59 protein-coding genes and 1 pseudogene (2 of these 60 only partly in view) are annotated in these 54,778 nt (G+C 65.2%); 23 read left to right on the plus strand and 37 right to left on the minus strand.

All coding sequences use genetic code 11. From position 1 onward, the window contains the following. Positions 1 to 486: the start of a phage portal protein gene (locus VGN93_RS30135; protein WP_327510529.1), read on the minus strand. It extends 654 nt beyond the left edge of the window; 486 of the gene's 1,140 nt are visible here — the first part of the coding sequence; its start codon is at positions 484 to 486; the stop codon falls past the left edge of the window. 103 nt (positions 487 to 589) lie between these two features. Between VGN93_RS30135 and VGN93_RS30140 the strand changes: the two genes are divergently transcribed. Continuing rightward, a complete protein-coding gene (locus VGN93_RS30140) occupies positions 590 to 895 on the plus strand; it encodes a hypothetical protein (protein ID WP_327510530.1) in 306 nt (101 codons plus the stop codon). A gap of 3 nt (positions 896 to 898) precedes the next feature. Here the strand turns inward: VGN93_RS30140 and VGN93_RS30145 are convergent, their stop codons facing one another. The 3 genes from VGN93_RS30145 to VGN93_RS30155 form a co-directional block, all read right to left on the minus strand. Further along, on the minus strand, positions 899 to 1,510 hold the full coding sequence (locus VGN93_RS30145) for a glycoside hydrolase family 19 protein (protein WP_327510531.1): 612 nt from the start codon (positions 1,508 to 1,510) through the stop codon (positions 899 to 901). A 1-nt stretch (position 1,511) separates the two neighbouring features. After that, positions 1,512 to 2,915 carry a DNA-packaging protein gene (locus VGN93_RS30150; RefSeq protein ID WP_414714212.1) on the minus strand — a complete coding sequence of 468 codons (1,404 nt, stop codon included), beginning with the start codon at positions 2,913 to 2,915 and terminating at the stop codon, positions 1,512 to 1,514. A 73-nt stretch (positions 2,916 to 2,988) separates the two neighbouring features. Next, positions 2,989 to 3,528, minus strand: a complete 540-nt coding sequence (locus tag VGN93_RS30155) for a hypothetical protein (RefSeq protein WP_327510532.1) — start codon at positions 3,526 to 3,528, stop codon at positions 2,989 to 2,991. A 258-nt stretch (positions 3,529 to 3,786) separates the two neighbouring features. On the opposite strand from VGN93_RS30155, the gene VGN93_RS30160 reads away from it, so the two are divergent. After that, the gene (locus VGN93_RS30160; RefSeq protein WP_327510533.1) at positions 3,787 to 4,119 is read left to right on the plus strand and encodes an MmcQ/YjbR family DNA-binding protein; all 333 of its coding nucleotides are present in this window, start codon (positions 3,787 to 3,789) and stop codon (positions 4,117 to 4,119) included. 3 nt (positions 4,120 to 4,122) lie between these two features. On the opposite strand, the gene VGN93_RS30165 is transcribed toward VGN93_RS30160, so the two are convergent. After that, positions 4,123 to 4,608 carry a YcgN family cysteine cluster protein gene (locus VGN93_RS30165; protein ID WP_327510534.1) on the minus strand — a complete coding sequence of 162 codons (486 nt, stop codon included), beginning with the start codon at positions 4,606 to 4,608 and terminating at the stop codon, positions 4,123 to 4,125. A gap of 181 nt (positions 4,609 to 4,789) precedes the next feature. On the opposite strand from VGN93_RS30165, the gene VGN93_RS30170 reads away from it, so the two are divergent. The 3 genes from VGN93_RS30170 to VGN93_RS30180 are packed head-to-tail and all read left to right on the plus strand — an operon-like array spanning position 4,790 to position 8,132. After that, positions 4,790 to 6,961, plus strand: coding sequence for a transglycosylase domain-containing protein (locus VGN93_RS30170; protein ID WP_327510535.1), 2,172 nt, complete (start codon positions 4,790 to 4,792; stop codon positions 6,959 to 6,961). A 33-nt stretch (positions 6,962 to 6,994) separates the two neighbouring features. After that, a complete protein-coding gene (locus tag VGN93_RS30175) occupies positions 6,995 to 7,588 on the plus strand; it encodes a DUF1214 domain-containing protein (protein WP_319311004.1) in 594 nt (197 codons plus the stop codon). Beyond that, positions 7,581 to 8,132 carry a DUF1254 domain-containing protein gene (locus VGN93_RS30180; RefSeq protein ID WP_319311002.1) on the plus strand — a complete coding sequence of 184 codons (552 nt, stop codon included), beginning with the start codon at positions 7,581 to 7,583 and terminating at the stop codon, positions 8,130 to 8,132. Before VGN93_RS30175 ends, VGN93_RS30180 begins: the two co-directional genes overlap by 8 nt. 107 nt (positions 8,133 to 8,239) lie before the next feature. On the opposite strand, the gene VGN93_RS30185 is transcribed toward VGN93_RS30180, so the two are convergent. Then, entirely contained in the window at positions 8,240 to 8,428 is a 189-nt protein-coding gene (locus VGN93_RS30185; protein ID WP_319311000.1) for a hypothetical protein, read from the minus strand. Positions 8,429 to 8,943: 515 nt separating this feature from the next. Continuing rightward, positions 8,944 to 9,336, minus strand: coding sequence for a hypothetical protein (locus VGN93_RS30190; protein WP_327510536.1), 393 nt, complete (start codon positions 9,334 to 9,336; stop codon positions 8,944 to 8,946). Positions 9,337 to 9,633: 297 nt separating this feature from the next. Here VGN93_RS30190 and VGN93_RS30195 point away from each other — a divergent pair, with 297 nt between their 5' ends. Continuing rightward, entirely contained in the window at positions 9,634 to 10,548 is a 915-nt protein-coding gene (locus VGN93_RS30195) for a hypothetical protein (protein WP_327510537.1), read from the plus strand. 9 nt (positions 10,549 to 10,557) lie between these two features. Here the strand turns inward: VGN93_RS30195 and VGN93_RS30200 are convergent, their stop codons facing one another. From VGN93_RS30200 to VGN93_RS30225, 6 genes are all read right to left on the minus strand, one after another. Next, on the minus strand, positions 10,558 to 10,689 hold the full coding sequence (locus VGN93_RS30200; protein ID WP_256120830.1) for a hypothetical protein: 132 nt from the start codon (positions 10,687 to 10,689) through the stop codon (positions 10,558 to 10,560). A gap of 99 nt (positions 10,690 to 10,788) precedes the next feature. Then, positions 10,789 to 12,435: a hypothetical protein gene (locus VGN93_RS30205; protein ID WP_327510538.1), complete on the minus strand. Its 1,647-nt coding sequence runs from the start codon at positions 12,433 to 12,435 to the stop codon at positions 10,789 to 10,791. A 203-nt stretch (positions 12,436 to 12,638) separates the two neighbouring features. Further along, a complete protein-coding gene (locus VGN93_RS30210; RefSeq protein ID WP_327510539.1) occupies positions 12,639 to 13,010 on the minus strand; it encodes a DUF1491 family protein in 372 nt (123 codons plus the stop codon). A gap of 44 nt (positions 13,011 to 13,054) precedes the next feature. After that, the gene (locus tag VGN93_RS30215; protein ID WP_327510540.1) at positions 13,055 to 14,506 is read right to left on the minus strand and encodes a methyl-accepting chemotaxis protein; all 1,452 of its coding nucleotides are present in this window, start codon (positions 14,504 to 14,506) and stop codon (positions 13,055 to 13,057) included. A 166-nt stretch (positions 14,507 to 14,672) separates the two neighbouring features. Continuing rightward, the gene (locus tag VGN93_RS30220) at positions 14,673 to 15,389 is read right to left on the minus strand and encodes a peptidoglycan-binding domain-containing protein (protein WP_327510541.1); all 717 of its coding nucleotides are present in this window, start codon (positions 15,387 to 15,389) and stop codon (positions 14,673 to 14,675) included. After that, positions 15,361 to 16,890: a HAMP domain-containing sensor histidine kinase gene (locus VGN93_RS30225; RefSeq protein WP_327510542.1), complete on the minus strand. Its 1,530-nt coding sequence runs from the start codon at positions 16,888 to 16,890 to the stop codon at positions 15,361 to 15,363. Before VGN93_RS30225 ends, VGN93_RS30220 begins: the two co-directional genes overlap by 29 nt. A gap of 508 nt (positions 16,891 to 17,398) precedes the next feature. Between VGN93_RS30225 and VGN93_RS30230 the strand changes: the two genes are divergently transcribed. Together VGN93_RS30230 and VGN93_RS30235 are read left to right on the plus strand one after the other, a co-directional pair. After that, positions 17,399 to 17,824, plus strand: coding sequence for a DUF5330 domain-containing protein (locus VGN93_RS30230; protein WP_327510543.1), 426 nt, complete (start codon positions 17,399 to 17,401; stop codon positions 17,822 to 17,824). A 154-nt stretch (positions 17,825 to 17,978) separates the two neighbouring features. Then, the gene (locus VGN93_RS30235) at positions 17,979 to 18,398 is read left to right on the plus strand and encodes a SufE family protein (RefSeq protein WP_327510544.1); all 420 of its coding nucleotides are present in this window, start codon (positions 17,979 to 17,981) and stop codon (positions 18,396 to 18,398) included. 38 nt (positions 18,399 to 18,436) lie between these two features. Here VGN93_RS30235 and VGN93_RS30240 read toward each other — a convergent pair whose 3' ends face one another. The 12 genes and pseudogenes from VGN93_RS30240 to VGN93_RS30295 form a co-directional block, all read right to left on the minus strand. Continuing rightward, a complete protein-coding gene (locus tag VGN93_RS30240; RefSeq protein ID WP_327510545.1) occupies positions 18,437 to 19,234 on the minus strand; it encodes a DUF6456 domain-containing protein in 798 nt (265 codons plus the stop codon). Continuing rightward, positions 19,227 to 19,691: a helix-turn-helix domain-containing protein gene (locus VGN93_RS30245; RefSeq protein ID WP_327510546.1), complete on the minus strand. Its 465-nt coding sequence runs from the start codon at positions 19,689 to 19,691 to the stop codon at positions 19,227 to 19,229. Before VGN93_RS30245 ends, VGN93_RS30240 begins: the two co-directional genes overlap by 8 nt. Positions 19,692 to 19,910: 219 nt before the next feature. Further along, entirely contained in the window at positions 19,911 to 20,345 is a 435-nt protein-coding gene (locus VGN93_RS30250) for a MucR family transcriptional regulator (RefSeq protein WP_256120821.1), read from the minus strand. Positions 20,346 to 20,758: 413 nt separating this feature from the next. Continuing rightward, positions 20,759 to 21,127 carry a monovalent cation/H(+) antiporter subunit G gene (mnhG, locus tag VGN93_RS30255; RefSeq protein WP_327510548.1) on the minus strand — a complete coding sequence of 123 codons (369 nt, stop codon included), beginning with the start codon at positions 21,125 to 21,127 and terminating at the stop codon, positions 20,759 to 20,761. A 122-nt stretch (positions 21,128 to 21,249) separates the two neighbouring features. Next, a pseudogene (locus VGN93_RS30260) lies at positions 21,250 to 21,492 on the minus strand (cation:proton antiporter); the annotation flags it as partial. Beyond that, positions 21,492 to 21,965: a Na+/H+ antiporter subunit E gene (locus VGN93_RS30265; RefSeq protein WP_327510550.1), complete on the minus strand. Its 474-nt coding sequence runs from the start codon at positions 21,963 to 21,965 to the stop codon at positions 21,492 to 21,494. The gene VGN93_RS30265 and the pseudogene VGN93_RS30260, both read right to left, overlap by 1 nt. Beyond that, positions 21,966 to 23,507: a Na+/H+ antiporter subunit D gene (locus tag VGN93_RS30270; RefSeq protein WP_327510551.1), complete on the minus strand. Its 1,542-nt coding sequence runs from the start codon at positions 23,505 to 23,507 to the stop codon at positions 21,966 to 21,968. It abuts the gene before it with no gap. A gap of 17 nt (positions 23,508 to 23,524) precedes the next feature. After that, on the minus strand, positions 23,525 to 23,902 hold the full coding sequence (locus VGN93_RS30275; RefSeq protein WP_327510552.1) for a Na+/H+ antiporter subunit C: 378 nt from the start codon (positions 23,900 to 23,902) through the stop codon (positions 23,525 to 23,527). After that, the gene (locus VGN93_RS30280; RefSeq protein ID WP_327510553.1) at positions 23,902 to 24,321 is read right to left on the minus strand and encodes a Na(+)/H(+) antiporter subunit B; all 420 of its coding nucleotides are present in this window, start codon (positions 24,319 to 24,321) and stop codon (positions 23,902 to 23,904) included. The genes VGN93_RS30275 and VGN93_RS30280 overlap by 1 nt, the downstream gene beginning before the upstream one ends. A 205-nt stretch (positions 24,322 to 24,526) precedes the next feature. Further along, complete coding sequence (locus tag VGN93_RS30285) at positions 24,527 to 26,854, minus strand: putative monovalent cation/H+ antiporter subunit A (protein ID WP_327510554.1); 2,328 nt, start codon at positions 26,852 to 26,854, stop codon at positions 24,527 to 24,529. Between the two features lie 113 nt (positions 26,855 to 26,967). After that, the gene (locus VGN93_RS30290; protein ID WP_327510555.1) at positions 26,968 to 27,390 is read right to left on the minus strand and encodes a type II toxin-antitoxin system VapC family toxin; all 423 of its coding nucleotides are present in this window, start codon (positions 27,388 to 27,390) and stop codon (positions 26,968 to 26,970) included. A 1-nt stretch (position 27,391) separates the two neighbouring features. Continuing rightward, positions 27,392 to 27,625 carry an AbrB/MazE/SpoVT family DNA-binding domain-containing protein gene (locus tag VGN93_RS30295; RefSeq protein WP_327510556.1) on the minus strand — a complete coding sequence of 78 codons (234 nt, stop codon included), beginning with the start codon at positions 27,623 to 27,625 and terminating at the stop codon, positions 27,392 to 27,394. A gap of 140 nt (positions 27,626 to 27,765) precedes the next feature. Here VGN93_RS30295 and msrB point away from each other — a divergent pair, with 140 nt between their 5' ends. Next, positions 27,766 to 28,173, plus strand: a complete 408-nt coding sequence (gene msrB / locus VGN93_RS30300) for a peptide-methionine (R)-S-oxide reductase MsrB (protein WP_319310948.1) — start codon at positions 27,766 to 27,768, stop codon at positions 28,171 to 28,173. Between the two features lie 63 nt (positions 28,174 to 28,236). Here the strand turns inward: msrB and VGN93_RS30305 are convergent, their stop codons facing one another. After that, positions 28,237 to 28,740 (minus strand): N-acetyltransferase family protein, encoded by a 504-nt coding sequence (locus tag VGN93_RS30305; RefSeq protein WP_327510557.1) that lies wholly within the window; start codon positions 28,738 to 28,740, stop codon positions 28,237 to 28,239. 129 nt (positions 28,741 to 28,869) lie between these two features. Here VGN93_RS30305 and VGN93_RS30310 point away from each other — a divergent pair, with 129 nt between their 5' ends. After that, positions 28,870 to 29,370 carry a hypothetical protein gene (locus VGN93_RS30310; RefSeq protein WP_327510558.1) on the plus strand — a complete coding sequence of 167 codons (501 nt, stop codon included), beginning with the start codon at positions 28,870 to 28,872 and terminating at the stop codon, positions 29,368 to 29,370. Here VGN93_RS30310 and trhA read toward each other — a convergent pair whose 3' ends face one another. Continuing rightward, a complete protein-coding gene (trhA, locus tag VGN93_RS30315) occupies positions 29,371 to 30,048 on the minus strand; it encodes a PAQR family membrane homeostasis protein TrhA (protein WP_327510559.1) in 678 nt (225 codons plus the stop codon). A 282-nt stretch (positions 30,049 to 30,330) separates the two neighbouring features. Between trhA and VGN93_RS30320 the strand changes: the two genes are divergently transcribed. Beyond that, positions 30,331 to 31,200: a VOC family protein gene (locus VGN93_RS30320; protein WP_327510598.1), complete on the plus strand. Its 870-nt coding sequence runs from the start codon at positions 30,331 to 30,333 to the stop codon at positions 31,198 to 31,200. Between the two features lie 143 nt (positions 31,201 to 31,343). Here VGN93_RS30320 and VGN93_RS30325 read toward each other — a convergent pair whose 3' ends face one another. Further along, positions 31,344 to 31,697, minus strand: coding sequence for a DUF930 domain-containing protein (locus VGN93_RS30325; RefSeq protein ID WP_319312322.1), 354 nt, complete (start codon positions 31,695 to 31,697; stop codon positions 31,344 to 31,346). Between the two features lie 221 nt (positions 31,698 to 31,918). Between VGN93_RS30325 and VGN93_RS30330 the strand changes: the two genes are divergently transcribed. Together VGN93_RS30330 and VGN93_RS30335 are read left to right on the plus strand one after the other, a co-directional pair. Beyond that, positions 31,919 to 33,049: an AI-2E family transporter gene (locus VGN93_RS30330; RefSeq protein ID WP_327510560.1), complete on the plus strand. Its 1,131-nt coding sequence runs from the start codon at positions 31,919 to 31,921 to the stop codon at positions 33,047 to 33,049. Between the two features lie 256 nt (positions 33,050 to 33,305). After that, positions 33,306 to 35,399, plus strand: coding sequence for a S9 family peptidase (locus VGN93_RS30335; RefSeq protein ID WP_327510561.1), 2,094 nt, complete (start codon positions 33,306 to 33,308; stop codon positions 35,397 to 35,399). A gap of 236 nt (positions 35,400 to 35,635) precedes the next feature. On the opposite strand, the gene VGN93_RS30340 is transcribed toward VGN93_RS30335, so the two are convergent. Together VGN93_RS30340 and VGN93_RS30345 are read right to left on the minus strand one after the other, a co-directional pair. Further along, positions 35,636 to 37,705, minus strand: a complete 2,070-nt coding sequence (locus VGN93_RS30340) for a caspase family protein (RefSeq protein WP_327510562.1) — start codon at positions 37,703 to 37,705, stop codon at positions 35,636 to 35,638. Positions 37,706 to 37,880: 175 nt separating this feature from the next. Further along, positions 37,881 to 38,357, minus strand: a complete 477-nt coding sequence (locus VGN93_RS30345) for a hypothetical protein (RefSeq protein WP_327510563.1) — start codon at positions 38,355 to 38,357, stop codon at positions 37,881 to 37,883. 146 nt (positions 38,358 to 38,503) lie between these two features. Here VGN93_RS30345 and VGN93_RS30350 point away from each other — a divergent pair, with 146 nt between their 5' ends. The 6 genes from VGN93_RS30350 (at position 38,504) to VGN93_RS30375 (ending at position 46,296) form a co-directional block, all read left to right on the plus strand. Next, a complete protein-coding gene (locus VGN93_RS30350) occupies positions 38,504 to 40,009 on the plus strand; it encodes a protein adenylyltransferase SelO (RefSeq protein WP_327510599.1) in 1,506 nt (501 codons plus the stop codon). A gap of 150 nt (positions 40,010 to 40,159) precedes the next feature. Then, on the plus strand, positions 40,160 to 42,493 hold the full coding sequence (locus tag VGN93_RS30355; RefSeq protein WP_327510564.1) for a glucose/quinate/shikimate family membrane-bound PQQ-dependent dehydrogenase: 2,334 nt from the start codon (positions 40,160 to 40,162) through the stop codon (positions 42,491 to 42,493). A 267-nt stretch (positions 42,494 to 42,760) separates the two neighbouring features. Beyond that, positions 42,761 to 44,437, plus strand: coding sequence for an ABC transporter ATP-binding protein (locus VGN93_RS30360; protein ID WP_327510566.1), 1,677 nt, complete (start codon positions 42,761 to 42,763; stop codon positions 44,435 to 44,437). An 86-nt stretch (positions 44,438 to 44,523) separates the two neighbouring features. Then, entirely contained in the window at positions 44,524 to 44,979 is a 456-nt protein-coding gene (locus VGN93_RS30365) for a hypothetical protein (protein WP_327510567.1), read from the plus strand. Positions 44,980 to 45,197: 218 nt separating this feature from the next. Then, positions 45,198 to 45,698 carry a GNAT family N-acetyltransferase gene (locus VGN93_RS30370; RefSeq protein WP_327510568.1) on the plus strand — a complete coding sequence of 167 codons (501 nt, stop codon included), beginning with the start codon at positions 45,198 to 45,200 and terminating at the stop codon, positions 45,696 to 45,698. 13 nt (positions 45,699 to 45,711) lie between these two features. Beyond that, positions 45,712 to 46,296: a DJ-1/PfpI family protein gene (locus VGN93_RS30375; protein WP_327510569.1), complete on the plus strand. Its 585-nt coding sequence runs from the start codon at positions 45,712 to 45,714 to the stop codon at positions 46,294 to 46,296. A 209-nt stretch (positions 46,297 to 46,505) separates the two neighbouring features. On the opposite strand, the gene VGN93_RS30380 is transcribed toward VGN93_RS30375, so the two are convergent. Further along, positions 46,506 to 47,414 (minus strand): cytochrome c, encoded by a 909-nt coding sequence (locus VGN93_RS30380; RefSeq protein ID WP_327510570.1) that lies wholly within the window; start codon positions 47,412 to 47,414, stop codon positions 46,506 to 46,508. 115 nt (positions 47,415 to 47,529) lie between these two features. Next, positions 47,530 to 47,973, minus strand: coding sequence for a c-type cytochrome (locus tag VGN93_RS30385; RefSeq protein WP_327510571.1), 444 nt, complete (start codon positions 47,971 to 47,973; stop codon positions 47,530 to 47,532). Between the two features lie 218 nt (positions 47,974 to 48,191). On the opposite strand from VGN93_RS30385, the gene VGN93_RS30390 reads away from it, so the two are divergent. Continuing rightward, positions 48,192 to 49,247, plus strand: a complete 1,056-nt coding sequence (locus VGN93_RS30390; RefSeq protein WP_327510572.1) for a phosphatase PAP2 family protein — start codon at positions 48,192 to 48,194, stop codon at positions 49,245 to 49,247. On the opposite strand, the gene VGN93_RS30395 is transcribed toward VGN93_RS30390, so the two are convergent. Continuing rightward, positions 49,216 to 49,851, minus strand: coding sequence for a LysE family translocator (locus VGN93_RS30395; protein WP_319310918.1), 636 nt, complete (start codon positions 49,849 to 49,851; stop codon positions 49,216 to 49,218). The genes VGN93_RS30390 and VGN93_RS30395 overlap by 32 nt on opposite strands. 121 nt (positions 49,852 to 49,972) lie before the next feature. On the opposite strand from VGN93_RS30395, the gene VGN93_RS30400 reads away from it, so the two are divergent. Beyond that, entirely contained in the window at positions 49,973 to 50,671 is a 699-nt protein-coding gene (locus tag VGN93_RS30400) for a YafY family protein (protein ID WP_327510573.1), read from the plus strand. A 2-nt stretch (positions 50,672 to 50,673) separates the two neighbouring features. Here the strand turns inward: VGN93_RS30400 and VGN93_RS30405 are convergent, their stop codons facing one another. The 3 genes from VGN93_RS30405 to VGN93_RS30415 form a co-directional block, all read right to left on the minus strand. Further along, the gene (locus tag VGN93_RS30405) at positions 50,674 to 51,042 is read right to left on the minus strand and encodes a transcriptional regulator (protein ID WP_327510574.1); all 369 of its coding nucleotides are present in this window, start codon (positions 51,040 to 51,042) and stop codon (positions 50,674 to 50,676) included. Next, the gene (locus VGN93_RS30410) at positions 51,043 to 51,324 is read right to left on the minus strand and encodes a toxin-antitoxin system TumE family protein (protein ID WP_327510575.1); all 282 of its coding nucleotides are present in this window, start codon (positions 51,322 to 51,324) and stop codon (positions 51,043 to 51,045) included. 99 nt (positions 51,325 to 51,423) lie between these two features. Next, positions 51,424 to 52,026, minus strand: a complete 603-nt coding sequence (locus VGN93_RS30415; protein WP_319310906.1) for a superoxide dismutase — start codon at positions 52,024 to 52,026, stop codon at positions 51,424 to 51,426. A gap of 210 nt (positions 52,027 to 52,236) precedes the next feature. Here VGN93_RS30415 and VGN93_RS30420 point away from each other — a divergent pair, with 210 nt between their 5' ends. Further along, positions 52,237 to 52,629, plus strand: a complete 393-nt coding sequence (locus tag VGN93_RS30420) for a hypothetical protein (protein ID WP_319310902.1) — start codon at positions 52,237 to 52,239, stop codon at positions 52,627 to 52,629. Between the two features lie 162 nt (positions 52,630 to 52,791). On the opposite strand, the gene VGN93_RS30425 is transcribed toward VGN93_RS30420, so the two are convergent. After that, positions 52,792 to 53,676 (minus strand): branched-chain amino acid aminotransferase, encoded by an 885-nt coding sequence (locus VGN93_RS30425; RefSeq protein ID WP_327510576.1) that lies wholly within the window; start codon positions 53,674 to 53,676, stop codon positions 52,792 to 52,794. 183 nt (positions 53,677 to 53,859) lie between these two features. Here VGN93_RS30425 and VGN93_RS30430 point away from each other — a divergent pair, with 183 nt between their 5' ends. Beyond that, on the plus strand, positions 53,860 to 54,778 hold the 5' portion of the coding sequence (locus VGN93_RS30430) for a zinc-dependent alcohol dehydrogenase family protein (protein WP_327510577.1). Its footprint extends 122 nt past the window's final position; 919 of the gene's 1,041 nt are visible here — the first part of the coding sequence; the start codon lies at positions 53,860 to 53,862; its stop codon lies beyond the right edge, outside the window.

A 54,778-nucleotide genomic window follows, 5' to 3' on the forward strand; every position in this document is an offset into this window, starting at 1 on the left:
CTCGCCTGCCATATGCCGGCGCACATGGCTGCCCGCCCGGTATTCATAGGCCTCCGGCCACCCGTCCCGCCCCTCGATGACGCGCATCCGGTCCGGCCGCAGCAGGTGCAGTTCACGCAGTTCCTCGCCCACCCGCACGCCCTCGACGAAGGCATTGCCGGAGAGCATCAGGTGCCCATAGAGCGTCTCGAAGAAATCCGTGCCCGCCATGCGCCCGTTCGGCCGGGCGATGAGCGCCAGCAACGGCTCGTCCGGCCGCTCCGCCTCGCCCGCATAGGCAAGCCAGGGCACCGAAGCGGCGGCCTCCGCGATCATCCGCACCGCCCGGTGCGCCACCGGGTTCTTCATGAACCCCTCGCGCGACAGCGACGCATAACTGCGGCTCGACCAATGCGCCCGGCCCTCGGCCGTCAGCGCGAAAAAACCCGACGCCTTGGTCTCCGCCGCCGCCCTCGGCCGCCGCGAAAGGAAGGATGGTAGCTTCATGATGTCCTCGGTTTTAGGAATTGAACGAGACGTGCCGTTTCGAACGCCGATTGCGATTTGTGACGCCAGGCGATAAAGTGGTAGTGTGGAAACGAGAGCGGCCATGACGAGTGAAACGCTAAGCCTCGACTATCTGGCAAGACAGGCAAAATCGAACATGGATGAGATGCGACTCGTCCGGAAGGATTTGGCCGAAATGATGCGGCTTCTCACCGCCAGTTATGAACTTACACGCCGGTCCGAACGCCGTCAGGTCGAACTTCGTGACGATCTTGAACTCATGATCAAGATGGAGCTCGGTGGCTCCATGGCCAATATCCAAACGTCTATCGAAAACTCCCTTGCACGCGTCGTAGCAACCGTCGGCGATGTCATCCAGCGCGTCCAGCGCTTGGAAGACAGGACCTGACAGCTACCCGCCCAGCGCCACAAAAAACGCCTGCCCATACCCCGCCACGCGCTCGGCCCTATCGAGCCCGTTGATGATGCGCCGTGCCCCCACCCAGTCGGCCCGTCCGGCCGCAAAATGATCGGCCAGCCGCCGCCCGGTGAAGGCGCCGCGCAGCATGCCGATGAAGAGGATTTCGACGGAGGTCGCCATCTCCATCGCCCGCTCCGGCCGTGCGACGAGGTCGATGCCGGTCAGCTCCGCCAGGCGCTCGTAGTTGCGCCGGTGCGTGATCTGCACGAGCCCGCGTCCGAGCCAGCTTTTCCCGTCCGCATCGCGCCGCCAGTAGGGTGCTGAGACCTGCGGCAGCCGCCCGGCCGCAAAGGCCCGGTCGAGCACGCCGATCGCCGCGGCGTCGGTTGCGGCAAAGGTCTCGCGCACCGGCTGCAGGCGCCCGCCCGTCTCGTGATGCGCGGTCGCCAGCATATAGGCGAGGAAGCGCCGGTCGCGCGTCTCGCCGCCCTGCTCGAACCGGTCGAGCAGGGCCGTCAAGCCCGCGACCTGCCCTTGCCCCAGCCGGCCGGCGTAAAGCGCCCCGCGCACCTCGTCGAAAAACGCCTTGCGATCGATCACCATGTCAAACCCCTCGCACCCGCGGTTCGCCCAGCCGGTCGAGCACCAGCGCCGTCAGCGCCCAGACGAGCGCATCCAGCCGGTCCGGCGAGCGGCCGGCGGACAGTCCGTCCGGCCCGAAATCACAAATCTGGTCTTCCAGCTCGGCAAAGGCACCCGCATGCGCCACCCGCCCCTGCTCGTAGAGCGCCGCCACCGGCTCCGCCCGCAAAAATTTGCCGCGCGTCGCCCGCACCGTCGCGACCGGCAGATTGGCGTCGACGCTGCGCAGCATCGCCGTCACCATGTCGCCGCCCTGGTTGACTTCCGCGATCACCCGGTCCGCATCGAAGCGCCGAAAGGCGCGCACCACCGCGCCCGCCCAGCCCGCCGGGCTGGCACCCGTCACCGAACAGTCCGCCAGCACCACAGCCCGCCCGCCGCCATCCAGCCCCGCCACGACGATGCCGCAAACCGAGGCCGCGGACGCCGTCGCCGGCGGATCGACCGCCACGACGATGCGCGACAGCGGCCCCGGATTGCGCAGCCGGATCGCCTCCAGCCGCGCCCGGTTCCACAGCGCATCCGCGCGGTCGGTGATCAGTTCGCCATCCAGCTCCTGCCGCCCCAGCCGCGTGCCGCCGTAGCGATCCGCCATGGCATCGAGAAAGCGCGGCGAGAGATTTTTGGCATTGTCTTCCGTCCGGATGCGCCGGACCGCCGTCTTGCCATCCGTCGCCAGCGCCCGCAAAAGCGGCACCGGCCGCGGCGTCGTCGTCACCAGCACGCGCGGATCGTCGCCGAGGCGCAGGCCGAATTGCAGCATGTCCCAGGTCTCCTGCGCATGTTTCCATTTGCCGAGCTCGTCGCACCAGGCGAGATGAAACTGCGGCCCGCGCAGGCTTTCCGGGTCTTCGGAGGAAAAGATCTGCCCGATCGAGCCGTTCGGCCAGACGAGGCGCCGGCGCGAGGCCTCGAATTCCGGCCGCGACCGTCCGGCGATCCGGCAGATGCCGGACACGCCGTCGATCATCACCTCGCGCGCATCGCCGAGCGTTTCGGCCACCAGCGCAATGCGGCTCTCCGGCCGCGCCAGCGCCATCGCATGCACCCATTCCGCGCCCGCCCTTGTCTTGCCGGAGCCGCGCCCGCCCATCAGCAGCCAGACCCGCCAGTCGCCCTTGGGCGGCATCTGGGCCAGGCGCGATTGAAAGTGCCATCGCTGCAAATCCTGACGTTTGCGAAGCCCGGTCCGGCGAGCGGCATCCCGCTCGGCCACATCGACATCCTGGCTCGCGGGGAGAACGTCCCCGCAGGGGGATGAGGGGCAACTCGCATTCTCCGGGGTTTCGCCCCGCCGCCCGAGCCCCGCCTCCAATTCATCGGCAGCAATCCGAAAAGCCGTCCGCGCCCGTTCTTCCTCGATCATCCGCAAGCCCGCTGCCGCCGCCGTCCTATCCGCATCGATCTTCCGCCCGGCCGCCCGAAGGGCGAGCCGGTCCCTACGGTCCGCTTTCCGCGCGCGCGGCAGCATCGCCGCCAGTCCCGTTTTCCCGCATCCAGTCTTCCCTCGCGGCATTCAACCGGTCCTTCACCCGCTCTTCCACCAGCCGGTCGAACTCCGCCGCCAGCGCCTCGCCGTCGTCCGGCTCGCCCAGCGCCGCTTCCGCCTCGGCCCGCTCGTTGATCAGCGTGCGCTGCAAACTGTCGATCTTTTCCAGCGTGCGCACGATCAGCGACACCGCCTCGATCGCAGCCTTCGCATCCGTCTGCGCCAGCTTGCGAGAAGCCTCGTCCTCGGCGGCATCGGCGTCCCGCTCGGCAAAGGCCCGCTGGCTCTGGAAGCGCTGGAACCGCTCGCGCAGCTCCTTCGTCATTTCCAGAAGCATGGCCTGCATGTCGAGAAACGGATCGAGCGGCGCTTCCGCCTTGATATCGAGCACCGGCGCCGCCCCGCCCGCAAAATCCGCCCGCCGCCCCGCCAGCCCATCATAGGCCGCCATGTCCGGCGAGATGCCGAAAAGCCCGAGATCAACCGTCAAACCGCTGTCCATCGCCACACCCGAAAATGAAAAGGCGCCCGGTCCAGAGGAACGAGCGCCTGTCAATAAATTCCCATCAAGCCGGCCGCGGGCGGATACCGCCAAACCATCAGCCTCCGAAAAGTCCGGCAAATCCCTCCGCCCGCACCTTTCCGACTATGCCATAACCCTACCAGACCACCGTGACGCCGTCAAGGACTATTTTCCTATTTTATCCAGAAACTTTTACGCGCCTTCAAACAATGCTACCCTCCACCCATGACATCCGACGATCTCATCGCGATCGCGCTCGGCATGCCGGAGGCGCGGGAGAGTGCTCATTTCGGGAAGCGGGACTTCCGGGTGGGCGAGAGGATCTTCATGTCTTTGCCGCAGGCCGGCCGGGCCGTCGTGAAGCTCACGCCGGACCAGCAGTTGATGGCGGTCGAGACCGATCCGGGGCTGTGTGCGCCGGTGCCGGGCGGCTGGGGGCTCAAGGGCTGGACGTCGCTTTATTTCGACGGCGCGGATGGCGCGCGGGTGCGCGAACTCATCGGCACCGCCTGGAGCAACGTGGCGCCGAAGAAGCTGGCCGCGGCAAGCCCGGACTGACGGCTATTTGCCGTTGCCCACTTCCAGCGGCCAGGTCACGAGATAATCCTCGTAGTCCTCGACATCGAGGCCCTCTTCGCTGACGGTGCGGCCGCGGGCGGAAATGCCGGCCTGGTGCACGGTCTCGGGATCGCCGGAGACCAGCGGGTGCCACCAGTAGAGGTCTTCGCCGTCGCGCACGAGGCGATAGCCGCAGGTCGGCGGCAGCCAGGAGATTTCCGACACGCTCTCCACCGTCAGGCGGATGCAGTCGGGCACGGTCGCCTGACGGTTCTCGTAGTCCGAGCAGCGACAGCTTTCGCCATCGAGCAACACGCAGCGGATCGAGGTCCAGGCGATCTCGGCCGTTTCCCAGTCTTCCAGCTTGTTGAGACAACAGAGCCCGCAGCCGTCGCAGAGGCTTTCCCACTCCACGTCGTTCATCTCGGCCAGCGTCTTCGTCTTCCAGAACGGCAGGTCGTCCTGCTTTTCCGCGTTCTTCGTAACCATGCCCGAGCCCTGAACCCCTTGGGCGTAAAGGTCAAGGCCCTTGCCGGTAACCGTTCCCCGCGAAATCCGTTCAGTCGCCGTCAAAAGACTGCTATCGTGCCTGAATAAACCGGTGGTCACAGGACGTTAACCAGAGGCGGGCAGGCTGCGGCCCGCATCCGCCGGCAAAGGTAAGCGAAACGTGGAAGACGACAGCCAGAAGCCCCCAAAACCGCGCCGCCGCAAGCGGCACTTCTTCCTGCGCATCGATTCCTGGATCGATTCCACGGTCTGGAATGCCGGTTTTCGCGCTGCCGAAATCTGGGAGGAGATCACCATCTTCTCCCGCCGCTTCCACGCCAAAGGCTGGAAGAAGGCCGTCTTCGAGGTCGTCGGCGAGGGCATGAACCTCGGCACGGCCGGCTTCGTGCTGCTGCTCGCGCTGGCGCTGCCCGCCTTCGAGGAAACCAAGGGCGACTGGCGCGCGCAGAGCGACTTCGCCGTCACCTTCCTCGACCGCTACGGCAACGAGATCGGCCATCGCGGCATCATCCACGAAGACTCGGTTCCGATCGATGAGTTGCCGGACCACCTGATCAAGGCGGTGCTGGCGACGGAAGACCGCCGCTTCTTCAGTCATTTCGGCATCGATTTTCTCGGTCTCGCCCGCGCCATGAACGAGAATGCCCGCGCCGGCGGCGTCGTGCAGGGCGGCTCGACGCTCACCCAGCAGCTGGCGAAAAACCTGTTCCTCTCGAACGAGCGCACCATCGAGCGCAAGATCAAGGAGGCCTTTCTCGCGCTGTGGCTGGAAGCCAACCTCTCCAAGAAGGAGATCCTGCGGCTCTATCTCGACCGCGCCTATATGGGCGGCGGCACGTTTGGCGCGGCGGCGGCGGCGCAGTTCTATTTCGGCAAGAACGTCACCGACGTGAATCTCGCCGAATCCGCCATGCTCGCCGGCCTGTTCAAGGCGCCCGCCCGCTACGCGCCGCATGTCAACCTGCCGGCTGCGCGTGCGCGTGCCAACGAGGTGCTGACCAACCTCGTCCAGGGCGGCCTGATGACGGAAGGTCAGGTGATCGCCGCGCGCCGCAACCCTGCGACCGTCATCGACCGCAACGAAAAGACCGCACCGGATTTCTTCCTCGACTGGGCCTTCGAGGAGGTGCAGCGCATCGCAAAACCCTTCGCCCAGCATTCGCTCATCGTGCGCACCACCATCGACATGGGCCTGCAGGCCGCCGCCGAAGAGGCCGTGGAAAGCGGCCTGCGCCAGTACGGCGAGAGCTACCGCGTCAAGCAGGGCGCGCTGGTGATGGTGGAAAACGGCGGCGCCGTGCGCGCCATGGTCGGCGGCCGGGATTATGGCGAGAGCCAGTTCAACCGCGCGACAAGGGCGCTGCGCCAGCCGGGCTCGTCCTTCAAGGTCTATACCTACGCGGCAGCGATGGAAGCCGGCATGACGCCGGAGACGACCATCGTCGACGCGCCGATCAGCTGGGGCGGCTGGTCGCCGCAGAACTACGGCCGGAGCTTCGCCGGCCGCATGACGCTGATGACGGCACTGGCGAAATCCATCAACTCGGTCCCCGTCCGCCTTGCCAAGGAGAAGCTCGGCACGCCGAAGATCGCCGCGATGGCCAAGGCCATGGGCGTCGAGACGCCCATCCGCACCGACAAGACGATGCCGCTCGGCACCTCGGAAGTCACCGTGCTCGACCAGGCGACGGCCTATGCCGTGTTCCCGGCCGGCGGCATGCAGTCGCGCCGCCACGGCATCAGCCAGATGATCAATTACGACGGCGACATCCTCTACGATTTCGGCCGCGACGAGCAGCCGGCGAAAGAGATCCTGTCGGAAGCCGCCATGTCCTCGATGAACCGCATCCTCGTCACCATCCCGGTCAGCGGCACGGCGCGGCGCGGCGCGCTCGACCGCGGCATCGTCTCCGGCGGCAAGACCGGCACGACGCAGGCCTATCGCGACGCCTGGTATGTCGGCTTCACCGGCAATTACACGACCGCCGTCTGGTTCGGCAACGACGACTATACCTCGACGAACAACATGACCGGCGGCTCGCTGCCCGCCATGACCTTCAAGCGCCTGATGGACTATGCCCACCAGGGCATCGAGCTGCGCCCCATCCCGGGCATCGAGAACCCGTTGCCGGATGGCAAGAAGGCAAGCGAGGTCGCCGCCGCCTCGAGCGACGAAAACGCGCTTCCCGCCCTCGTCCGCCCCCGTTCCCTCTCGGCCGATGTCACCAAGCTCCTGAAGGATGTCGCCCGCCAGTTCAACGAGGCCAAGCCCTTGAAGGCCGATGGCCGGGTCGCCGCGCTTGACGGCACTCAACCGAACCGGACAGAGTGACGATACCCTGCTGATTCCAACGACCGGTCGCCCTTGTTCCGCACGCCCCTCGTCATCGCCACAGCGCTCGCCGTCGCCTTCGGGCTCGGCATCCTCAGCTCGATCTATGCGCTGCGCGCGACCGTCGGCTTCGGCGCCATCGCGCTCGGGCCGTGGACGGCCTTCCCGACCGCCCAGACCGTCAATGCCGACCCCTATGCGAAAGCCCACCGTGCGCGCGACGGCAGGCTGCTGCTCGGCGGCGCCGAGGGCCTCACCTTCACCGCCGCAACCGATAGCGGCGGGCGCACGCTGGTCGAAAGCTGCCGCTACGAAATCGAGGGCATCACGCCCCCTGCCCGGCTCTGGACGCTGCATGCGGCCGATACCGATGGCGACCCGCTGCCGGGCAGCCGTCCCGGCCTGCCGGTCGGCATCAATGCCTGGTCGGTGCTGCGCTCGCCGGACAGCAATTTTTCGATCCGCATCGCTTCTGCGGCAACACCCGGAAACTGGCTGGCGGTGCCGGAAGGCAAGGCGCCGTTCCTGCTCGTCATGACGCTGCTCGACACGCCGACCGCCGGCAGTTCCGGCGTCATCGACCTCGCCATGCCCGGCATCACCCGGCTGGACTGCGCCGATGCGTAGTTTCGTCTATGCCATCGCCATCGGGCTCGTGGGTGCGGCACTGCTGCACATCGTCATCATCCTCTCGCTGCCGAGTTTCACCGGCCGCGATGCCTATACGCGCGTGCAGGCCTTTGGCGAGCCGAACCGCTTCTTCCCGCTGGCGAATGCCGGCGACACGCTGGCGCCGATCAACGACGATCCGGCGATGAAGACCGCCGTCTGCGCCTTTTCCGTCGAAAGCGGCCCCATCCGGCTGTTTGCCGGCGGCGACGTGCCGTTCTGGTCGCTCGCGGTCTATGACAGCGCGTCCAACGAGGTGTTCAGCATGAACGACCGCACCTCGGTCGATGGCGATCTCGACACGCTGGTCGCCACTCCCATCCAGCTCATCGCCATCCGCAAGGCGGTGCCCGCGGAGCTGGAACAGTCGATCCTGGTGGAAATGCGCGGCGATGAAGGCTACGCGGTGCTGCGCACCTTCGTGCCCACCGAAAGCCGGCACGAAGCGGCAACCGCTTTCCTCGCGGATGCAAGCTGCGAACCTCTCGCGGCAGAACAATAGGAAAGCTTGCTCCGTAAGGAGCTACGGGCGTGGTTACCCCACGATCGATGGTGCGCCGCGGCCGCACGCGCACAGGCCATCGCCGCTGTTGCGGCGACGGGCAATGGTCAGGGACGGCGGGCCGTATCCGGGGCGCCGTGTTTGCCCGCCTTGCTGCGCGAAGCCAGCATGGCCGGTGTCAGGCGCTCGTAACGCACGCCGGTAAAAAGCAGTATCTGGGCCGGAGCCTCGCGTCGAATGGTGTCGCGTCTCGGTGTTCGCGCGAGCCACTCCTTCAATCGTACTACGTCTGCCATTCTCGCCTCCAAAAAGAAGAACCGAGACGGATGAAGCACTTTACATTCTCACCCTGCCCGTCTTACGGGCCGGTGCATCCGGTTCCGTCACCCCGGCTGCGACATGAGTCGATGTCTCCCAGTCGCATACGGGTAGAAAACGGCGATACGGGTTCCAGAGTTTCCCATTCACGGGAATTTGTCTGGTGACCGCCCGGCATCCGGACCATCGCACCTTTCCCTCGCGGAACGGCGGCACCGTCAGGGTATCCACCGTTCACATGATCGAATCATAACACGTCCATCACGATAGACGAGCCGATTCATGTCCCTAAAACTAGCGACTATTCGGTTAACATGTTGTTAATTCTATGCCATCGCGCGGCATCGTGCTGTTCCGCATGGAACAGGGTCGCCCCCGTTCCCAAAATCGACCGGTCTCGTCGTGAACAACCGGATGCACCTGTGAAGAGAAACGGGCGGGCGATCGGGATTATTCGATGATCTGCGAAAGGCCGGTCGCGGCCGTGGCGCCGTCAGATCTTGTGCACTTCGTCGCGCCAGAACACGATGACGTAACCGCCCGCAGCCTCCGTTCCCTTCGCCCAGGCCTTCAGCTGCGCGTGATAGGGTTCGCTGCGCCACAGGTCTGGATGGTCGGGATCGGCAAGCACCGTGATTTGCGGCCCCTGGCCGTAGATCATCATGTGGGATCGCGCCGGCTCCCATTCCGCACCCAGCTCGTCGCTGGTCATCCACAGGCAGAGAAAATCGCGACAGACCGACGGCCGATCGGCATAGGTCGAGCAGCCCTTGCCGGCGACGCAATGCGTGCACCAGGCGTCCGCCGGCTTGTCGAAGAGGTCGATCTCCGGCAGGCGGCAACAGAGCGTGCAGGGGCCGCAGGATCGGCCGGCAACGATGGGCATGGTCATGGCCGAGCGATAGCACGCTAGCGGCCAGACCTGAAGGCCGACGCCGCCCGTCCCGATACGGTACGCGGGCACTGCGACGCCACGGCAACCCAGACGGCAGTCGCTTGTAAACATTGCGGTTTCCGCGCGAGCAAGGTTAACGCGTTGCTAACGCTTTTCCTCTACTTTTCATGAACGATTGTGGAGACGGCAAGGGGCTGCCGTTCCGGGGATTTTAGCAGGTGTTTTGTGGCGGACAGGTTTCGCGAACTGGAGAGACCGCAGGCAGGGCGGCCGAAGGACATCGTTCTGATGGCCACGGTGTCCAGCTTCGAGAGCCTGCGTTTTCCGTCGCGCTCCGATCTGCACCAGTTCGGCGAGCTGTTCGAGCCGCTCTATAACGCCTCCACCGAGGAGGCGCGCCGCCAGGCCGTCGCCGCCCTTTCGCGCTGCCCGCAGATCCCCGACGAAACAGCGCTTTTCATCGCCTCGCAGCCGATCGGCGTCGCCGCGATCTTCCTCATGGGCGCGAAGGCCATCCCCGACGCCACGCTGATGCGCATCCTGCGCGCGACCGGCCCGGAACATGCCCGCGCCATCGGCCGGCGCGACAATCTCTCGCCCGTCATGATCGAGGCGCTGGTCGGAAGCCACCAGGACCATGCCAGCCGCCGCGGCGGCGAAGACCGCGAAGCCTCGCTCGAGGAAGCCGCAAGGCTGGGACGGGAAGAGCGTATCCGGGAAGAATTACGTGCCCTCGTGCGCGCCGCGACGCCCACGGTCGAGGCGCCTCCTGCGCTTCAGCCGGCAAGCGAGGTGCACCAGGCGCTGCTGGTGCGTTTTGCCCGCGCGGGCGAGGTCGGCATGCTGGCCGTGACACTCGCCGACGCGCTCGGTTCCAGCCAGTGGCTGTCCGAGCGTATCCTCCTCGACGTGTCCGGCCGGCAGCTTGCCGAAACGCTGGTGGCGCTCGACATGCCGAGTGCAGATACCGTTTTCGTGCTCACATGCATTTACCCGCATCTCGCGAGCGGCAGCGCCGAACTGATGCTCTGGGCGCTAGATCCGGCCGACGCGACCCTCCGGGTCGAGAGCTGGCAGCGGGCGGACAGCTATACGAATGGCGACGGCGTGCGAGAGGCGGCCAACGCCGACGACGCGCAGTCGAACGGGCAGGATCACCATGACAGGTCCTCCGAAACCGGTCGGCAGCGCGCCGCCGGCTGATCAGGTTTCTCAGAATACCCGGCGCTTGGCCGGCACACGGACCGCAGCACTTTCGTTGCGCTCGGCGGAGAGCGCCGCCAGCGTGGTCGCGACGAACATTCCCGAAATCAGCAGTGCAAGGGCAGGCAGCACGATAAACATGGGGCGTTCCTCCTGGAGGGGTTCGGCACAGGCCGCTGCCTGTGTGTCTCCCTTTTCCCATGATGGAGCCGCGCACGATGTTCCCGCGGGAACAGGATCTCAGAACAGGAAATCACCCTTGTGGAGATCCGACAGATCGACATGTTTCAGCACCAGCACGTCGCCGCCCGCGCGGATCAGCACGTCGTCGCCGCTCTGCACGGCATGGCTCTTCATGAGGTCGGAGAAACCGGTAATGGCGGCGACATGCGAGAGATCGACCCGGTCGGTGCCCGGCTTGAAATCCGTCACCGTGTCGCGGCCCTTGGAGAAGATGAAGACATCCGCCCCGGAGCCGCCGGTCAACGCGTCATTGCCCTTGCCGCCATCGAGGATATCGTTGCCGGCCCCGCCCGAGAGCGTGTTGCCGCCGCTGTTGCCGATGATGACGTTCGATAGAGCGTTGCCCGTGCCACTCATGCCCGCCGTGCCGAGCAGGATGAGCTTTTCCAGATTGGCGCCCAGCGTATAGCTGACCGTGGATTGCACCGTGTCCGTGCCTCCGCCAACCTTTTCGACGAGCTTCAGCTTGGCATCGGCAACGAGGTAGGTGTCATTGCCCTTGCCGCCCGCAACCGTGCCAAAAACCTTGCCGCCGCGCGTATCAAACGTGTCGTTGCCCGCACCGAGATCGACATTGCCGCGGATCGTGCCGTTGTTGATGACGACCTCGACGCCGTTCCCGCCCTTCAGCGCCAGGTCGCCCGCCTTCAGCGTGCCGTTGTTGCCGAAAGTGTTCGTGCCCTTGCCGAAAAGCTCGACCGCAATACCCTTCGTGGCCGTCACCGAGCCATTGTTCGTCAGCGTCGCGCCGGTGCCATCGATGTGGATACCCGAGGCGCCCTTGAGCGTGCCGTTGTTCATCACCTGCGCATAGGCGCCGCCGATATCGATGGCGTCGCCCAGGGTCGAGGTGATCGCCTTGTGATTGGCGAAATTGACCTTCGCACCATCAAGCCGCACGCCATCTTTCGCGGCCGAGATCGTGCCGTTGTTCGCCATCACGGCGCCCGAACCGGTGATCACTACGCCCTCATCGGCGCGCGAGACGATCTTGCCGTTGTTGGTCACGACCCCGCCGGCGCCCGTCACGGTCACCGCATCGAGCCTGGCATCGATGGTTCCGCTGTTGGTGACGATCGCCGTCGCCCCAATGCTCCTGATCCCGTCATCCGCCGTCGACTGGATGAAACCGTAATTGGTGATGATCGCCTTGGTGCCCGACACGGTCACCGCATCGCCGGCACTCTTCACCATGCCATGGTTGGTGACGAGCGCATCGCTTCCGGTCGCCTTGAGGCCTGCGCCACCGGACGACAGCACCGAGCCGCGATTGGTGAGGTTGAGCCCCGCTCCGCTGAAGACACCCGCTGCCGTGCCGCCCGAAAGCGTGCCCTGGTTGGAAAACACGAACCCGCCGCCCGCCGCGTTCAGCCCGACGAGCGCGGCCGAGATCACGCCATCCGCCTTGATCGCCACGGTGCCGGCATTGGCGGCGAGCGCGGCGGAGCCAAACACCACCGCATTGCCCACCGAAGAATTCACCGTGCCATCGACTACCAGCGTGCGCCCGGCAAAAGCGCCACCGGCATCGACGGCCGTGGCACTGGTGGAGATCGAAACGCCGGGCGCGACGATCCACTGGCTGTTGGCCTCGCGGGCGGTGAGCGCCGACGTCATGTCGACCAGAATGTCGTATTTGCTCATAGCAATCAGGCGTCCATCATTGACGTGGCCACGTCCTAGAGCATTTCCGGTGAACTCCGGTTCACCGGAAATGCTCTAGTTTTTTGTTTTGCCGCATTATCCGACGCCGAAGCGATGCCGCTTCGGCTGGAAATGCTCTATCGCCTCTTCGGCGAAAAATCCGTTTAAAACAGGGCAATCGTGCGCGTCCCATGGCCACAGGGTTAACGCCGGAAAAACCCGTCATCCTTCGGCTCGGCAGCCGCAAAATCGATCAGGTCACCAAGCTCGTCCGTCTCGAGCGAAACCACCCAGAGGTCGCCATCGAAGCGCCGCTCCCGCGCAATCGCCTCCGCCACAAGCTGCGCCTCGACACGCGCCAGCCGCGTCTCGAACAGCCGCATGCCCGTCTCGTCCGCCTCGAAGAAACTCTGCGGCGCAGGCGCATGCAGGCTTTCCAGTCCATCGCGAAACATCTGCCGCACGAACACAGCCCCCGCCTCCTCCGCCCCCTTTGCCTCGACAGCCGCAAAATCGCCGCGGGCAAAGACGCGGCGCATCAGGGCGGAAACGAAGATGTCGGAGCGAAGGCGCATGGTGGCGGCTTACACGGCGCGAAGCCGCGGGGCAATCGCGAGATCTAGACCCGGATCGCCAACCTCAACCCGCCCCAGTGCCGCCCATTGACCGTGATGGGCGCAGAAATATCCTTCATCAGCACGAACTGCCCGCCGCCCATGTCGCGGCGGTAGGTCTGGACGAGGAAGGGTTGCTTGTTGCGGCCGGCGGCGAGGCCGACGCGGTCGTTGAAGATGCGGCGGTTGCGGCAGTTGGCGGTGTTCCAGGCGGGGTCGCTAGAACGCTGCGGCTCGGAGAATTTGCGGTTGTGCGTCGGCAGGTAGCCCTGGTCGTCGATCGCCGCGCAGAAGGCGATGCGCTCGTCGGTCGCCACCGCCGGCTCCTGGATGGCCGGCAGAACGCGATCGGTGAAATCGGTAAAGCGCGTCATCATCTGCACCGGGTCGCTGCCGGCAATCGGCCGATACTGCCGGTCGAACAGCGCCTCCATGCCGATCTCGCCGCTCAGCACGGCCGCGGAAAAGCGGGCGGAGACCTCGTCGGCAAGCGTCTGGACCAAGTTGATATAGGGACTGTCCGGCGTCTCGATGCCGGCACTCGCCGTCGCCTGGATGATGCGTTCGGAGATCGTCACCACCTCGCCGACCTTGCCGGAGGCGCCCTGCAGCACCGTGTTGGAGCGGATGATCTCTGCCGACGCCGCCCCGATCGACCGGGCGAACTCGCTGCATTCCTTGTCCACCGCGCCCGTCGTCGCGGCCAGCGACGAGGCGCTGTCGAGAATCTTCGACATGACCTCTTCCACACCGGCAAACGAGCCCTGCACGTCCGAGGCCGTCACCTTGACGCCCTCGGCGGAAACACGCGCCCCCTCGCCCGCCGCTTCCAGCCGGTCGATGCGCGCGCGCAGTTCCTGCAATGTCTTCTGGATGGAGGCAGTCGTATTCGATGTTTCTAGCGAAAGCGCCCTCACCTCCGCCGCCACGACGGCAAAACCCTTGCCGGCATCGCCCGCTCGCGCCGCTTCGATCGCCGCATTGAGCGCCAAGAGGTTGGTCTGCCGGGCGATCGTGCCGATCGCATCCGCCAGCCGCCCGACATCGGCGAGCGCGCCGGAAAAGGCGGCGATTTCCGTGCCGATCTCGTTGGAGGCTGTCACCATGTGGTCGATCGCGGCAATCGAGCCGTCGAGCTGCACCGCCTGCTCGCCCAGCACCTTTCGGGCGCTGGCGGCCAGTTGGTCCGTCTCGCCTAGCGCGCGGGCGATGCCGCCGTTGGCGCTGGCGATCGCCGTTGCCGATTGCGTCAGCCGGGTGAAGAGCGTCGCATGTTCGCGTGATTGCGCGGCGGTGTCCTGGATGGAGCCGGCGATATCGACGAGGTGCAGGCCGAGGTCCGACGCCTCGGCGGCGAGCGCCCCCACGACGCGGCGCAGCACCGCGGCATCCGCCTGCGGCTCCGGCATGTCCTCTTGCCTTCTATGCGCAGTCTCACGCAGGGCAGCGTTGGACATGGCTCGACGATCCTCCAGATTGTCGAAGGATCATCCGGCAGACATGGTTAATGCATCCTTTACGGGAAAGCCTGTCGTAGGCGTACGACTTTGGTCGCATGCCTGAAGCAATTCCAGCAAAAGTGTGAAGCGGTTTTGCGTCTGGAATTGCGAAAAACAAGAAAGCTCAAAGCGCGCCGATATCCTTGAGCTTGGCGAGCACCTGCTCGTTCGGCTCGCCCGTCACCGGTAGGCGGTAATGCTTCTCGAAGTGGCGGATGGCGGTGCGCGTCTTCTCGCCGATCAGCCCGTCGACCGCGATATCCGTATAGGCGATGTTGCTCAGACCCTTCTGGATCTTCATCACCAGCTCGCTCGGCACCGGCTTTGCCACCGCAGAGGTGACGCCAGGATCGGCTTCCGCCTCCATGATCGCGGCCGCGACCGGGTCGACCTCTTCCTCGGCCTGCGTTTTCGCGGGCTTGTTCTCGATGACCTTCGCCACCTCGTCGAACGGCCGCTCGGCCGGCGTCACGTCGGTGACCTCCGGCAGGTCCTGTTCTTCGCCCTCGCGCTCGATGACGAAGGTCGTCACGTCGTGGGGTTCCGGCTTGGTGGCGGTAAAGCCCAGCGAATTGTCCGCCGAGCGCATCTTCAGGAAGGGCGCGGGATGGCCGCCCGGCTGATACCACAGCGCATTCGCCGCCACGAAAGAAAAGACCACCAGGAAGGCGCAGGTGCCGCCGACGGTGCTGGGGTGGCGCGCGGCGAGGCTGCCGAGCGCCACGAGCCCGGTAATGACGATATTGGGCCTGCGCTGCGGCTCGGCGCGGGTGCCGGATCGGCCCTTGCGGGCCTGGCCCTGGGGCCGCCGCTCAGGCTGTCTTCTGACGTGCGCGTTCATCGTTCGTGTCCTTGCCATCCAGCGACGGCTCGTAAACGGTCTCAATGGCAGCCGCAAGGCGCGGCGGAAAATCGACGGTGGATGCGGTCGGCCGCGGGTCGCCCTCGCACACCACGCCGGAACCGTCCGCTGGTACGCGGATGGTGATGACCGTGCCCTCGCCCGGCCGGCTCTGGATAACGAAGCTGCCGCCGTGCAGCGCTACGAGACCCTTGACCAGCGACAGGCCGAGGCCGGTGCCCTCGTATTTGCGGGTATATTCGTTCTGCACCTGCATGAAGGGCTGGCCGATCAGCGCCAGCTTGTCGGCCGGAATGCCGATGCCGGTATCGCTGACGGTGAGCAACAGGTCCTTGCCCTCGCGCGCCGCATCGATGGTGACGACGCCGCCGCGATCGGTGAACTTGATCGCATTGCCGACGAGGTTGATGAGGATCTGCTGGATCGCCCGCTGGTCGGCAACGGCCTCGCCGATGGCGCGCGGCACGCGGCTCGTCAGCTTGATGCCCTTTTCACGCGCCTGGAGGCCGAGCATCTGCTCGCAGGCCTTGACGCTGTCCGCGACGACGAAGGGTTCCGTCAGCAGCTCGTAGCGGCCGGCCTCGATCTTCGAGACGTCCAGCATGGTGTTGACCACCGACAGCAGGTGCGCGCCCGACTGGTGGATCAGCGCCACATATTCGCGCTGGCGGTCGTTTTCCAGCTTGCCGAAATATTCGCCGGTCAGGATATCGGAGAAGCCGAGGATGGCGTTGAGCGGCGTGCGCAGCTCGTGGCTGACGGCGGCAAGGAAGCGCGTCTTGGCATCGTTGGCCGATTCGGCCAGCGCCGTCTTGCGGGCGTTTTCGGTCCTGAGAACGGCCTCGTCGGAAACGTCGCGCGACTGGGCGACGACGGTGGCAAGCGCGCCATCCGCCCCGCACAGCGCCGTCATTTCCACGCGCATATGCGTGAACTGCTCGGCATCCGCCTGCATGCGCGGGCGGTCGATGCGCACGTCCACCGTCTCGCGCACGCCGCCCTGGCGCAGGCGATCGATGCCGGCGATGAAGCCGAGGCGGTCGGAGACGTGGATCTGGTCGAGATAGCCGCGGCCCATCGGGTCGCGCATCCAGGCCAGCATGTCGGCGCGGTCGCGGCCATGCACGGCGGTGACGAAACCGCGCGCATCATGCAGCGTCACGAGGCCGGCAAAGAGATCATAAGGAGAGGTCTGCGCCGGTTCTGTAACAGGCGCGTCGTCAATCTGCGCTACCTTCGGCTGGACCGGCTTTGCAGGCCAGGCGGAGGTCGCGGCAGCAGCGAGCAGCGCACCGGCACCCACCAGCGCCACGCCGGCCGGCAGGGCGGCGGACGCGGGCATGACGGCGGAGAAGGCAAGCGGCAGGCCGGGTACGGCGGCAAGAAGGGCGAGCGTCGTCGCGCGGAGCGACGCGGACGGGCGTTCATCGGCGGCATGCGCGCCAGCAACGCCTGCAACGGCGCCCAGGCGGGCGGCCATTCTGTCAGCGATGGTGGTCAATTGGCGCAATGCAAAACCCTGCCGTTTATGTTCTTTTCTGTGAGCCCAAAATCGCATCGGCGACTTAAGGAAAGAATAAACGACAGGGGCCTGAAAGGGCTCGAAAAGCCCGAAAAGTCCCATTTCGAGGCAATCCACCGGCCATTCGTCCGGCGTGGTTAACGGGGCGTAAGCGCCTCATTTTGCGGCATTTTTCTGTTCGTATTAACCTCTGGGGCAGCAGCGAGGAAGTGCCCTTCCCGGCAATCCGGGCGGCGGCGCCCGCATGCCCCGCCTTCATCCTTAACGGCAATCGCTAAAATCTGCCTCAAATGCCGGTAAAGCTGCCGATAGGTCGCATTTTACTTAAATCTGGGCAAAACCTGAGCGATTCCTGAAAAGGGGAATTTCCTTCCGGCCCCTATTCTCGCATCAACGGTTCGCCAAGGACCAACACGAAAGCCGAAGGCCGCAAAGAGCCGAGGCCCTATAACAAGGATGGCAAGCGATGTGGTTTCTGATCAAGGGAACGTTCTGGTTCTCCATGGTTCTCGTCCTGCTCCCCTTCATCGACGCGGAATCCTCCGCGAAGCTGGAGAAGGGTCCGAACGTCGAGATCGGCGATACCTTCAATGCCGCCAGCGAAGCGCTGCACTACGTCACCGCCATGTGCCTGGAGAAGCCGGACGTCTGCGAGAAGGGTGCTGAAACCTTCGTCGCCCTCGGCCACCGGGCCCGCGAAGGCGCCCGCATCGCCTACCAGTTCCTCGATACCCAGTTTGCCGAAGAGGGCACCGCCGTTGCCAAGGCCGATCCGGTCGCCAAGGAAGCGCTCGACCAGCCGCTTCCGGATGTCGCCGCCATCGATGCCGACGACGAGGTGATCACCGGCACCATCGCCATCCCGACGCGCCGTCCCGACCACAAGAGCTGACGCGCCTTTTACGTTTCTGCCTGCCTGACTCGTTGCCCCTGCAACCGCCGTATGGACCCGTTCCATGCGGCGTTTCTTTTTGTGCGGATCGATTCCGGTTCAAATTGGCAGCCACCTCCCCTATATGAAAGCCAAAGCCGCGAACGGAACCGACATGGCCACGCTTCAACAGATCATCGACGACTTCGCCTACCTCGAGGAATGGGAGGACCGTTACCGCTATGTCATCGAACTCGGCAAGGCGTTGCCGGATCTCGCGGAGGACAAGCGCACGGCCGTCAACAAGGTGCAGGGCTGCGCCAGCCAGGTCTGGCTCGTCAGCCATACGGACGACGGCGCGGATCCGGTGATGACCTTCGAGGGCGATTCGGACGCCCATATCGTGCGCGGCCTCGTCGCCATCGTGCTCGCCATCTATTCCGGCAAACACGCCTCGGAGATCGCGGCGCTGGATGCCATCGACACGTTCAACGAGATCGGGCTTGTCGAACACCTGTCGTCGCAGCGGGCCAACGGGCTGCGGTCGATGGTGAAGCGGATTCGGGAAGAGGCAGCGGTGCGGGTGGCGGCTTGAAGGTACGGGGTTGAGATAGCCCCTCATCCGGCCTGCCCTCACCCCGAAATCTTCGGCCGATACCCCTCCGCGCCCCACACATGCGCCCGCCGCCCCGCCGGAGCTGCCGGCGCATAGTGCCGTGCAAGCGCCATCAGCGAGGTGCGCAGCATCAGCTTGGCCGAGCGGGCCGGCCATTGCCGTTCGCGCTCCACCGTCTCCAGCCCCTTCATGAAGCAGCAGATGTCCAGCGCCACGCCGGAAAGCTCCGGGCCGATCGCCTGGATGGCGCGGGCGACCCGCAGGCGGGCGGCAAGCGCGGTATCGGTCAGTTCGCGCCCCGCCCCCGCCTCGCCCTTCTGGCGGCCGGCGACGCGCGGCTCCCACGACATGGTCAAACGCGGCTGGAGGCCGCCGCGGGTGAAATCGGCATGCAGCCGCTCGCCGGCGGCGATGGCATTTTCCGGCAGATAGGCCTCGCCGGTCTTCTCCTTCAGCCGCGCGAGCGCGGCCAGCGGTGATTCGAGCCGGTTGGCAAAGGCCTTTTCGCGCACCCCGTCGCGCATCACCAGCACCTGCGCCATGTCGCGGTGCTGGCCGGCAAAGGGCGTTTCCGCGTTGCAGAGCCGGCGTTTCAGGTGGGCACGCGCCTCCGGCGTCGCGGCAAGCGTTTCGCCGGCGGGGCTGACGAGGCCGAGCCGCAGCGCTTCCGCCAGCACGGCCGCGGACACCGGCTGCCTGCGCCCGTCGCCGGCCACCAGCATGTCGCCGTCGGCAACGGCCACCGGCCCCGCCGCCAGCACGAAACGGAGGAGCCGGGCGAGATCGTTGGCGGTCTTCCCAGCACCCTCACTCATGGCTGCCGATCCCCGCCGGACCGAAGACGGAGAGCACGACGCGCTCGATCGCCGCGACGAAGGCATCGAAGGCCGCATCGTCGCGGCGATCCTCCACCACGTTGCAGGCATGGCCGACCGTCGTGCGGTCGCGGCCATAGGCGGCGCCGATATCGGACAGCGAGAGGCTCAGCACGACGTGGCTGACATACATGGCGATCTGGCGCACATGGCAGGTGGAGCGCCGGCTGTCGCGCCGCCAGAGCGGCCGGTCGCTGGCAATCGCCGTCATTTCCAGCACGAGCTGGCGCACGATCCGGCAGGCGATGCCGGGCGGCACGACGGGCATCTGCGGTTCGCTCGTCGCCCGGCGAGCTTGCGGCAATCCCTCTTCAGCGCCCGCACTCTTCTTTTCCGGCGCCGGGCCGGGGGGAGCCACGGGGGACGAGCGCCTCTGGGGAACGATGAACTGGTGCATGACTGGCCACTCCTGTTGATAGGAATTTATTCATACACCCTAGAGGACAGGCGGGGATGAATGAAGCCTCAAGCCACAACCTCGCATTGAATTTCTTAATAAATTTACGACGCATATCCCCGAACTAGGGATTTATTCCTCAATAAGGGTCAGCCCCGAACGCAAAAGGCCGGAACCTCGCGGCTCCGGCCTTGCAAATCCCGTTTGCCGATACGGCGTTTACTTGCCCTTGCGGCGCTGGCCGAGGCCCATTTCCTTGGCGAGGCGCGAGCGCGCTTCGGCGTAAGCCGGAGCGACCATCGGGTAATCGGCCGGAAGGTCCCACTTCTCGCGGTATTCTTCCGGCGTCATGCCGTAATGGGTCATCAGGTGGCGCTTCAGCGACTTGAACTTCTGGCCGTCTTCCAGGCAGATGATGTAGTCGTTCTGCACGGACTTGCGCACCGGCACCGGCGGCTTCGGCTTTTCGGCCACCACAGGCGCCTCGACGGCGGCAACCGGCTGCGTCGTGTTGTTGAGCGCGGCATGCACGTCGGCGATCAGGCCCGGCAGCTCGGAAACCGGCACGACATGGTTGCCGACATAGGCGGCGACGATATCGGCGGTCAGTTCCACGAGCAGATTGGAGCCGGCGCCAAGGGTTGTTTCGGTCATTTCTTTCTCCTGTCGGACAAAACGAAGGTCGATGGCCCTATCCGTCGACCCGGACATCAAATTCGCGGCAAAGTGTGCTTTTCGGGCGATCATATGGCAGAATAATGCTCACCCGTCGAAACAGGGACATTTTCGTCACTATAACTTTCGATTACGGCGGCTATCCATCACGCAGAAATTCTTGCCGGTACATGTACCGATTCGGCATTAATACCGTCCGAATTCAACCTAGACAGGAAAACCATATGCAAGCTAAATCAACCCGAATACTTTACTTGGTCTGAAATATCATTCCACAATTCAATGTCCAGTATTATTTTGCAGAACCAAAACCAGAGATTCTAATATAGAAATCGTCCCCAAGAAAATTAGCGGATACTACAAATTTTAGGGGTCGTCCTTTCAACCGTTTGTCAATGCTTCTTGTCGCGCTTCCTGCCGGCGCGCTCCTGCGAGTCGCGCATGTCGTCGATGACACTGTGGCGCGACAGGCGATAGCCTGCGCCATGCGCCGCCTTGGCGACGAGATGGGCGGCGACGGGCGCCGTCAGCACGAAGAACACGAAGCCGGCCAGCGCCCGGGTGAAGATCGCGACATCAAGCGAATGCAGGCCGGCCGCAAGCAGCATGAGGCCGGAGCCGACCGTGCCGGCCTTCGAGGCGGCATGCATGCGCGTATAGACATCCGGCAGGCGCACGAGGCCGAGCGCCGCCAGGAAGGTGAAGATGCCGCCGGCGACCAGCATGACGGCGACGACGAGGGCGAGCGCAAGATCCAGCATCAGCGTGCCCTCCTCGCCCTGCCCGGCTTGTCGTGTCGCAAACCCTTGCGCGCCACCTCGCCGTCCGGCGCGCCGGCCTCGCCCGCCTGCATGCCCTGGCTCATGATGAAGCGCGCGAAGGCGACGGTCGCGAGAAAACCGACGAGGCCGAGCGCGATGGCGATGTCGATATAGAGGTTGAAGCCGGTCCTGATCGCGACCACCGCGATGAAGCCGATGGCGATCGCCACCAGCATGTCGAGCGCCACGACGCGGTCCGGCAGCGTCGGTCCCCGGACGACCCGCCAGGCGGTCAGGAAGAAGGCGGCGCACATCAGGAAGAGCGCGATGGCGGATGCGACGGAGATGACGGTATCGGCAGCCATCAGCGGAAGGCCTCCATGATCTTCTTCTCGAAGCCGTTGGCGATGTCGCGCCGCGTGGCGACGGGGTCGGAGCAGTCGAGCGCGTGCACATAGAGCACGCGCCGGTCCTCGGAAACATCGACGGACAGCGTGCCCGGCGTCAGCGTGATGAGATTGGCGAGCAGCGTGATCTCGAAATCCCGGTCGACCGTCAGCGGAAAGGCGAAGATGCCGGGCTTCAGCGCCATCTTCGGGCTCGCCACCAGCACGGCGACCTTCCATGCGGAGAGCGCCAGTTCCTTGATGAACAGCACCAGCAGCGACAGCACCTTCAGAGGCCGGAGACGCCGGCCCTCGGAGCGGGCGCGGCCACGTATCAACACCAGCGAGAGCGCGCTGGCGGCGATACCGAGCAGCAGGTTGGGGATCGTGAAGCTGCCCGAAACGGCGAGCCAGAAGGCGGTGAACACCGCGATGATGACAGCGGGCCGCATCTAGTTCACCCCCGGAAAGACGGAACCGATATAGGCGCGCGGATCGGCAAGGCCTTGTGCCGCGTGCTGGATCGTCGAGAGCAGCGCATTCGGGAACAGGCCGAAGCCCACCGTCAGCGCCGTGAGCGCCACGAGCGGGAGGAGGGCACTGGCCGGTATGGCCGCATCGGGCATCGCCTCGCCTGCGGGGCGCCAGTAGGCGAGCGCGAAGACGCGGCCGAGCGCGATGGTGGTCAGGAAGCCGGTCAGCAGGACCGTCGCCACCAGCCACCAGGCGCCGATATCCATCGCCGCCTTCGCCACCATGACCTTCGGCCAGAAGCCGGAGAACGGCGGCAGGCCGGAGACGGCGAAGAACAGCACCAGCGACAGCGTGGAAAACAGCGCCGAGCGGCCGTAGAGCCCGCCGAGCCGGTTGAGATCGAACGTGCCGGCGAGGCGGCCCGCCAGCCCCGCTGCCATATAGAGCGCCGTCATCACCACCATGGAATGCAGCGCATAGAAGATCGCGCCGCCGACGCCGCCCGGGCTTCCGAGCGACAGGCCCGCCAGCATGACGCCGATGCCGGAGATGACGACGTAACCGAGCAGCCGGCGGATATCGCTCTGGCCGAGCGCACCCAGCGCGCCGATAATCATCGTCGCAGCACCCGCAAGCGCGATGACGAAGCTCAGTTCCTCGCGCTCGATGGGGAACAGCATGATCAGCGTGCGCAGCAGCGCATAGATGCCGACCTTGGTGAGCAGCCCGGCAAACAGCGCCGACACCACGACGCGCGGCGTGTGGTAGGAGGCCGGCAGCCAGAAATTCACCGGAAAGGCCGCCGCCTTCATGCCGAAGGCGACGAAGTAGAGGGTGGCGAGCGTCATCAAGGGCAGGTCGGCACGGCCGGCGGCCGCCTTCACGGCGATATCGGCCATGTTGAGCGTGCCGAAGATGCCGTAGAGATAACCGGTGGCGATGAGGAACAGCGTCGTCGCGACCAGGTTGAGGAAGGCGTATTTGATCGCGCCGTCGATCTGGCGGGCCTCCGAGCCGAGCACGACGAGCCCGAAGGACGAGATCAGCAGCACCTCGAACCAGACATAGAGATTGAAGATGTCGCCCGTCAGGAAGGCGCCGGAAACGCCGGCCATCAGCAGCAGCAGGAACGGGTAGAAGCCGTAGCGCCGGCCGGTGCCGTCGATGTCGGAGAGCGCATGCACGCTGCCGGCGAGCGCCACGACGGCGCCGGTGAGCGCGAAGAGCACGCCCGTCAGGTCTGCCGTGAAGGCGATGCCGAAGGGCGGCAGCCAGCGGCCCATCACCATGGTGACGGGGCCGTTCTGCGACACATGGGCGAGCAGCAGGGCATCGAACAGGACCAGCACGGCGAGCGCCGGGATGGCGATCGTCGCCTGCAGGCGAACGGATTTGCGCAGCATCAGCAGCACGGCGCCGGCCAGGATGCACCAGGCGGGCGGCAGCACGACCAGCCAGTCGGCGGGCGCGACCGGGGTCATGACGAAGGCTGCGGAAAGATCGGCGGGGCTTGCGGCCATTGGCGGGGCGGTTCCTGTCAGTAGCCGGTCGGCGGGAGGGGATCGTTCCTGGGCTCGGCGACGCGCATCTCGTTGGCGTTGTCCGTGCCGAGGTCCTGGTAGGCGCGGTAGACCAGCACCAGCAGGAAGGCGAAGAAGGAGAAGGAGATGACGATCGCCGTCAGGATGAGCGCCTGCGGCAGCGGATTGGCCGTCAGCGTCGCCGGCACGTCGTGGCCTTCCGGAATGATCGGCGGCACGCCGCGCAGGATGCGGCCATTGGTAAAGAGCAGGAGGTTCACCGCATTGCCGAGCAGCACGACGCCGAGCAGCACGCGCACCAGGAATTTCGACAGCATGAGATAGACCGCGGCGGCGAAGAACAGGCCGATCAGGATGACGAAGAGCAGTTCCATCAGACGTCGTCCCCCGCTTCGAGCGCCAATGCGATCGAGGTGATCGACCCCACCACGACGAGATAGACACCGGCATCGAACAGCATGACGCTGGACAGCGGGATCTCGACGCCGAGGAGTGTCGGATAGACCCAGAGCCCGGTCATGAAGGGCACGGCGAAGACGATGGACACGAGGCCGGCGATGCAGGCGATGAACAGCCCGAAGGCGGAGATCGCCATCGGGTGGAACCACAGCGCCTGACGCACGGCCGCGACGCCGTTGGCGATGCCGTAGATCGCGAAGGCCGAGACGGCAATCAGCCCGCCGATGAACCCGCCGCCCGGCTCGTTGTGGCCACGCAGCAGGACGAAGAGCGAGAAGAGCACCATGAGGGCGGTGAGGAAGGGGGCGACGGTGCGGAAGATGAGTGTGTTCATGCGCACGATCCTCCCGCGGCTGCGTGCTGCAGCACCCCCCTCTGCCCTGCCGGGCATCTCCCCCTCAAGGGGGGAGATCGATGGAGAGAGGCACCGCCAAATAGAGACGTTTGCAAGGGAGCAATGAGCCCGCCCCTTGCCGATCTCCCCCCTTGAGGGGGAGATGGCCGGCAGGCCAGAGGGGGGTAACGGCGAACTCCCACCATCACACCTTCCTCCCTGCCCTGACGCGAATGATCGACAGGATCGCCAGCCCCGTCACCATGACCACGGCGATCTCGCCCAGCGTGTCCGTGCCGCGGAAATCGACGATGATGACGTTCACCACATTGGCGCCATGGGCGATCGTCTTGGAATAGAGGTTGAAGAAATCGGTGAGCGCCGTGTCGAAGCGGCCCTGCGTGACCTTCAGGAGATAGAGTGAGAAGCCGAGGCCGCAGGCGATGGCGATCACGGCATCCGGGATTTTTTCGCGGAGCGGGCGATGGTCGCGCGGCGTCAGCTTCAGCCGGGTCATGACGAGGGCGAGGATGACGACCGACAGCGTCTCGATCATGAACTGGGTGAAGGCGAGGTCCGGCGCACCGAAGAGCAGGAAGAGCACGGCGACGCAGAAACCCTGGATGCCGAGCGCGACGATCGCCGTCAGGCGGTTTTCCGCCCGCAGCACCGCGCCGATGCCGACGACCGCGAGCGCCATGACAGCGAGCTCGTGGAACGGCACGTTTGCCGGCCAGACCGGCAGGCGCGGCCATTCGCCATAGACGGCCGGCGGCACGAGCAGCGCCAGCGCGATCACGGCAAAGGTCGCCGTCATGTAGATTTCCATGAGGCCGGGCTGCGTGAAGCGGCTGATGGCGGACGAAACCCGCACGAGGCCGCGCATCGCCTGGTCGAAACCCTTGTCCGGCCCCCAGCCGATATCGTCCACGAGTCGGTCCGCCGCCGCGCGCACCTTGTCGAGCGAGAGGAAGACCAGGATGCCGAAGGCGATGGTAGCGAGCGACAGCACGAAGGCCACGCCGAAATGCGGCATGGCGGAGATGGTGATCACCTCGGCCTTGCCGGCGATGGCGGAGGCGAGCGGCGAGGTCAGCATGGCGTGGGTTATGGCCGAGAAGAGGCCGACGACGAGGCCCGTGACCGCCAGCAACACGGGGCCGCTCCACAGCAGCGCCGGCCCCTCATGGGCGTGTTTCGGCGTCTCGCGGCGGGCACCCAGGAACGGTTTCAGCGCCACGGCGAAGGCGACGGCGAATATCAGGCCGTTGCCGATGATGGCGGCGGCCGTGAAGGCGATCGCCCGGAGATTGCCGCCGGCGAGGGCCGCGTAGATTTCCTCCTTGGCGAGGAAGCCGAAGAACGGCGGCAGGCCGGCCATCGAGAGCGCTGCCAGCACGGCCGCCAGGAAGGTGACGGGCATGGCGCGCCGGAGGCCGCCGAGCTTCGTGATGTCGCGCGTGCCGGTCTCGTGGTCGATCAGGCCGGCGACCATGAAGAGCGCGCCCTTGAACAACGAATGCGCCACCAGATACAGCGCCGCCGCAGCCACCGCATGCTCGGAGCCGAAGCCGGTCAGCATGACCAGCAGGCCGAGCGAGGCGACCGTCGTATAGGCGAGCATCAGCTTCAGGTCCGTCTGGCGGATGGCGAGCGTGCTGCCCACCAGCAGGGTCAGCCCGCCGAAGGCCGGCAGGATGGTCTCCCAGGCGAGCGTTTCGCCCATGACCGGGTTGAGCCGCATCAGCAGGTAGACGCCGGCCTTCACCATGGTGGCGGAATGCAGGTAGGCGGAGACCGGCGTCGGCGCCTCCATGGCGTTGGGCAGCCAGAAATGGAACGGGAACTGCGCCGACTTGGTGAAGGCGCCGCCGAGGACCAGGAACAGGATCGACAGGTAGAACGGGCTCGCACGCACTTCCGCGCCAAAGGACATCAGCAGCGAGAGCTGCGTCACCTGCGTGACGTTCCACAGCAGCAGCAGCCCCGCCAGCAGGAACAGCCCGCCGCCACCCGTCACGATCAGCGCCTGCAAGGCGGCGCGGCGCGAGGCCTCGCGCGCATGGTCGAAGCCGATCAGCAGGAAGGAGGTGATCGAGGTCAGCTCCCAGAAGATGAAGAGCATCAGAAAACTGTCGGAGGCGACGAGGCCGAGCATCGAGCCCATGAACATCAGGATGAAGGAGAAGAAGCGGCCCTGGTGTCTATGTCCCTTCAGGTAGCCGCCGGAATAGAGCACGATCAGCGTGCCGATGCCGGAAATCAGCAGCAGGAAGGCGAGCGACAGGCCGTCGATCATCCAGGAGAAGCTGACATTGTAGGCCGGCACCCAGGCATAACCGCCGGTCACCACCTCGCCGCGCGCGACCTCCGCATTGAAGTCGAGGAAATGGACGAAGATGGCGAGCGGAATGAGCGCCAGCGGCCAGGCGGCATTGTGGCCGAGCACCCGCGTGAGCGCCGGTGCCACGAGCGCGCCGAGGAACGGCAGACAGAAGGCAAGGAAGGTCAAGCCCATCGTGTCTGGTGTCATCCCCCGTCCTTTCTGCGCGGGCTTCGCCCGTCGTTGTCAAAATATGTCAGAGCGCCGTTTCTACGTCGGTATGCGGGAAATCGCCACCCTTGAACAGCAAGGGCGCGGCGTTTTCACGCGCCTTGATGATCGCCCCCATCGGGTGTGCGAAGCGCGAGCTTCGGGAAATAGCTGCGGTAGCGCCCGGCATCGCGGGTAATCAGAGTAAAGCCAGCGACCGCGGCATGAGCGCCGATGAAGAAATCCGGCAGGACGCCGGTGCGATTGCCGCCGGCCTTGCGATAGGCCTGAAAGGCCTTGCCGGCAAGGAACAGCGCCTCCCTGGGAATGGCGAGGTGGTCCAGTTCCGCGAACGCGATCATCGCGTCGAGATCGGCGATGTCGCGATAGCGCACCGACAATTCGGCATAGATGACGTCGTTGATGCCGAGAGGGCCGAGAAGCGCCGACGCCTCCAGCTCGGCCATCGACCACGCGGCCCAGGCTTCATCCTCCGTGACTAGGTCGAGCAGCACATTGGTGTCGACCAGATACATGTCAGTCGTCGCCGCGGGTCATGGCCATGATCTCATCCGTCGTCATGCCGGCACCGGCATGACCGCGCAGCCGCGCAAACCGGCTTTCGGGCCGCCCTTCCCCCAGCGGCACGACGACGACGCTGCCATCCTTGACCCGTTGGAACTCGACCTTGCTGCCCGGGCCGATGCCCAGGAAATCGCGAACAGCCTTCGGGATCGTCACCTGCCCCTTGCTCGTCACTGTCGTTCCCATGAGAACCTCGATAATACCATGCTGGAAATCGGTATTACTATAGGGCAGAACCTTATCGATTGCGAGTCTTGCAATGGGACGCTCCGCCCAATTGTCTTGCCGCAATTCGCGTCCTATCTATGGGGCAACAGGAGGACGCCATGAGCGACACGACGACATTGAAGGTCAACAAGACGAAGGATGAGTGGCGCCAGATCCTGACGCCGGAGCAGTTCCGCATCACGCGCGAGCATGGCACGGAGCGGGCCTTTTCCAGCCCCGACTTCGACCTGTCGAAGAAGGGCACCTATCGCTGCATCTGCTGCAACAAGGCGCTCTACCGGTCGGAAACGAAATACAATTCCGGCACCGGCTGGCCGAGTTTCTACCAGCCGATCGAACCCGGCGCGGTCGCCGACCATCCGGACCATTCCTACGGCATGACGCGCACGGAAATCCGCTGTACGGATTGCGACGCCCATCTCGGCCACGTCTTCCCGGACGGCCCGCCGCCGACGGGCCTGCGCTATTGCATGAACGGCGTGGCGCTCAGCTTCGATCCGGATTGACCGGAGCAATTCCAGCAAAAGTGTGCAGCGGTTTTGCGTCCGGAATTGCGCAGAAAAAAACGTCTAACGTTTGGGGACTTTCAGTTCCATACAGAGCAGGTCCAGCCAGCGGCCGAACTTGATGCCGACCTCGCTGAAGCGGCCGACGGCGCGGAAACCGAGCTTTTCGTGCAACTTGATCGAGGCGGCGTTCTCCGCCTCGATACCGGCGATCATGACATGGATACCGTTGAAGCTTGCCCGGTCGATCAGCGCCTTCAGCAGGCGTTTTCCCGTGCCCGTGCCGCGCGCGTCGCCGCGCACATAGACGGAGTGTTCCACCGTATGGCGATAGCCGTCGAAGGCGCGCCAGTCGCCGTAGGAGGCGTAGCCGATCACCTGCTTGTTGCGCACGGCGACGAGGACCGGGAAATCGCGCGCACGCCGCGCGGCAAACCAAGCCTTGCGATTGTCGAGATCGACCTCCGCCTCGTTCCAGATCGCCGTGGTGTTGGCGACGGCATCATTGTAGATATCCAGAATGCCGGGGAGGTCAGCCTCCGCGGCGTCGCGTATCGTTATGTCCATAGTCCCCCCGGCTTTGCCTGCATGGCTTACAGGAGGAGCGGGAAACCTGTCCAGCCTGATTGCCGGCCCGGCGATGAAACGCCCGCCTTTGTCCGTTATCTCTATCATGTCCTCAGCGAGTAATCGAACGTGCAACGCTTCCTCTTTCTTTTCCTTCTGCTTTTGCCCACGTCCGCCCTCGCCGCGGAGTGGGAGCCCTATGTCAATGCGCGCTACGGCTTTGCCGTCGAGATCCCGCCGGGCTTCACGCTCGTCCAGGAGGCCGACAACGGCGACGGGCGGACCTACAGGAACGGCAAGGCGGAACTGCGCGTCTGGGCGCATTACCTGACGGCCGGCCCGTTCGAGGAGGAGGTCGCCGACCGGCGCACCACCTACCAGCAGGAAGGCTGGGATCTCAGCTACGACCGGCAGACGGCCGGCTGGGCGAGCCTTTCCGGCACGCTCGTCGATTCCATCCTCTATCACCGGGTCATCGCGCTCTGCGACGACGCGGTCGCCACCTTCGTGCTGGATTATCCGCAGTCGATGAAGGCGGAGATTTCGCCGCTTGTCGGGCGGCTGGTGAAATCGCTGCATCCGGCGGAAGGCTGCACGAGCGCGCAGGGAGCGGCCCCGTCAGCGCAATGATCAGATGCCGGAGACGACGCTGGTGACGACCGCCGAGTAATGCACGGCAGCGGCGGCCACGACGAAGCCGTGCCAGATGGCATTCTGGAAGCGCAGCTTCTCCCAGACATGGAAGACGACGCCGACCGAATAGAGCACGCCGCCGACGACGATCAGCGTCAGCGTGGCGGTCGACAGATGCGTCGTCAGCGGGCCGGCGGCAAAGACGCCGCTCCAGCCCATGCCGAGATAGATGAGGATCGCCAGCCGGTCGTAGCGGCCGGGAAAAAAGAATTTCAGCACCACGCCCGCCACCGCCATCACCCACATGAAGACCAGCATGCCGGCGAGGAATGGATCATCGATGCCGCGCTGGAGGAAAGGCGTATAGGTGGCGGCGATCAGCACGAAGATCGCCGAATGGTCGAAGCGGCGCAGGTGCCATTTCACCTTCGAGACCGGCCAGAGATTGTAGGCGAAGGACGTGGCGAGCGCGAGCACAAGGCCGACGCCATAGACCCAGGCCGCCGCAAGCTGCCCGCTGGACGCCCAGACGGTCGCATAGAAGATCAGGGCCGTCACGCCGATCAGCGCGAAGACGACGCCGACACCATGCACGATGCCGTCGGCGATCACCTCGTACCGGTCATAGTTCCACTTGATGCCCTTGATTTCCACGACGGCTGGTCCTGCATTCATCCTCCACCATGGTGGCGGGTTTGGCACGGAGGGGCAAGCGCCCGCGGATCACAAAAGTTTCCCCATCGTCATCGTCAACGCCACATTGACAGTAAATCGCTGAAACATCAGCTTTCGTGAACGGCCTCGTTCCGTCATAGTCCGCCCGACAGAACGGTTTCCAGGGGAAACCGAAACGGGAAACAGACCATGACGGACCTCGACAGACGGACATTCCTCGGCGCTGCCGCCGCGGGCATCGCCGCAAGCAAGGCCGGCCCCATTCGCGCGGAGACCGCCAGCATGACCGACACGACCAGCCAGCCGAGCCACGCCGTCAACATGCCGGCCTTCGTCGACCATTCGCACCTGACGGTCGTCGACCTGCCGATGCTCTCGGCCTTCTACCAGCAGGCGATGGGCCTGACGGTTCTCGAAAAATCCGCCTCGGGCGAAACGCTCGGCGTTGCCGGCCGGCCGCTCCTGACGCTGACGACGGGCAGCAATGCCGCGCGCGCGCCGCGCAATGCGCCGGGCCTCTTCCACACCGCCTTCCTCGTGCCGAACCGCAAGGAACTCGGCCGCTGGCTGGCGCATGCCGTGCAAAACAACGTGCCGCTCACCGGCGCCTCGGACCACCTGGTCAGCGAGGCGATCTATCTCGACGATCCCGAGGGCAACGGCATCGAGATCTACCGCGACCGTGATCGCGCCGAATGGACCTATGGGCCTGACGGTACGGTGAAGATGGCGACGCACCGGCTCGATCTCCAGGCGCTCTTTGACGAGGCACCGAAGGACGGCTGGACGGGCCAGGAAAACGGCACGGTGATCGGCCACATCCACCTCCAGGTCTCGAATATCCCCGAAGCGAACGCCTTCTTCCATGACGTGCTGGGCCTCGACATCATGACGACCTATCCGGGCGCGAGCTTCTTCGCCACGGGCAAGTACCACCATCATGTGGCGGCCAATGTCTGGAATTCGAGCGGCCAGCCGAAGTGCCAGGCGGGCATGACCGGCCTGGCCGACTACACGATCCGCTTCAACGATCCGGCAAAACTGGACGGCGCCCTGAAGACGCTCGACGAACTGGCGATCGCCACCACGCGCTCCGGCGACACGGTCTCGCTCGTCGACCCCTGGGGCATCGGCCTCAAGCTCTCGGCCTGAACGACTTGGCCTTTCCGGAACCAGACCGATGAAAACGGTGTTTTGCAAGAAGCGCCGTTCCTGGAGGACGGTGATATCGATGTGTTCGAAATCGGTGCCTGCCTGCTGTATCGCGGGATGGCGCATTTCGCGCAGGCCGACCCTCAGTCGTAGAGATAATGCGCCGCCCAGTCCTCGTGCGGCACCACGTCGCCGACCTTGTACTTGAAGGCGTGGACCTCCAGCCGGTCGGCGCTCGTCTCGCATTTGTAGGACAGCCGATACCATTCGCCCTTGCTGCGGAACACGGCGCCGCGCGTCTTGATGGTGGTGCCGTCGAGCTTCGGATCGCCGAAGGCGTAGGCGATCACCTTGTCCGGGCGAAAGCCGCCCTTGCCGTCGCCGATCTGGTCCATCGCCTCCATGTCGCAGCGCTGTTCCAGCCGCTCTTCCGGCGTCAGCTTTTCAAGCTGGCTGCGCAGCCGCGCATCGATCGCGAAAGCCGGCGATGCCGCCATCGGCGCAAGAACCAGGGTGCAAAGGGCGATTCGAAGCCCGATTGCCTGCCGTTTCACCTGTCTGCCTCCTCTTGGTCTCGTCATTTGCGACGCTTCAATTCGGGGTCGGCGGGCAATATGGCCATTTCACGACACATGGCAACCCACCTGCGGTTTCAAGCGATCGCTTATGGAACTTCCACCTTGCCCGGGCGTTTCAAGCGCGGATCGGGGAAAGCGACATGCACGAAATACTAGGAAAACCAGCCGAACGGCGTCTCCTGCGGGGCAGCATCGACATCGAAAAGAACCTTCGAGAGGACGCGCCGCGCCGCTACGGCCTCGACATCGCCTCCGCCTGGGCGGTGATCGGCATCTTTGCGATCATGGCGATGGCCGTCGTCTATCTGATGGCGCCGATCCTCATTCCGCTGTCTCTCGCCGTCGTCACCGGCCTGATCTTCGGCGTCGCCGCGGAGAAGCTGCACGAGTTCGGCATTCCGCCGCTGCCGACCGCACTGCTGCTGGCCGGCCTGTTCGGTCTCGGCCTGTTCTTCCTCGCGGGCCTGCTCGCCGACCCGATCACGCAACTCGCCGCCAATGCGCCGGATCTCGTGCGCGGCGCCTATGATCGCATCACGCCGCTGTTCTCCCGCCTCGGCTGGCTGAACATCAGCGAGCAGACGTTCCAGAGCGGCGGAATGACCATGGAGAAGGTGCTGGAGAACACCGGCAGCATTCTCGGTATCCTGTCCTCGAGCCTCACGCCCGCCCTTCTGCAGGGCATGATCTTCTTTGCCGCCCTCGTGCTCTTCCTTTCGGCACGGCTGAAGCTCCGGCAGATGATCATCATGGCCTTCCCGCGCCGCGGCCAGCGGCTCACCACCATCCGCATCATGAACGCCATCGACAGCGCGCTCGGCTATTATTTCGCGACCGCCGCCCTCGTCTATGGCGCGCTCGGCGTGGTTACCGCCCTGATCACCTGGGGCGGCGGGCTTGCCATGCCGGCGCTCTGGGGGCTCTTCGCCTTCCTGTCCTCCTTCGTGCCCTTCCTCGGCGTGACGCTGATGACGATCGCGCTCGCCACCGCGGGCCTCCTGACGCACGAGACGCTGATGATGGGCCTGATGCCGGCGCTCGCCTTCTTCCTCGTGCACCTCGCCATGGAAAACCTCGTCATGCCGGCGGTGATGGGCAAGCGGCTGGAGGTCAACGCCTTCATCATCTTCACCGCCATCATCTTCTGGACCTGGATGTGGGGTGCCGCCGGCGCCATGCTGGCCCTGCCGCTGTCGATCATCGGCATGACCATCGCCGACGAACTGCGCCCCGCCAAGCGCAAGGCCAACAAACGCAACCTGCCGGGTTGACGTGCCGGCTGCCCCCCTCTGCCCTGCCGGGCATCTCCCCCTCAAGGGGGGAGATTGGATGGGGCAATGCCTCGCCTATCTCAAGCGTTGTTGATTGAGCGATGTTCCCGCGTCTTGCCGATCTCCCCCCTTGAGGGGGAGATGTCCGGCAGGACAGAGGGGGGTAAACCACCCCCCGCGCAAAAGCTTTGCTTGATGCCTGCGCCCGGGCTCACTATCTGTTTGATCCCGCCTAGCGATTTGCCGGAGTGAAACCTTGTCCGTCTTCCAAAACCTGCCCGCCGCCCCCGTCGCCGCCAAGAAGCCGATCTCCGACACCCGTCACGGCATCACCCGCACCGACGACTATGCCTGGTTCCGCGACGAGAACTGGCAGGCGATGTTCAAGGATCCGACGATCCTCCAGCCGGAGATCCGCACCCATCTGGAGGCGGAAAACGCCTATATGACGGCGGCGATGGCCGACACGGAAGCCTTGCAAAAGGTGCTGTTTGCCGAGATGCGCGGCCGCATCAAGGAGGACGACAGCTCCGTGCCGATGAAGGACGGTCCCTTCGCCTATGGCACGTCCTACGTCACCGGCGGCGAGCAGCCGCGCTACTTCCGCGAACCGCGCGAGGGCGGCGACCGCAAGCTGCTTCTGGACGGCGACAAGGAGGCCGCCGGCAAGGACTATTTCCGGCTTGCCGGCATCGGCCATTCGACGGACCATTCGCTCGGCATCTGGGGTTACGACGACAAGGGTTCGGAATATTTCACGCTGCGCGTGCGCGATCTTGCGACCGGCGAGGACCGTTCCGACACGCTGGACAACACCGGCGGCGACGGCGTCTGGGCGCCGGATGCGAAAAGCTTCTTCTACACCGCGCTGGACGAAAACCATCGCCCGTCAAAAATCTTCCATCACATCCTCGGCGAGCGCCAGGAGAACGACCGGCTGGTCTACGAGGAGAAGGATGCGGGCTTCTTCATGTCGGTCGGCGGCTCGCTGATCGACGATTACATCTATATCGACATCCACGACCACGAGACGAGCGAGTACCGCCTGCTCTCGACCAAGGATCTCACGGCGACGCCCGTCGTCGTGGCACCGCGCCAGACGGGGCTCGAATATGCGATGACGGAGGGCGGCGACGTCTTCTACATCCTGACCAATGCCGACGGTGCCAAGGACTTCAAGATCTGCCAAGCCCCGGTGACCGCACCGGGCCGCGAAAACTGGAGCGAGGTCGTGCCGCATCGCGCCGGCACGCTGATCCTCAACCACATGGCCTATGCCCGCCACCTCGTCTGGCTGGAGCGCCACGAGGGCCTGCCGCGCATCGTCGTGCGCGACCGCAAGAGCGGCGAGGAACACGCCATCGCCTTTGCGGAAGAGGCCTATTCGCTCGGCCTCTCGGGGGCTGCGGAATATGACACGGACGTCATCCGCTTCTCCTATTCCTCGATGACGACGCCCTCGCAGCTCTTCGACTACAACATGGCGACGCGCGAGCGCACGCTGCTCAAGACCCAGGACGTGCCCTCCGGCCACAACCCGGACGACTATGTCACACGCCGCGTCTTCGCCCCGGCCTTCGACGGCGAGCAGGTGCCCGTCACCCTGCTTTATCGCAAGGATACGCCGCTCGACGGCTCCGCGCCCTGCCTGCTCTACGGCTACGGCGCCTACGGCATCACCATTCCGGCGGGTTTCAACACCAATTGCCTGTCGCTCGTCGACCGCGGCTTCGTCTATGCCATCGCCCATATCCGCGGCGGCAAGGACAAGGGTTTCGCCTGGTACGAAAACGGCAAGATGGACAGGAAGACCAATACGTTCAAGGACTTCATCGCGGCGGCCGACTATCTGAATCAAGAGACGTTCACGTCCTACGCGAAGATCGTCGCGGAAGGCGGCTCGGCCGGCGGCATGCTGATGGGGGCGATCGCCAACATGGCGCCCGAAAAATTCGGCGGCATCATCGCCGCCGTGCCCTTCGTCGACGTGCTCAACACCATGCTCGACGACACCCTGCCGCTGACGCCGCCGGAATGGCCCGAATGGGGCAACCCGATCGACAGCAAGGACTTTTATCAGCTGATGGCCAGCTACTCGCCCTACGACAATGTCGAGGCGAAACCCTACCCCGCCATCCTCGCGCTGTCCGGCCTCACCGACCCCCGCGTCACCTATTGGGAACCCACCAAATGGGTCGCCAAGCTGCGCGAAAAGACCACCGGCAGCGAACCCATCCTCCTCAAGACCAACATGGGCGCCGGCCACGGCGGCGCCTCGGGCCGCTTCCAGCGGCTGGAGGAGATCGCGTTCGAATATGCGTTTGCGATCAAGGTTGCGGGGAAGATGTAGGCCATCAATTCGGGAGAAAACTGCGGGCCTTCTGAACACCGCGCTTGGCGCGCCTGTACCCTCCCCTTGAGGGGGAGGGTCGGAGCGAAGCTCCGGGGTGGGGTGACGCGGCGTTTCCATTTGGCACGCCGGTGCGGATGCGGGTCACCCCCACCCGCCGCTTTGCGGCGACCTCCCCCCTCAAGGGGGAGGTAGGTGCCATACGATGTGTTTCAGGCGACTGGATTGGGTAGCCCCTACCGGAACGCCCCCACGCATTCCTGCAAGTCGTTCAGCATCGCGCTCGATCCCTTCAGGCTCGTCTCCACGTCTCCGATCCGGATGTGGTTGCCGCGTTTCAGGGCGTCGATGACCGAGCGGTCCTTTCCGAGGTCGTAGGCGATTTCGCGTTGGCCGTAGGATTTGCCGCTGACGTCGTAGCCCTGGCCGTCGTCGATCCAGTATTTGGCGTCCTTCGTGTAGTCGTCGGCATAGTCGTAGGACGTGTCCTGGAAGCCGAAGGTGACGTGGCCGTCGTCGTACCAGCGGAAGGCGGCGTAGCGGTCGTCGCCGCTGCGGCGGATGGCGCGGCAGTTCAGGAAGCGGCGGTCGTCGGAGAAGTCCGCGACGATATCCCAGCCGCCGACCGAGCGCGACGACCGGTACGGGTCGGCGTCCGAACCGTAGCCGTCGTCATGGCTCGACGAAGAGCTTTCGCCATAGGCGTCCGTCTTCGTCTCGTGGCTCGAGGCGCTGTCGTAGCTGTCCGTCCTGGTGTCGTGGCTAGCGCTGTCGTTCGACGCGTGTTCGTCGTGCGGGAAGTCGCGCAGAGCATCGCGGTACTTGTCGTAGAAGCCGAGGCGGCGCACGTCGACGAATTCGAACTCGTAGTCCTCCAGCGAGCGCACGCTATTGTCGCGGAAGCGCACGAGGCCGCGGAAGCGCAGGCAACCGTCGCCGCATTCGACTTCATCGACATATTCGCGGGCATTGTCGTCCGGCGTCTTCACCGCGATGCCGAGCCCGTGGCGGCGCTCCTCGTTGATCGCGCGGAACATCAGCGACTGCGAATAGCCGCGGCGGTCCTCGTCGAAATAATCGTAGATCGCGCGTTCCTCGCTGGGGCTCAGGTCATCCTCGGTCGCCACATAGATCTGGCGCTCGGGAATGCTGGCTGATGTGATGATGTTGCGCAGGCGCTCATGCGAATAGACGGTGGAGAAATAGGAGAGGTAGTCGCATTTTTCCGGCGGATACCAGAAGCTGAAATCGATCAGCACGAGCTGGCCGTCCTTGTAGACGTCGGACAGGCGACGGTCGCGCTGGTTGCCGCCGAATTCGAGCCGGCCGCAGGGATCGTGCCGGTCGTTGGAGACCGAGAGGATGGGCATCTCGCCGGTATCCTCGTGGTCGCCCTCGAAACGGCGGCCGAGAAGGTCGATCTTGCGCTCTGCGATATAGGCGAAGACGCCTTCCGGATAGCGGCTGAGATAGCGGTCATAGGCCTCGCGGTTATCGGCGAGCGAGGCGAATTCGTAGAAGGCGATTTCCGCCTCGTCGACCTTGGCGTCCTTGGCGCTCAGCGCGAACTTGCCGTAGTCGGCATCGCTCTGCCAGGTCTCCTGCTTGCCCTTGCTGCGCTCCTTGACGATCTCGCCGACCTTGCGGAACGCATCTTCCAGCACGATGCCGGGAATGCTGATCGCATCGACGAAGGCGGAGGCGAAGGGGCTGATCGGCGTGCCCTCGTAGTCGTAGGTCGTGCCGGGCGCCGATGCATAGGCATAGTGGATGCCGTCGGCGTTCTTCGGTTCGGCAAGGCCGTCCTGGATATCGCGCAGCAGCACGAAGGGGTTGTCATGCGCGGCGTCGAACAGCACGACCTTGAGGCCGGTGCCGAGCTTGCGCAGCGTCGCGGTGACCTCGGAGACGGCGAGCGAGCGGTTGCGCAGGCCCGTCAGGGTGCGGCCCGAGGCGTCGGTCGGCAGCAGGTAGTTGTCGCCGTCGATCTGCACCGCATAACCGGAGAAATAGACGAAGAGCACCGGGTTCTCGACCTTTTCGGCCACCCGGGTGAAGTTGTTGAGCGCCGAGAGCATGCCGAGATGGTCGGCATCGGTGACGCGGGTCACCGAGAAATCCGCCCGCTCCAGCGCCTCGCCGACGAGGTCGACGTCGTTCAGCGGGTTTTCCAGCGGCTCGGCATCCTCGTATTCCGCATTGCCGATGAGAAGCGCATAGCGCTCTGCGGCAAAGGCCGCGGGCGCTGCGAGGAGAAAGAGACAGGCGGCAAGCGCCCCGATCAACCGATGGATAGTCCGCTGCACGATACCCTCCCTGAGGACATGACCGAGGCGGCCGGTACGCCGGCAACCGAAATTCGCTCACCCATTGCATGCTGAAGAAAGGGACGGACGACACCGCCTGCTTATTCAGCGGGTTATGAAATTCGATCTTCGGACGGCCCGCAAGGCCCCGGCGGGACAAAACGGGGATGTGCCGTCAGGAGCCGGTGCAGGCGGCGAGCAGCGTGTCGATTGCCGCCTTCGAGCCTTTGAGCGGGAAGGCGACCGGCGGCAGTTTCGTTTCGGGATAGGCGACGGTGAGCGTCTTGCCGGCCTTGAGGCGCTCGACGAGCGGCCCCTTGACCGGGAAATCGCTGACCATGGCGTTGTCCATCGCCTCGTGATGCGCCGGCCGGTCGAAGGCCTCGCCATCGACGGTGAGGCGCAGCGGGCTTGAAAACTCCGGCCCGTCGCCCGGCGGAAAATCCGCCGCCTGCACGAGGAAGCGCAGGGAAAGCTCGCCGTCCGCGCCGCATTTCAGGAAGAGATCATGGTTCTTGCCGCCGGCAGCCTGGCAGACGGAGGCCATCATGATGCGCCCCTCTTCCTCCTCCGACATGCCGGCGCTCCAGGGATCGCAGCTTTGGGCGAAGGCGAGCGACGGGAAGAGGAAAACGAGGGCGAGGTAACGCATCCTGTCAAAACCCCGAAATGGTGGACGGCCAAATTCCACCCGCGACGGTAGCACCCCGCCGAAAGTGCTACAAGCGGACGGACCCTTTCATTCCTGTCGCCAGTCGCTACCTATAGAAGACGAGAAATATGCCGGACGAGGACGTGATGAACGAGGCAAGCAACCCGAAGCCCATCGGCGAGGCATTCGCCTTCGACAACAGCTATGCGCGCCTGCCGGACATCTTTTTCGCGCCCGTCGATCCGACGCCGGTGGAGGCGCCGCGGGTGATCAAGTTCAACCGGGCGCTGGCGGAGGAACTCGGCCTCGACGCCGACGCGCTGGAGCGGCATGGCGCGGGCTATTTCTCCGGCAACGTACCGCTGCCCGGCGGGCTGCCGCTCGCCATGGCCTATGCCGGCCACCAGTTCGGCCAGTTCGTGCCGCGGCTCGGCGACGGGCGCGCCATCCTGCTTGCCGAGGTGATCGACCGCAACGGCAGGCGCCGCGACATCCAGCTGAAGGGCGCAGGCCAGACGCCTTATTCGCGGCGCGGCGACGGGCGGGCGGCACTCGGTCCGGTGCTGCGTGAATATATCATCAGCGAGGCCATGCATGCCCTCGGCATCCCGACGACGCGGGCGCTCGCCGCCGTCGCCACCGGCCAGGCGGTCTATCGCGACCGGGTGCTGCCGGGTGCCGTCTTCACCCGCGTCGCCGCCAGCCATATCCGCGTCGGCACCTTCCAGTTCTTTGCGGCGCGCGGCGAGACCGAGAACGTGCGCGTGCTCGCCGACCATGTCATCGATCGGCACTATCCTAAGCTCAAGGGCGCCGAAAAGCCCTATCTCGCGCTGCTCGACGCGGTGGCGGACCGGCAGGCGGCGCTGATCGCCCGATGGCTCTGCGTCGGCTTCATCCATGGCGTGATGAACACCGACAACATGACGATTTCGGGTGAGACGATCGACTTCGGCCCCTGCGCCTTCATGGACCGCTACGACCCGCGCACCGTCTTTTCCTCGATCGACCAGCACGGACGCTACGCCTTCGGCAACCAGCCGGCAATCGGCCAATGGAACATCGCGCGGCTCGCCGAGGCGATGCTGGCGATCCTCGACGAGAACGAGGACAAGGCGCTGGAAGCGGCGAACGCCGCCGTCACCCGCTTCATGGAGCGGTTCCAGGAGCACTGGAAGGCGGTGATCCGCGCCAAGACCGGCCTCGGCGAGGCGGAGCAGGAGATCGACCAGGCGCTGATCCGCGACCTTCTCGCCATCCTCTACGAGCAGAAGGCCGACTATACGCTCGCCTTCCGGCGCTTGGCCGATGCCGCCGAGGACGATGCGGCGGATGCCGCACTCGGCGGACTGCTCGAAGATCCGGACGCGCTGACGCCCTGGCTTGCGGCCTGGCGCGACCGGTTGTCGCAGGAGGGCGTGTCGCCCAAGGCGCGGGCGGCGCAGATGCGGCAGGTCAACCCGGCCTTCATTCCGCGCAACCACAAGGTCGAGGAGGCGTTGAATGCCGCGATCGACCATGGCGATTTCTCGCTGTTCGAAGCGCTGAACGACCTGCTTTCCAGGCCCTACGAGGATCAGCCGGCCTTCGCCGCCTATGCCGGGCCGCCCAAACCCGGCGAGGAGATCACGGCAACCTTCTGCGGGACGTGAGGTATTTCACAAGTACAGATTGCGCAAAAACTTGAAATGCGGCAGCATTGAAGCAGCCCGGCTCCGCCCTAGTTTCTCCAACGTCCCTCCTCGAGCCGGACGTCATGTCGGCCCCGCCTCCCCCGGCCGGCATCGCTAACGGAGACTGCCATGTTGCTCACGCTGACCGCCGCCCTCATCGCCCTTATCGGACTGGTGCTGACAGGCGGAGGCGGGTGGCTGCTGTCGCTCGGCGGCAGCCCCTACTATCTCGTCACCGGCATTGCCTTCATCGTCACTGCCATCCTGCTTTTGCGCCGCTCCAGCGCGGCGCTGTGGCTTTATGCGCTGATCATTCTCGGCTCGCTCGGCTGGGGCATCTGGGAAGTCGGCTTCGACTGGTGGCAGCTCGGTCCGCGCGGCGGCGTCATCGTGCTGCTCGGTCTCTGGCTGATGCTGCCGGCCATCCGCCGGCCGCTCGGTTTTGCCAGCCCCACCGGCACAAGCTACGCCGCGTCCGCCCTGCCGCTCGCCGTCGCCGTCGTCGTCGCCATCGGCGTTGCCGGCTTTTCGCTGACGCAGGACCCGCACGACATGGCCGGCGACCTGCCGACCGATATCGTCAACGCGACGCCCGCACTCGGCGGCAACGTGCCGGCCGGCGAATGGCACCAGTATGGCCGCACGCAATATGGCCAGCGCTATTCGCCGCTCGACCAGATCAACACGGACAATGTTTCGACGCTGAAGGTCGCCTGGCAATACCAGACCGGCGATGTGAAACTGCCCGACGATGTCGGCGAGACCACCTACCAGGTGACGCCGCTGAAGGTGGGCGACACGCTCTACATGTGCACGCCGCACAATTGGGCGATCGCGCTCGATGCCGCGACCGGCAAGGAGAAGTGGAAATACGATTCCAACTCCGGCATGAACCCGGATCGCCAGCACCAGACCTGCCGCGGCGTGACCTATTATGCCGAACCGGCCGCCGCAGCCGGTACGACCTGCGCCACCCGCGTCTATCTGCCGACATCCGACGCCCGCCTGATAGCGCTCGATGCCGAGACCGGCGACGTCTGCACCAGCTTCGCCCAGAACGGCGTGCTCCAGCTGGAACAGGGCATGCCCTACAACCCGGCCGGCTACTACTATTCCACCTCGCCGCCCGTGATCACCGACGGCAAGATCATCATCGGCGGGGCGGTCAACGACAACTATTCGACCCACTCGCAATCGGGCGTCATCCGCGCCTTCGACGTCAATTCCGGCGCGCTCGTCTGGAACTGGGATTCCGGCAATCCGGACGTCACGACGCCGCTGCCGGAAGGCCAGGTCTACACCGTCAACTCGCCGAATTCCTGGTCGGTCTTCAGCTATGACGAGGCGCTCGGTCTCGTCTACATACCGCTCGGCAACCGCGTGCCCGACCAGCTCGGCATGGGCCGCAGCGAGCATGTCGAGAAATATTCGTCCTCGATCGTCGCGCTCGACATCAAAAGCGGGGCCGTTCGCTGGGTGCGCCAGACGGTGCATCACGACCTGTGGGACATGGACGTTCCGGCGCAACCGGCGCTGATCGACATCACCCGCGAGGGCGCCACCATTCCCGCCCTCGTCGGCCCGACCAAGCAGGGCGACATCTACGTGCTCGACCGGCGCACCGGCGAGCCGATCATCGGGATCAAGGAAATACCGGCTCCGACCGGCGCCATCCCGGAGGATTTCACCGCGCCCACCCAGCCGATCTCCGACCTCACCTTCTCGCCCCCGCCGCTGACCGAGAAGAACATGTGGGGCATCTCGATGTTCGACCAGCTGAAATGCCGCATCGACTTCCTGTCGCTGAAATACGAGGGCCGCTACACGCCGCCTTCTCTGCAGGGCACGCTCGTCTATCCCGGCAATTTCGGCACCTTCAACTGGGGGTCCGTCGCGGTCGATCCGGAGCGGCAGGTGATGTTCGGCATGCCGACCTACCTCGCCTTCACCTCGCGCCTTGTGCCGCGTGACCAGATCCCGCCGAAGGGGCAGGATGAGAAGGGCTCCGAACAGGGCCTCAACCGCAATGACGGCGCGCCCTACGGCGTCTTCATGGGGCCGTTCCTCGGGCCGCTCGGCATTCCCTGCCAGGCGCCGCCATGGGGCTATGTCGCGGGTGCCGACCTTGCCACCGGCAAGATCGCCTACAAGCACAAGAACGGCACGGTCATGGACATGACGCCGCTGCCGCTGCCCTTCAAGGTCGGCGTGCCCGGCATCGGCGGCCCGATCATCACCAAGGGCGGCCTCGCCTTCCTCGGTGCCGCGGTCGACGATTATCTGCGCGCCTACGACCTGACGAGCGGCAACCAGCTCTGGGAAGCCCGCCTTCCGGCCGGCGGCCAGGCCACGCCGATGACCTACACGGTCGGCCAGAAGCAATATGTCCTGATCGTCGCCGGCGGACACGGCTCCGTCGGCACCAAACCCGGCGACTACGTCATCGCCTATACGCTGCCGTAGGGTCGGCGTCCCTCGGCGAAGGAGAGGCCGCTCCCCCCTCTGCCCTGCCGGGCATCTCCCCCTCAAGGGGGGAGATCGGATGGGGCAACCTTCAGCCCATCTTTGCGGGCGCAGTTTGAGTGCTGTTCCTGCCTCTTGCCGATCTCCCCCCTTGAGGGGGAGATGCCCGGCAGGGCAGAGGGGGGTGGACGCCGCGAAAGCGTTTGCCTCACCGCGCCAGCTTTCCCATGATGCCGGCTTTCAAAAATCCTCCCCGGGAGATTCGCCATGAAGGACGACTGGCGGCTGATTGCCGCGCCGGTGAAACATGTTCTGGTCAGTTACTGGCGTTCCTCGCGCGGCCTGCTGGCGCTCGTCGCGGCGATCGTCTTCCTTTCGGCGATCTCCTCGGTCGCGGCACCCTATCTGTTCTCCCGCCTCGTCGACACCTTGACGGCCGACCGGTTCGCCGAGGTGCTGGCGGCCGGTTTCGTGCTCTATGCCTTGCTGATCGGCGCGTCCGCCGCGCTTCAGAACATGGTGCAGTACCTTTCCTTCATGAGCGCGCAGAACCTCAGCTTCATCGCCAGCACGAGCCTGTTCGAACGGCTGCTGAAGAAGAGCGCCGCCTTCTTCACCGAGCACAATCCCGCCGAGATCGAGAGCGCCGGGCAGCGCGGCGAAGGCGCGATGATGACGCTGGTGCAGCTCGCCCTCATCGTGTTCATTCCCGGCGCCACCCAGATTGCGCTCGCCCTCGTCATGCTCGGCGCGACGATCAACCTCGACGTCGTGCTGATCGTTCTTGCCTATGGCGCCGCCTTCATCACGCTCACCGCCATCGCCAACCACCGCACGCGAAAGTACCTCGACGACGCGATCAAGGCCGGGCAGGAGAACGCGAAATTCGTCGGCAATGCCATGACGGCGATGGAGACGCTGCGCCATTTCGGCAGCCATGGCTGGATGCAGGCGCGCTTTTCCGAAAAGGCCGGAGAGGAGCGCGACAACTGGATCACCTTCTGCCGCCGGCGCATCGGCTATTCGTCGCTGATGGGCGCGGGGCTTGCCGTGCAGTTCGTCGTCACCTTCCTGCTGCTCCTGCCGCGCTACCGGGCCGGCGAGTTCAGCGTCGGCGACGTCGTGCTGTTCAACACGCTGCTTTTGCAGCTCAACCAGCCCTTCGAGATGATCGGCCATGCGATCGACGACGTGGTGCGCGCCCGCGCCAACCTGCTGCCGCTCGCCCGCATCTGGGCCGCCCCCGAAGAGCCGGATGGCGCAACCGCCGGCAGCTTCTCGTCCGGCGAGGGCCGCCTCGCCTTCGAGGCCGTCTCCTACGTCCATGAAAACGGCCGGGGCGTCGACAATATCAGCTTTGCCGCCGAGCGCGGCCGCATCACCTATCTCGTCGGCGAGACCGGCTCCGGCAAATCGACGCTGCTGCGGCTCGTGCTGAAATCGATCCGCCCGGCCGCGGGCCGCATCACCGTCGATGGCGTCGATCTCGACCGTGTCTCGCAGCGCGACTGGTACGCCGCCGTCGGCATCGTGCCGCAGGAGGCGGTGCTGCTCAACGACACGCTCGCCGTCAACATCGTGCTCGGCCGCGAAATGGACGAGGCGCGGCTGAAGCGCGCCGCGGAAAAGGCGGCGATCCTCGCCTTCATCGAGGGACTGCCGGAGGGTTTTGCGACGGTTGTGGGCGAGCGGGGCATGAAGCTTTCCGGCGGCGAGCGGCAGCGCATCGCGATTGCGCGAGCACTCTATGCCGATCCGGAATTCCTCTTCCTCGACGAGGCGAGCTCGGCGCTGGACGAGGCGACGGAGGCGGGAATCATGCAGCATATCCGCGGCCTTGCCGGCGACATCACCATCCTTGCCGTCACCCACCGCAAAAGCGTCATCGCGCCCGCCGATCATGTCGTGCGCCTCGGCGCGGGCCGCGTCGAGAGTGAGGTGTAAGGACCGGCAAGTCTTCCAAAACCAGTAAGTCTCGCAAAAGCTGCAACCGCTAGGGTTCCCTAAAGTTGTTTCGGGGAACCATTTGCATGAAGATCGACGGCAGCATGCTTTCCGCCTACACGCTCGGCAAGCCGCGCACCCCGACCAGCGACGACAGCCTCTACAGCGGCACGGGCGGCGGCGGCTCCTCGGCCCGCAACATCCCGACCGTCGGCCCCATCGCGCCGATTTCTTCCGGCTTTGCCAATGCCCTTTGGCTGACGCAGGCCAAGCTCGACAAGGCCGAGGACGGCAGCGACAGCCTCGTCGCCGAATTCATGGAGCTTTCCAGGATGACGGCGGCCGAGCGCCTGCGCAAGGAAATGCTGGAGGAGATGGGCCTGACGGAGGAGAGCCTCGCGGCCCTTCCGCCGGAAGCGCGCGACGCGATCGAGGACGAGATCCGCCGCGCGATCAAGCAACAGCTCGGCATCGACGAGAACCCCGAGGCAGGCACGGCGGCAGGGCAAGCCGCCGCCGGCACGGAGAAAGCGGAGGCCTGACCAGTCTCCGCTTTCATCCCCTTTTTCTTGCGGCAGGCCAATTGACAAACGGCGCGAAACGGAAAATATCGCATCCATGATCAAGAGCACGCACATCGCCGCAACGTATTTTTGGCTGTTCCGATAAGGAGCGGCTGATTGATCATGTCAACAAGCCGCCGTCAGGCGGCTTTGTTGTTTCTAAGGCACCTGATGGCAGAAAACCGAAGGAGCCCGAAATGCACAATACCGTCATCAAGCTTGAACCGCACGCGCTGGAACGCCCGCCCATGCTGACCATCCGCGCCGCGCGCCCGGGCGACCTGCAGCAGATCCTCGACATGATCACGCTGCATGCCGAATGCCACGGCGACACCGCAAAAATCTCCGCCGCCGATCTCGACCGCGACCTGTTCGGCGTCAATCCCTGGGTCACGGCACTCGTCGCCGAAGCCGGCGGCCGGCTGATCGGCTACGCGCTGCTCGTGCCGCTCTACCGCGCGCTCGAAGGCCTGCGCGGCATGGAGCTGCACCAGATCTTCGTGCGCAAGGACAATCGCGGCCACGGCATCGGCCGCCACCTCGTCTCCCGCGCCCGCGAGCACGCCCGCATCGCCGGCTGCGGCTACCTTTCGGTGAGTGCCGCGACCGGCAATTTCGGCGCGCACCGCTTCTACGAGCAGATGAATTTCCGCGCCGGCCCGGTCACCGGCATGCGCTATGTACAGGCGCTGGGCTAAGAGGGAGGCCATCATGGCGAAGCGACTGGCGATCCTTCTGACGGAGGGTTACGCCGACTGGGAATGCGGGCTGCTGATGGCGACGGCGCGCGGCGACTGCGGGGCGGAGACCGTGGTGCTGACGCCCGGCGGCACCGGCGTCACCTCGCTCGGCGGCGTCTCCATCACGTCGGCCGGGGCGGTGGAAGCGGTTTCGCCCGACGATTTCGACGTGCTGGTGCTCTGCGGCGGCACGATCTGGCAATCGCATGCCGCGCCCGATCTTTCGGCTCCGGTCGGGCGTTTCGTGGCCGCCGGCAAGCCCGTCGCCGGGATCTGCGACGCCACGCTGGAACTCGCCCGCCTCGGCCTGCTCGATGACCGCGCCCATACCGGCAATTTTTCCGGGCAGATGAAACAGGTCGTGCCGGCTTATCGCGGCGAGGCGCTCTACCGCAACCAGCCGCAGGCCGTGCGCGACCGCGGCGTCATCACCGCCTCGGGTGCAGCACCCGTCAGCTTTGCCCGCGAAATTCTCGACGCCATCGGCCTCGGCTCGGACGAACTCTCCGGCTATCTCGGCATGTACGGCGACGAACACCGCCCTGCATCCGCTTGACCCGACGAACCTCGCCACACCCCCCTCTGGCCTGCCGGCCATCTCCCCCTCAAGGGGGGAGATTGGATGGAGCAGCGTGTCGCCCATCTCCGGCGTTGCTGGTTGAGCAAGGTTTCGCTTCTTGCCGATCTCCCCCCTTGAGGGGGAGATGTCCGGCAGGACAGAGGGGGGTAAAGCGTTTCCCTTCGAGGAGCCGCCCTCTCCTGCTCTCACCGCGCCGGGATCGCCTTCAGATAGGCGGCGATGGCGTCGCGGTCCTCCTTGGGCAGTTGCGCCAGGTTCTTCTGCACCGAAACCATGGCGCCGCCGACGCTGTCGAAGTCGGGGGTGAAGCCGGTTTCGAGGTAGCTGGCGATGTCGCCGGCGCTCCAGCTGCCGAAGCCGCCTTCGGCCGGCGTGATGTTGGGCACGCGCCCCTCGCCTTCCGGGTTCGGCCCGCCGGCCAGCCACTGGTCGGTCTTCAGCCCGCCCAGCATGTCGCGCGGCGTGTGGCATTCGCCGCAATGGCCGGGGCCTTCGACGAGATACTGGCCGCGCTTGACCGTCTCGTCGGCATTCGCCAGCTCGACGCGCGGCGCCTCGTTCAGGTAGAGAAACTTCCAGCCGCCGAGCGCCAGGCGGATGTTGAACGGAAACGGCAGCTCATGCCCGGGCGCGACATTCGCGCTCTTCGGCAGGGTCTTGAGGTAGCCGTAGAGGTCGTTGACGTCCTTCACGGTCATGCGCGCATAGGAGGCGTAGGGGAAGGACGGGTAGAGATGCTCGCCGTCGCGGCCGGTGCCGCGCTTCATGGCATCGCCGAATTGCGAGAGCGTCCACGCCCCGATGCCCGCCGACTCGTCCGGTGAAATGTTCGGCGCGTGGAAGGTGCCGAAGGGGCTCTTCAGCGCCAGCCCGCCGGCCAGCACCAGCTTCTGGTCGTCCGCGGCCCCCGGCGCCGCATGACAGCTCGAACAGCCGCCGGCATGGAAGATGCGTTCACCGTTCGCGAGATCCGGTTCGCCCGCCGCAGCCCAGGTCTCCGCCGGCAGCCGCTCCGGCGCCGTGAGGAAGACAAAGGCGCCCGCGCCGAGCGCGCCCAGCACGACGATCCCGCCGAGGAGTTTTTTCAGTGCCATGAGCCATTCCCTCTCGCCGCCTGCGCGGTCCTTGCGGATTGAGACGTCAACGCACCGCCCCGGACGGAGGCCGGGACAGTGTTTGTTCTTCTGGGGTGGAACCGGCCTACCGCGCCTATTTCTTCAGGCGGTAGACCTCGTGACAGCCGCCGCAATTCGGGCCGAGCGTGCCGAGGGCGGTGCCCACGCCCGCCTGGTCGGCAGGCATGCTGGCGAGCACCGTGTCGGCATCCGCGCCGAGCTTCGCCGACTTTGCCTTGAAGTCGTCCATCGCTTCCCAGATCTTCGGGCTCGCTTCGGTTTCATGGCCCGTCTCGGAGCCGGCCGGGAACTGATCCGGGAACGCCTTGCCGACTTCGCTGATCGTGGTCAGCGATGCCTTGACGATCTCCGCGTCATAGGGCTTCTCGCCCTTGGCAATGCCGGCGAGCGCGCCCATGGCACCGCCCACACTCTTCATCATGCCCTGGCGCACGACCTGCGGTTCATCCGCCGCGATGACGGCGCCGGCGCCGATGGCCGCAAGCACGGCCGCGGCCGCCAATGTCCTGAACTTCATCAAGTTCTCCCGATTGCTGGCGGCCGGTTGTTCCGCGCCGCCGGTTTAACGATGCATGAGCATGATTGCATTTTGAACGATTCCAGACAGTAAAATCTTTTTGATGGAACCTGTCGCGAAAGCGTCAACGCCCGGACGCAACTTTATTGTTTCTTCATCCATCGCGTGCAAAACCGTAAGCGTAAATCTAAAGCGCCTGAACTCTTTACGTGTCGACCATGCCAAGATCTTTCGTGGACACCTTCCGGGTGGACCTGCGGCAGATGATGCCGTTCCATGCCTTCGTGCTCGCCTATACCGCAATCGTGCTGGCGATCGCGGCGATGTACGGCGCCCTCGGCCTGAATGCCTACATCCAGTACGTCACGCAGCTTGCACCTCTCTATTTCGTCATCCTGCCGGCGACCCTTGCCGTTGCGCATGTCGCCCTGTCGATCCTGCGGTCGGGCCAGCCACCCCACGCGGCGCTTTCGCCCGGCGCCCTTCTCGGCCGGACGGTATCGGCTGCCACCACGCTCGGCATGCTCGTGCTCTTCCTCGGATCGTTCACCACCTTCAAAGGACTGATGCCCGTGCTGGCCGGCGGTTTTCCGCATGATCGGCTGCTTGCCGACATCGACGCGTTCCTGCATGGCGGCGTCGATCCCGGGCCGGCGCTGACGGCACTCGTCGGCTACCCCTTCGTGCTGCAGGGCCTCCAGTGGAACTATGCCGTCGTGTGGACGGCGCTGACCATCGTGCCAGCCTTCTTCATCGCCGTCCGGCCGGAAGCCCACGCGGTACGCCTGCGCTATTTCCTGTGCTTCGCGCTCGTCTGGGCGGTCCTGGGCAATCTGATCGCCTTCGGCCTGCTCTCGGCCGGCCCGATCTTTTATGCGGGCGTGACGGGCGATGCGGCGCGGTTCGGCGGGCAGATGGCGGTTCTCGGCGAACATACCGATTCCCGCATCAGCGCCTACCTCTGGCAAAGCTATGTCCACGGCACGGTGGGCATCGGCACGGGAATCTCGGCCTTTCCGAGCGTGCATGTCGGCGCGGCGATGATGAATGCGCTCTTCCTGCGCGAGACCGGCCGGCTCGTCGGCTTTCTGGCCTTCGCCTATGTCGCGGTCATCGCCGTCAGCGCCGTGCTGCTCGGCTGGCACTATGCCATCGATGGTTATGTCTCCATCCTCGTCGTCTGGCTGCTGCACCGCGCCGTGAAACGGTTGCTCGGCGCGCGGTCGCGTATCGAAGACGACGTCACAGCGTCCCCCAGCCCCGCCACACCGTAAACACCGCGATCACCAGCAACAGCACGCCCGCCGCGCGGCCGATGAAGCGGGTGGCCGCGGGGCTGTTTATCAGCGCGTCGCGGCTGCGGGCGGCGGCGAGCGCCAGCCCGCCATAGACCGCAAGCTGCGTCACCCAGATCATCAGCAGCATGACCGTCGCCTGCCGCCACAGCGGGCCGAATTCCGGGCGCAGGAACTGCGGGAAGACCGCGAGCATGAAGAGATAGGCCTTCGGGTTCATCAGGCTCGTCAGCGCGCCCTGGCGGAAGCGGGTCAGCATGCCCCGCCGATCGAGGCTGTCGACCGCATCGATGGTGATCGACGAGCGGAAGAGCTGCCAGCCGATCCAGGCGACATAGGCGGCCCCCAGCACGAGCAGGATGTTGAACAGGCTCGGCGCGAAATGCAGCAGCATGCCGACGCCGATTGCCGCATAGAGCGTGTGCACCAGCCCGCCCGCCATGATGCCGAAGGTCGCCGACAAGCCGGCCTTGCGCCCGCCGGAGAGCGAACTTGCGAGCACGAAGACCATGTCCATCCCCGGCACGATGATGATGCCGGAGACGAGCAGGAAGAAGAGCCAGAGGTTTTCGCTGTAGGTCATGTCAGTTGTCCGTCACCACAATTCGCTCGGAAGCGCCGTGCTTCCTTTTGTTTCAAGCGCTTGAAGCGTGCTATATCGAAGGCCAACTGACAGGGATGTGTCAGTTGTAATGGAGACGACCATGCGCAAGGCCTCGCGGCTCTTCGAGATCATCCAGATCCTGCGGCTCGCCCGCAAGCCCGTCACCGGGGCCGAGATCGCCGAGCGGCTGGAGGTGACGGTGCGCTCGATCTACCGCGATATCGCCGCCCTTCAGGCGATGCGTGTGCCGGTCGAGGGCGAGCGCGGCATCGGCTATATCCTGCGCCCCGGCTTCGACCTGCCGCCGCTGATGTTTTCCATCGAGGAGACGGAAGCGGTAGTGCTGGCGCTGGCGCTGCTGGAACGCACCGGCGATACGGAACTGCGCGCCGCCGCCCGGCGCGTCGGCGACAAGATCGCCGGGGCCGTGCCGCCGCCGCTGCGCCAGACGCTCTCGGCCCGCGCGCTGCATGCCTGGGGCACGACGCCACCCCAGCCGGAGGGCATCGACCTCGCCACCGTGCGCCGCGCGATCCGCGACGAGGAAAAGCTGGTGATCGACTACCGCGACGAATATGCCCGCGCCACCGAGCGCACGATCCGCCCCATCGCCCTCATCTACTATTCCGAGACGGCCAACATCGTCGCCTGGTGCGAACTGCGCCAGGCCATCCGCAACTTCCGCGCCGACCGGGTGGAAGCCTGCGCGGCGACGGGCGCGCATTTCCGCGGCCAGGGCGACGGGCTGAGGCAGGCGTGGATTTCAGGCTGGGCGGAGAACCAGCGGGGGGTGGGATGAGACTAAGCGACCGCCCGCAAATCGAAATCGGCATGGATGACGTCGAAAGGCACTACGACCTTGCCGTCCTCCGTGCGCTCGATGATTCCCCACTCCGCCAAGGCAACCACATCGTCGTGCACCCGCTTGACGTCCCGTTCGAGCGAACGCGCCAATGCGCGGATGCTGCTCGGGCCGATCTTCTGCAAGTGCTCGATCAGTTCCCAGCGCTTCGGGCTGATCACGGAGAAGAGTTGCGCGGGTGAACTGAAGGTGAAAGTCGCGACCGGGTCGGACGGCACGCCCGTGCGGGCCGCTTCGGCCGCCCGCACCAGGTTTTCCGACATAAGAGCTTCGGCATCGCTGCGGATCTGAATATGGGCGCGCTTCATTCAAGGCCTCCGTTTTGCAATCGCGGCCCGAAAATCCTCGAGCAGTGCGGCGACGGTGGAGAAAATGTAGGGATGCTCCTTCCCGTCGAGGTGGCAATGATCGCCTTTGCCGCGTTCATTGTCGAAGCCGACGATACGCCGGCCGTCCCGCCCGTAGAACAGACGGTACTTGTAGAGATGGGTGCTTCCCGCAACGGGCTCGGGAACCCGCCAGAGCACGATCTCGACGATCGCACCATCCGGCAACATCGTTTTCGACCGATCGAGAAGCACGGCATCCATGTTGGCATTTATGCCATCATCCGGACGATCTGTCGACAAAGAAAAACCCCGGCCGCTTCCGACCGGGGTTTTCACAAACTCGAAAAAACCGAAAACGGCTTACTTCGTGGCGGCTTCGTAGCGCTCCAGGACGTAGTCCCAGTTGATCAGGCTGTCGACGAAGGCTTCGAGGTATTTCGGGCGGGCGTTGCGGTAGTCGATGTAATAGGAGTGTTCCCAGACGTCGACGCCGAGGATCGGGGTGGCGCCGTGGACCAGCGGGTTTTCGCCGTTCGGGGTCTTGGAGATGGCGAGCTTGCCGTCCTTGACGGAGAGCCAGGCCCAGCCGGAGCCGAACTGCGTGGTGCCGGCGGCGACGAAATCGGCCTTGAACTTGTCATAGCCGCCGAGATCGCTGTCGACAGCCTTCTGGAGCGCGCCCGGCAGGCTCTTGCCGCCGCCGCCCTTCTTCATCCACTTCCAGAAATGGACGTGGTTGTAGTGCTGGCCGGCATTGTTGAAGAGGCCCTGGTTGGTGCCGTAGGACTTCTTGACGATCTCTTCGAGGGAGAGGTCCGCGAGGCCCGCTTCCTCCGCCAGCTTGTTGCCGTTGTCGACATAGGCCTTGTGGTGCTTGTCGTGGTGATATTCGAGCGTTTCGCGCGACATGAAGGGCGCAAGCGCTTCGTAATCATAGGGAAGCGGCGGAAGTTCGAAAGCCATCGTGGTGTCTCCTCTTGGCGACGGAATTTTGTAAATGAAATCCGTGAGCGGAACATAGGAGCGGCAACTGGAAGAGGCAACCGTAAGGATTCCAATTTTTCCCGACCTGCGACAAAATCCTTGCCGTTTTCCGTGTCAGATCAATGACGAAGCGGAACGAAAACCGATTCGGGACATTTTCGTCCGACACCCATCAATCCGGAGCATCCCATGCGCGTCCTTCCGCTTACCGCCCTCGCCCTCTCGCTCGCCGCGTCCGCCGCCCACGCCTCGTCGCCCGATGCCTGGGAGGAATTCCGCGCCGATGTGGAGAAGAGCTGCGTGGCGAGCCTGCCGGAGGCGCTCGGCACGCCGACGGTCTTCGTCGAGCCGACGGGCACCGAATCCTTCGGCATCGCCGCGGTCGAAGGCCTTTCGCCGGAATCGAAGAGCCAGGTCACCTATGTCTGCGTCTACGACAAGCAGAAGAAGACGGTGCAGGTGACGCCCGCCATCGCCGCCGAGTTCCTGCATGTGGTGCGCGAAAGCGAGCGCGAGGCCGCCGCGGCGGAACGCGCGGCGACGGGCGACAACAAGACCGTGGACGAGACGGGACAGGAATAGAACGCTAAGCTTCACCAGGCGCCCGTGCTCTAAATCCGCCACGCCCCTCTCCTCCGTCATCCTCGGGCTTGACCCGAGGATGACGGAGGAGAGGTAGGGCGCTCGCATATATCCGAGACGGGTGCATGTGCAAAAGCCGGCCTTTCGGCCGGCTCTCTTGTCTCAGGCGTCGCCGTTCGAATGGGCCCAGTCGAAATAGAGGTCGCGGGCCTTGGCGGTGATCGGGCCGGGCTGGAGATTGCGGTCGTCGAGCCGCGTCACCGGCACCACCTTGGAATAGTTGCCGGAAGTGAAGATCTCGTCGGCCGTCTCGAAATCCGCGAGCGTCAGCGTGGTTTCCACCACCTCGAAGCCCGCGTCCTTCAGGAGGCCGATGACGCGGCTGCGCGTGATGCCGGCAAGGAAGGTGCGGTTGGCGGCCGGCGTGAAGACGACGCCGTCCTTCACCATGAAGATGTTGGACGAGGCGGTTTCGGCGACATTGCCCAGCATGTCGCGCACCAGCGCATTGTCGAAGCCGCGCTTGCGGGCCTCCACCAGCATGCGGGCATTGTTCGGATAGAGGCAGCCGGCCTTGGCATCCGTCGGCATGCATTCGACCGTCGGGCGGCGGAAGGGCGAGACGGTGAGCGAGGACGCCGCCTTCGGGTCGCCCATCGAGGCCTCGAACAGGCAGAGCGCGAAGCGGGTCGAATCCGGATCCGGCGCGACCACGCTGGTCGGCGAGCCGTGCTCGGCCCAGTACATCGGTTTGATGTAGATCGCGGTCTTGCCGTCGAATTTTTCCACACCCTCCCAGGCGAGCGCCTCGATCGCCTCCGCGCTGACCGTCGCCTTCAGGCCGAGCGCTTCGGCCGAGCGGTTGACACGCTGGCAATGGAGGTCGAGGTCCGGCGCGATGCCGTCGAACCAGCGCGCGCCGTCGAAGACGGTCGAGCCGAGCCACATGGCATGCGAGGTGGGGCCGATGAGCGGCGGGTTGCCCGAAATCCATTCGCCATCCACGAAGGTCCAGGTCGTCGAGCGGGGTGCGGTATCGACTGGCATTTTTCTACTCCTTTTCGCCCATCAAGGCCCGAGCGGGCGGGCCGGTCAAGTCGCAAATGCCTTCCGACAGCTGGCAGTGCTTGTCCATTCAAGATGTTGAATGGGTGTATCAGGCCTTGTCATGGGTCACCCGGTTGAGAGCCCGGTGGGCGCATGCCATACAAACATAAAGGGAGAACCGACATGCGCGCGATGTATTACGAGGCCTTCGAGGCGACACCGGAGATCCGCATCCTGCCCGATCCGACGCCGACGCCCGGCGGCGTGGTGATAAAGGTCGAGGCGACCGGGCTTTGCCGCAGCGACTGGCATGGCTGGATGGGCCACGATCCGGATATCCGCCTGCCGCATGTGCCGGGCCACGAGTTGGCCGGGCGGGTGGTGGCGACGGGGAGCGCGGTCAGCCGGTTTCGCGAAGGCGAGCGGGTCACGGTGCCCTTCGTGTCCGGCTGCGGCCATTGCGGCGAGTGCCGATCCGGCAACCAGCAGATCTGCGAGGAACAGTTCCAGCCGGGCTTTACCCATTGGGGCTCCTTTGCCGACTATGTCGCGATCGATTATGCCAACCACAATCTCGTGCACCTTCCCGAAACCATCGACTACGCAACGGCCGCCAGCCTCGGCTGCCGCTTCGCCACCTCGTTTCGCGCCATCGTCGACCAGGCGCGGGTGACGGGCGGCGAATGGGTGGCGGTGCACGGCTGCGGCGGCGTGGGGCTGTCGGCGATCATGATCGCCGCGGCCCTCGGCGCCAACCCGATCGCCATCGACATTTCCGACGAAAAGCTGGCCTTCGCGCGCCAGATGGGGGCGGTGGCGACCGTCAATGCGCGTGACGTCGCCGACGTGGCAGAGGCGGTGCGCGAGATTACTGGCGGCGGCGCGCATGCCTCGGTCGATGCGCTGGGCTCGCCCGTCACCTGCTTCAATTCCATCAAGAACCTGCGCCGGCGCGGGCGGCATGTGCAGGTCGGGCTGATGCTGGCCGATCATGCGACGCCGCAGATCCCGATGGCGCAGGTCATCGGCCACGAGCTGGAGATCTACGGCAGCCACGGCATGCAGGCCTGGCGCTACGACGCCATGCTGGCGATGATCGCCG

The organism is Shinella sp. (genome assembly GCF_035998705.1).
Lineage (GTDB): Bacteria > Pseudomonadota > Alphaproteobacteria > Rhizobiales > Rhizobiaceae > Shinella.

Coding starts and splice junctions, on each gene's coding strand:
- VGN93_RS30140 (WP_327510530.1), top strand. CDS start 590: ATGACGAGTGAAACGCTAAGCCTCGACTATCTGGCAAGACAGGCAAAA.
- VGN93_RS30145 (WP_327510531.1), bottom strand. CDS start 1,510: ATGGTGATCGATCGCAAGGCGTTTTTCGACGAGGTGCGCGGGGCGCTT.
- VGN93_RS30150 (WP_414714212.1), bottom strand. CDS start 2,915: ATGATCGAGGAAGAACGGGCGCGGACGGCTTTTCGGATTGCTGCCGAT.
- VGN93_RS30160 (WP_327510533.1), top strand. CDS start 3,787: ATGACATCCGACGATCTCATCGCGATCGCGCTCGGCATGCCGGAGGCG.
- VGN93_RS30165 (WP_327510534.1), bottom strand. CDS start 4,608: ATGGTTACGAAGAACGCGGAAAAGCAGGACGACCTGCCGTTCTGGAAG.
- VGN93_RS30180 (WP_319311002.1), top strand. CDS start 7,581: ATGCGTAGTTTCGTCTATGCCATCGCCATCGGGCTCGTGGGTGCGGCA.
- VGN93_RS30185 (WP_319311000.1), bottom strand. CDS start 8,428: ATGGCAGACGTAGTACGATTGAAGGAGTGGCTCGCGCGAACACCGAGA.
- VGN93_RS30190 (WP_327510536.1), bottom strand. CDS start 9,336: ATGCCCATCGTTGCCGGCCGATCCTGCGGCCCCTGCACGCTCTGTTGC.
- VGN93_RS30195 (WP_327510537.1), top strand. CDS start 9,634: ATGGCCACGGTGTCCAGCTTCGAGAGCCTGCGTTTTCCGTCGCGCTCC.
- VGN93_RS30200 (WP_256120830.1), bottom strand. CDS start 10,689: ATGTTTATCGTGCTGCCTGCCCTTGCACTGCTGATTTCGGGAATGTTC.
- VGN93_RS30205 (WP_327510538.1), bottom strand. CDS start 12,435: ATGAGCAAATACGACATTCTGGTCGACATGACGTCGGCGCTCACCGCC.
- VGN93_RS30210 (WP_327510539.1), bottom strand. CDS start 13,010: ATGCGCCTTCGCTCCGACATCTTCGTTTCCGCCCTGATGCGCCGCGTC.
- VGN93_RS30215 (WP_327510540.1), bottom strand. CDS start 14,506: ATGTCCAACGCTGCCCTGCGTGAGACTGCGCATAGAAGGCAAGAGGAC.
- VGN93_RS30220 (WP_327510541.1), bottom strand. CDS start 15,389: ATGAACGCGCACGTCAGAAGACAGCCTGAGCGGCGGCCCCAGGGCCAG.
- VGN93_RS30225 (WP_327510542.1), bottom strand. CDS start 16,890: ATGGCCGCCCGCCTGGGCGCCGTTGCAGGCGTTGCTGGCGCGCATGCC.
- VGN93_RS30230 (WP_327510543.1), top strand. CDS start 17,399: ATGTGGTTTCTGATCAAGGGAACGTTCTGGTTCTCCATGGTTCTCGTC.
- VGN93_RS30235 (WP_327510544.1), top strand. CDS start 17,979: ATGGCCACGCTTCAACAGATCATCGACGACTTCGCCTACCTCGAGGAA.
- VGN93_RS30240 (WP_327510545.1), bottom strand. CDS start 19,234: ATGAGTGAGGGTGCTGGGAAGACCGCCAACGATCTCGCCCGGCTCCTC.
- VGN93_RS30245 (WP_327510546.1), bottom strand. CDS start 19,691: ATGCACCAGTTCATCGTTCCCCAGAGGCGCTCGTCCCCCGTGGCTCCC.
- VGN93_RS30250 (WP_256120821.1), bottom strand. CDS start 20,345: ATGACCGAAACAACCCTTGGCGCCGGCTCCAATCTGCTCGTGGAACTG.
- mnhG (WP_327510548.1), bottom strand. CDS start 21,127: ATGCTGGATCTTGCGCTCGCCCTCGTCGTCGCCGTCATGCTGGTCGCC.
- VGN93_RS30265 (WP_327510550.1), bottom strand. CDS start 21,965: ATGCGGCCCGCTGTCATCATCGCGGTGTTCACCGCCTTCTGGCTCGCC.
- VGN93_RS30270 (WP_327510551.1), bottom strand. CDS start 23,507: ATGGCCGCAAGCCCCGCCGATCTTTCCGCAGCCTTCGTCATGACCCCG.
- VGN93_RS30275 (WP_327510552.1), bottom strand. CDS start 23,902: ATGGAACTGCTCTTCGTCATCCTGATCGGCCTGTTCTTCGCCGCCGCG.
- VGN93_RS30280 (WP_327510553.1), bottom strand. CDS start 24,321: ATGAACACACTCATCTTCCGCACCGTCGCCCCCTTCCTCACCGCCCTC.
- VGN93_RS30285 (WP_327510554.1), bottom strand. CDS start 26,854: ATGACACCAGACACGATGGGCTTGACCTTCCTTGCCTTCTGTCTGCCG.
- VGN93_RS30290 (WP_327510555.1), bottom strand. CDS start 27,390: ATGTATCTGGTCGACACCAATGTGCTGCTCGACCTAGTCACGGAGGAT.
- VGN93_RS30295 (WP_327510556.1), bottom strand. CDS start 27,625: ATGGGAACGACAGTGACGAGCAAGGGGCAGGTGACGATCCCGAAGGCT.
- msrB (WP_319310948.1), top strand. CDS start 27,766: ATGAGCGACACGACGACATTGAAGGTCAACAAGACGAAGGATGAGTGG.
- VGN93_RS30305 (WP_327510557.1), bottom strand. CDS start 28,740: ATGGACATAACGATACGCGACGCCGCGGAGGCTGACCTCCCCGGCATT.
- trhA (WP_327510559.1), bottom strand. CDS start 30,048: ATGAATGCAGGACCAGCCGTCGTGGAAATCAAGGGCATCAAGTGGAAC.
- VGN93_RS30320 (WP_327510598.1), top strand. CDS start 30,331: ATGACCGACACGACCAGCCAGCCGAGCCACGCCGTCAACATGCCGGCC.
- VGN93_RS30325 (WP_319312322.1), bottom strand. CDS start 31,697: ATGGCGGCATCGCCGGCTTTCGCGATCGATGCGCGGCTGCGCAGCCAG.
- VGN93_RS30330 (WP_327510560.1), top strand. CDS start 31,919: ATGCACGAAATACTAGGAAAACCAGCCGAACGGCGTCTCCTGCGGGGC.
- VGN93_RS30345 (WP_327510563.1), bottom strand. CDS start 38,357: ATGCGTTACCTCGCCCTCGTTTTCCTCTTCCCGTCGCTCGCCTTCGCC.
- VGN93_RS30350 (WP_327510599.1), top strand. CDS start 38,504: ATGAACGAGGCAAGCAACCCGAAGCCCATCGGCGAGGCATTCGCCTTC.
- VGN93_RS30355 (WP_327510564.1), top strand. CDS start 40,160: ATGTTGCTCACGCTGACCGCCGCCCTCATCGCCCTTATCGGACTGGTG.
- VGN93_RS30360 (WP_327510566.1), top strand. CDS start 42,761: ATGAAGGACGACTGGCGGCTGATTGCCGCGCCGGTGAAACATGTTCTG.
- VGN93_RS30365 (WP_327510567.1), top strand. CDS start 44,524: ATGAAGATCGACGGCAGCATGCTTTCCGCCTACACGCTCGGCAAGCCG.
- VGN93_RS30370 (WP_327510568.1), top strand. CDS start 45,198: ATGCACAATACCGTCATCAAGCTTGAACCGCACGCGCTGGAACGCCCG.
- VGN93_RS30375 (WP_327510569.1), top strand. CDS start 45,712: ATGGCGAAGCGACTGGCGATCCTTCTGACGGAGGGTTACGCCGACTGG.
- VGN93_RS30380 (WP_327510570.1), bottom strand. CDS start 47,414: ATGGCACTGAAAAAACTCCTCGGCGGGATCGTCGTGCTGGGCGCGCTC.
- VGN93_RS30385 (WP_327510571.1), bottom strand. CDS start 47,973: ATGAAGTTCAGGACATTGGCGGCCGCGGCCGTGCTTGCGGCCATCGGC.
- VGN93_RS30390 (WP_327510572.1), top strand. CDS start 48,192: ATGCCAAGATCTTTCGTGGACACCTTCCGGGTGGACCTGCGGCAGATG.
- VGN93_RS30395 (WP_319310918.1), bottom strand. CDS start 49,851: ATGACCTACAGCGAAAACCTCTGGCTCTTCTTCCTGCTCGTCTCCGGC.
- VGN93_RS30400 (WP_327510573.1), top strand. CDS start 49,973: ATGCGCAAGGCCTCGCGGCTCTTCGAGATCATCCAGATCCTGCGGCTC.
- VGN93_RS30405 (WP_327510574.1), bottom strand. CDS start 51,042: ATGAAGCGCGCCCATATTCAGATCCGCAGCGATGCCGAAGCTCTTATG.
- VGN93_RS30410 (WP_327510575.1), bottom strand. CDS start 51,324: ATGGATGCCGTGCTTCTCGATCGGTCGAAAACGATGTTGCCGGATGGT.
- VGN93_RS30415 (WP_319310906.1), bottom strand. CDS start 52,026: ATGGCTTTCGAACTTCCGCCGCTTCCCTATGATTACGAAGCGCTTGCG.
- VGN93_RS30420 (WP_319310902.1), top strand. CDS start 52,237: ATGCGCGTCCTTCCGCTTACCGCCCTCGCCCTCTCGCTCGCCGCGTCC.
- VGN93_RS30425 (WP_327510576.1), bottom strand. CDS start 53,676: ATGCCAGTCGATACCGCACCCCGCTCGACGACCTGGACCTTCGTGGAT.